Raw genomic sequence first — 56,574 nt, 5'->3', positions numbered from 1 at the left:
CCTGCGCTGGGGGCTCCGGATCGGCGCCGACATGGTCGCCCTCTCCTTCGTCCGCAGTGCGGACGACATCAAGGACGTCCACCGCATCATGAGCGAGGAGGGGCGCTTCGTCCCGGTCATCGCCAAGGTGGAGAAGCCGCAGGCCGTCGAGAAGCTCGAAGAGATCGTGGACGCCTTCGACGGCGTCATGGTCGCCCGCGGCGACCTGGGCGTCGAGATGCCGCTGGAGCAGGTGCCGCTCGTGCAGAAGCGCGCCATCAAGCTCTGCCGCCGCAACGCCAAGCCGGTCATCGTCGCCACGCAGATGCTCGACTCCATGATCAGCGCCTCGCGGCCGACCCGCGCCGAGGCCTCCGACGTCGCCAACGCCGTGCTCGACGGCGCGGACGCGGTGATGCTTTCCGGCGAGACCAGCGTCGGCAAGTTCCCGGTGGAGACGGTCCAGACGATGTCCCGCATCGTCTGCGCGGCGGAGGAGGACATCCTCGCCGCGGGTCTGCCGCCGCTGACCACCACCAACAAGCCGCGCACCCAGGGCGGCGCGGTGGCCCGCGCGGCCGCCGAGATCGGCGACTTCCTGCACGCCCGCTACCTGGTGGCGTTCACCCAGTCCGGCGACACGGCGCGGCGGCTGTCCCGCTACCGCTCGCCGATCCCCGTGCTGGCCTTCACCTACGAACCGGCCGTGCGCAGCCAACTCGCGCTGACCTGGGGCGTGGAGACCTTCCTCGGTCCCTTCGTGGGGACCACCGACGAGATGATCGAGCAGGTCGACGCGCAGTTGCTGGCCATCGGCCGCTGCAAGGTCGGCGACATCGTCGTCATCACCGCCGGCTCCCCGCCCGGCCTGGCCGGCTCCACCAACCTGGTCCGCGTCCACCACGTCGGCCAGGACGACCTGCCGCTGCCGACCAAGCGGTAGACCGCACGCGACAGACAAAGGAGCCCGGCCGGAGCGACACTGCTCCGGCCGGGCTCGGTCATTCAGAAGGGGGGTCAGTGACCGCCCTCGTCCACGACCTCGACGTCCTCGATGTTCCGCTCGATCTCGGCGGTCTTCAGCGAGGTGGCGATGGCCCAGTAGTACACGCCGAGGGCGAAGACCGCGACGATGGCGATGTCGACCCAGAGCGGGATGTTGCCGGTGCCGCCGAACTGACCCTGCCAGGAGACCAGGCCGATGCCGATCAGGTAGACCGGCAGCCACTGAGCGGACTTCCAGTCCATCTTCGGCGCGTAGGGCTTGCCGCTGACGTTCGCGTACCAGGCGTAGCCGCCCATCAGCGCGTAGCCGAGCAGGATCGCGATGCCGAGACGCCACAGGGTGTCCCAGCCGGACCAGTAGATGATCAGGGTCGCGATGACGAACGACAGCGGCGAGATGACCTGGCCGAAGGGCAGGCGGTAGGGCCGCTCACGCGCCGGCAGCTGCTTGCGCAGCGCGCCGTAGGCGAGCGGGGCGCCCGCGTACATCAGCACCGAGGCCGAGGTGATGAAGGAGACCAGCGCCTGCCAGCTCGGGAACGGCAGGAAGCAGATGATGCCGACCACGAAGGAGATGATCAGGCCGAACCACGGCACGCCCTGGCGCTCGGTGCTCTCGAACAGCTTCGGCGCGTAGCCGTTGCGGCTCAGACCGTAGGAGATGCGCGAGGTGGAGGTGGTGTAGATCAGGCCGGTGCCGGCGGGGGAGACCACCGCGTCGATGTAGAGGACCACGGCGAGCCAGCCCAGGCCGACCAGCGAGGCGAGACCGGCCCACGGGCCGGAGATGCCCTGGTAGGCCAGGTTGGCCCAGCCCTTGGCGAAGGACGCGCCCGGCAGCGCACCGATGTAGGCGACCTGCAGGAAGACGTAGATCGCGGCGCCGATGGCGACCGAGCCGAGGACGGCGCGGGGGATGTCCTTCTTCGGGTTCTTGCTCTCACCGGCCAGCTGGATCGCCTGCTCGAAACCGAGCAGCGCGAAGATGATGCCGGAGGTGCTGATCGCGGCCAGGATGCCCTTGCCGCCGAACGGCATGAAGCCGTGCGAGGTGAAGTTGCTGCCGTGGAAGTGCGTCAGCGCCACCACGAAGATCGTCACCAGCGGGACGAAGATCTTCCACCAGGTCGCGGCGCTGTTGGTATGGGCGAGCACCTTGACGCCCAGGAAGTTCACCGCGACGAAGACCGCCATGAGCACACAGGCGACCAGGAAGCCGGAGGTGGTCAGCGTGCCGTTGGCGTTCTGGAAGCCCGCGGCCCAGGACCAGTGACCGGCGTAGCCGATCATGGCCTCGACCTCGATCGGGGCGACCGTGGCGGCCTGCAGCCAGGAGAACCAGCCGAAGGACATGCCGGCGAGCCCGCCGAAGGTGTAGTGCGGGTAGCGCGCGGTGCCGCCGGCGACCGGGAACATGCCACCGAGCTCGGCGTGCACCAGGGCCAGCAGGACGATGGCGATCGCGCCGATCCCCCAGGAGATGACGGCGGCCGGGCCGGCCACCATGACGGCGTTCTTGGCGCCATAGAGCCATCCGGATCCGATAATCGAACCAACGGATGCCCACGTCAGGCCGATCAGGCCGACCTCTCGGCGGAGGGTCCTGCCCTTGACAGGGGATGAGGGCAGTTGGGTGCTCGTGCTCATGCAAGGCCTCTCGAGGGTGGGGAGCTGTTGCTTGAGAGTTGCCCAACCGTAAGGGCGATATTTATCCCATGCATAGACACCGTTACTGAATAGATGCCTGTAAGAGCAGCTCAGAGAATGCTCAAGTGGCTGAGGAAGATTTGAGCATGGCTCAGGCTGGTACAGAATATTCAGAGATCTACGCGAGTTGACCTAAGAATCTCAAGGTCTTCGACCCTGCTGCATGGGATTCTTCGACCGCGTGAATGGCGGCATGCAGACGACCTGGTGGCAGGGGGTAAGGGGCGCTCTGGGGCGCCGTCGCTTTCACGTCTGGACGTCCGCTCAGCGGTACTGTCTCAGCATATGAGAAAGGGCCCGCCGAAGCGGGCCCGAGGGTGGTGCCGGGTGCGGGATTCGAACCCGCAAGCCTTTCGGCAGATGTGTTTGAGACATCCGTGTATGCCGTTCCACCAACCCGGCCGCTGGTGTGCAGCAGCACCATACCGTGTACGCCCACTTCGACGCAGCTGGGTAGGCTTGCGCCGTACGCCCCGGAGCTACGAGGAGCATCGTGACCGCCGCCGACGAGCAGGATCCGCACGTCCCGCCGACGACCACTCGCGTCGTCATCGCCGAGGACGAGGCCCTGATCCGCCTCGACCTCAAGGAGATGCTTGAGGAGGAGGGCTACACCGTCGTCGGCGAGGCCGGGGACGGCGAGACCGCCGTCAAGCTGGCGCAGGAGCTCAAGCCCGACCTGGTGATCCTGGACGTGAAGATGCCCGTCCTGGACGGGCTCTCGGCGGCCGAGCAGATCCACCAGGAGCACATCGCTCCGACGCTGATGCTGACCGCCTTCTCCCAGCGCGAGCTGGTCGAGCGGGCGCGCGACGCCGGGGCCATGGCCTACATCGTGAAGCCGTTCAACAAGGGCGACTTGGTCCCGGCGATCGAGATGGCCGTCTCCCGCTACAGCGAGATGCGGGCGCTGGAGCTGGAGATCGAGGACCTCAATCTGCGCCTGGAGACCCGCAAGCTGGTCGACCGCGCCAAGAGCGTGCTGCAGACCAAGTTCGGGCTGTCCGAGCCTGCCGCGTTCCGCTGGATCCAGAAGACCTCGATGGACCGCCGGATGACCATGAAGGCCGTCGCCGAGGCCGTCATCGAAGAGGGCGCCAGCAAGTAACAAGTAAGAGGAGGGGTGCGGGGGCGAAGCCCCCGCACCCCTCCTCTTGTGGTCCGCTAGTCCTCGCCGAGGTAGGCCTTGCGTACGGATTCGTCGTGGAGCAGGTCCGCGCCGGTGCCCGAGAGCGAGATCCGGCCGACCTCCATCACGTGACCCTGGTCCGCCAGCGAGAGCGCCGCCTGGGCGTTCTGTTCGACCAGCAGGATGGTCATGCCGCCCTGGCGCAGCTCGGTGATGGTGGACATGATCTTCTGCATCATGATCGGCGACAGACCCATGCTGGGCTCGTCCAGCATCAGCAGCTTCGGCTGGGACATGAGCGCGCGGCCCATCGCCAGCATCTGCTGCTCACCGCCGGACAGCGTGCCCGCGGCCTGCTTGCGCCGCTCGCCCAGGATCGGGAAGAGGTCGTAGGCGTGTCGGATGTCGGCCTGGATCCCGGCCTGGTCCCGGCGCAGGAAGGCGCCGAGGAGCAGGTTCTCCTCGATCGTCATCCGGGCGAAGATCCGGCGCCCCTCCGGGGAGTGGGCCAGACCCATCTGGACGATCTCGTGGGCCTGCTTGCCGTCGATGCGCTCGCCCTTGAAGGTGACGCTGCCGGACGTCGGCTTGAGCAGCCCGGAGAGCGTGCGCAGGGTGGTGGTCTTACCGGCGCCGTTGGTGCCGATGAGGGTGACCACCTGCCCTTCCTCGATGCTGAAGGAGATGCCCTTGACGGCCTCGATCTTGCCGTAGGCGACGCGGAGGTCCTCGACCTCGAGCAGCGCGGTCACTGGTTCTCCTCCGGGGTGGTGCTGTCGGCGCCGCCCTCGACGGGCGTGCCGAGGTAGGCGGCGACGACGCGCTCGTCGCCCTGGACGGTCGCGGCGTCGCCCTCGACGAGCTTGCTGCCCTGGACCAGGACGGCCACGCGGTCGCACAGGTTGAAGATGAAGCGCATGTCGTGCTCGATGACGAGCACGGCGATGCCGCGGTCGCGGATCGCGAAGACCAGCTCCTCGGTGGCGCGGGTCTCCTGCGGGTTCATGCCGGCCGTCGGCTCGTCGAGCAGCAGCAGGCCGGGCTCGCTGGCCATGGCGCGGGCGATCTCGAGCTTGCGCTGCTCGCCGTAGGGCAGGTTGCGGGCGAGCGTCTCGGCCTTCTTCGCGAGTCCGACGAAGTCGAGGTACTCCATCGCCTTCGCACGGGACTCGGCCTCCTCGCGGCGGTAGCCGGGGCCGCGCAGGATGGCCGAGATGAGGCCCTCCTTGGTGCGGGTGTGCCGGCCGACGAGGACGTTCTCCAGGACCGTCATGTTGTGGAAGAGCCGGATGTTCTGGAAGGTGCGCGCCATCCCGGCCTGGGTGACCTTGTGGGGCTTGGGCGGCAGCGCCTGGCCCTGGTAGGTCACCGTGCCCTCGGTCGGCACGTACAGGCCGGTGAGGCAGTTGAAGAAGGTGGTCTTGCCGGCGCCGTTGGGGCCGATCAGGCCGATGATCTCGCCGGTGTTGACGGTCAGTGAGACGTCGTTGACGGCGGTGAGGCCGCCGAAGCGCATGACGACGTTGCTGGCCTGCAGCAGCGGGGTGCCCGGCGTCGGTGCTTCGGCGGTGGTGGCGGTGGTGGTCTCGGTCATCGCGTTCACGCCTCTGCGGTTTCGGCTTCGTGGAACTCCAGCTGGCGGCGCCGGTTCGGGATGATGCCCTCGGGGCGGAAGCGCATGAAGAGGATCAGCGTCAGGCCGAAGAGCAGCAGCTGGTAGTCGTGCAGGAACGACAGCTTGGCCTGCAGCAGGAAGAACAGCGAGGCGCCGACGAGCGGTCCGGTCACGGTGCCCATGCCGCCGATGACGACGGCGGCCAGCAGGAAGGCCGAGTTGGGCGGGGTGGGTCCGGCGAACTGGAAGGTGTCGGGCACGACGCTGTAGTTGACGTGCACGAAGACGGTGCCGGCCAGACCGGCCAGGGTGGCGCCGAGGGCGAAGGCGAGCAGCTTGAAGCGGAAGCCGTTGATGCCCATGGCCGTCGCCGCGGTCTCGTCCTCGCGGATGGCGATCCAGGCGCGTCCGATCCGGGAGTTGGTGGACCGGGCGAAGACCAGCACGATGATCGCCGTGAACAGGAGCATCAGCTCGAAGTAGTTGGCGAACCGCCCGATGGTGAACCAGCCGAGGCTGTGCGGCGAGCCGAAGTCGAACCCGAAGATGTTCAGGTCCGGCACGTTGCTGATGCCGATGGCGCCGTTGGTGACGTTGGGACCGGAGGTGCCGTCGAGGTTCTGCACGACGATGCGGAAGATCTCACCGAAGCCCAGGGTGACGATGGCCAGGTAGTCGCCGCGGACGCGCAGCGTCGGCGCGCCCAGCAGGACACCGAAGACGCCCGAGACGGCCGCGCCGAGCAGGGCCGCCGCCCAGAACGGGAACTGCACGTGGAAGGCGGCGCCGGCGGCGCCGGAGACCAGCGCGGCGGTGTAGGCGCCGACGCCGAGGAACGCGACGTAACCGAGGTCGAGCAGACCGGCCAGGCCGACGACGATGTTCAGGCCGAGCGCGGTGGCCGCGAAGATCAGGATGCTGACGCCGAGGTTGGCGTTGGCCTCGGCGTTGCCGCCCTGCTGGGTGAAGGGGAAGAGCCCGGCCGCGACGAACGCGCCGACGGCGGCCGTGGTGCGGTTGCGCTGCATCAGCGCGGCGAGCCGGGTGAAGTCGCCGGAGCGGTTGAGCGCCCAGGCCGTGAACCCGGTGAGGATCAGGAACCCGCCGAAGAGCTCGGCGTAGGCGGTGTCGATGCCGTAGGAGAAGATCCCGAGGGCGACGGCGAGCGTGACGAGGACGACGGGCACCTCCACCCAGGGGCTCTCCGGCTGGGTGGGCGGCAGTTCGGGGCGCTTGCCGGCGTAGAGCAGCACGCGGAGCTTGGCGTCCTGCGTCTGCTCGCCGTCGCGGGGCAGTGCGAGCGCGCCGACCACGGCGACCAGCGAGCCGACGCCCGCGACCCAGCCGCCGCCGGTCAGGTTGGCCAGGCCGCCGAGCTCGACGCTGATGGCGATCAGGGTGAACCAGGTGGTGACCGCGGAGCCGACGGCGAGCAGCACCGTGGTTCCCTCGGGCCCGCCGGGGGCCAGCAGGCGCAGGACCGGGACGCGGTAGCCGACCAGGGTGTAGAGCAGGGTCAACAGGCCACCGGCGAAGGTGATCCACTGCAGCCCGCCCGGGTAGCCGGAGACGGTGAGGTCGCCGGGGAACTGGGAGCTGTAGGTCCAGGACAGGAAGGCGGAGGCCGCGGTGATCACCGCGCCCGCGGCGGTGGCCGCACGGGCGACGGAGGTCGGGAGCGGGATGGCCGGCTTGGGTCGTGCGGCCGCTTCGCTCTGGAGCTGGAGTGTGTCGGTCATGGTGGTTACGCCCTGTCCGCGACGCGCTCACCGAGCAGGCCCTGCGGCCTGACCATGAGCACCAGGATGAGGATGACGAAGGCCCAGACGCTGGACCAGGACTGGCTGCTGAACTGGCTCATGCCCGGGATGTCGGCGATGTAGATGGCGGTGAGGTTCTGGACCAGACCGAGCACCAGGCCACCGAGCATGGCTCCGTAGATGTTGCCGATACCGCCGAGGACAGCGGCGGTGAAGGCGTACAGGCCGGTGAGGAAGCCCATGTCGAACTTGATCTCGCCGTAGCGCAGGCCCCAGGCGACACCGGCGATGCCGGCGAACGCGGCGCCGAGCGCGAAGGCGATCACGATGACGCGGTCGGTGTTGATGCCCATGAGCTTGGCCGTGTCCGGGTCCTGGGCGGTGGCCTGCATGGCCCGGCCGGTGCGCGTGCTGCGCACGAAGTAGGCCAGGAACAGGGTGGACAGCACCGCCGCGACCAGCACGAAGATGTCCGAGGACTGAATCAGGATGCTGCCTATGTGGTACGGGCCGCCGGGCAGGCTCGGGAAGACGCGGGGCGACTTGGCGCTGGGGTAGAAGCCCCAGACCAGCTGCTGCAGGGTGATCGAGACGCCGATGGCGGTGATCAGCGGCGCGAGGCGCGGAGCGTTGCGCAGGGGACGGTAGGCGAGCCGTTCGGTGAGGACCGCGATCACGGTCGAGGTGACGATGGCCCCGAGGATCATCAGCGGGATGGTGATCCACATCGAGGTCCCGGAACCGAGTCCGAGGTAGACCGACAGCGCGCCGAAGGCACCCGTCATGAAGATCTCGCCGTGGGCGAAGTTGATCAGTTGGACGATGCCGTAGACGATCGTGTAGCCGACGGCGATCAATCCGTAGGTCGCGCCCAGGAGTAGGCCGTTGACCAGGTTTTGCGGCAGTTCGTGCACCGCGGTCCTCCGTGTTCGAGCCGGTGTCGGAATCTGTCCGCGGACCGGACGTGGAACCGCGCGGGGGCCTGAGTGTGGTGCCCCCGCGCGGTTGAGGTGGTGAAGGTGCTTCGGCGGATGCGTGCCGGTCGGCAGCGTCAGCCGGAGAACGTGCCGGTCTTGATGGTGGCCCAGAGGCCGTTCTTGACGCCGTAGACGGTCAGCTGCTTGTTGGTGGCGTCGCCGTACTGGTCGAAGGCGACCGTGCCGGTCACGCCGGAGAAGCTCACGCTGCCCATGGCCTTCTCCACGGCCGCGCGCGGGTTGCTGGGCAGCTTGCCGCTGTTGGCGCTGACGACCGCCTTGACGGCCTCGATGATGGCCCAGGCGCTGTCGTAGGAGTAGCCGCCGTAGGCGCCGTAGGCCTGGGAGTAGCCGCCGGCCTTGTAGTTGGCCACGAAGGTCTGCGCGGACGGCAGGGACTCCACCGGCGCGCCCACGGAGGTGGCGTAGTCGCCGTTGGCGGCGGTGCCGGCCAGCTTGACGTAGGTCGGGTCGTAGTTGCCGTCGCCACCGATCATCGGGATGTTGTCGCCGCCCGCCTTGAGCTGCTTGGTCAGCGGGGCGGCGTCCGGGTACTCACCACCGAAGTAGACGAAGTCGGCGCCCGAGGACTTGATGGCGTTGACGGTGGAGGAGAAGTCGCTGGCGCCGCTGGTGACGTGGTCCTGGCCGGCGACCGAGCCGCCGAGCTTGGTGAACTCGTCCTTGAAGGTGCCGACCAGGCCGACGCCGTAGGCGTCCTTGTTGTCGACCAGGAAGACCTTCTTCTTGCCCAGCGTGCTGTACGCGAACTGCGCCGCGAACGGGCCCTGGATGGCGTCCGTGGTGGCGGTGCGGAAGTACGAGGCGAAGGGGCGCGCCTTGGTGCCGGTCTGCCAGTTCGGGCCCTGGGTCAGCGCCGGGTTGGTGTTGGCCGGGGAGACCTCGACCAGGTTGGCGTTGTTGAACGTCTTCTGCATGGTCAGCGCGACGCCGGAGTTCAGCGGGCCGACCACGCCGAGGACGCTGCTGTCGCCGACGAGCTGGGTGGCGTTGAGGCTGCCCTGCTGCGGCGCGGCCTTGTCGTCCATGGCCTCGATCTTGAAGGTGACCCCGGGGACCTCGTTGGTCTTGTTCGCCGTCTTGACGGCGAGGTCGACGGAGTTCTGGATGCCGATGCCGAGGGCCGAGAGCGAACCGGTGAGCGGGGCGTCGACGCCGATGGTGACCGTGGTGGATCCGGAGCCGCCACTGCTGCCGCTGTTCGACGCGCGGGAGCCACAGGCGGTGAGGGTGAGCGTGCCGGTGGCCGCGATGGCGGTCAGCACGAGCAGGGATCGGTTTCGCACGAGAAGTCCTTCTTCCTCTGGCCTGAGGGGATCGACCCGCGCGCAGGCCCCGACCTGTCTACCCATGGCGCGGTGACTGGCCGTGACTTTAAGGCTCCCCTGTGCTCGGCCGGGAGCGGTTGGATGTCTATGTGATGGGGTTGTTATCAGCTGAGGAAGATTTGAGACTTCACCCTCGACGGCAGGCGGCGGTCATGGCTCGGTGCAGGTCGAGGGTGTATCTGTCACCGAGTATTTCGCTTTCCTGTCCTATTGCGCGGATGTTACGGAACGTAATGTCGACGAAAGGAAGGGCGTCGTTCTCGGGGATGCCCGAGCAGTCCGCCGCGGTCACGATGAGCTGGATGCGCACGGTTTGCCCGGGTTGCACGGGCAGTGGCAGCCGGGGCTCGGTGCGCAGTGTCAACCCCCGGTAGGCGAAGGTGATCTGAATCACCGTCATTGACACCCGGTCCTGGTTGCGCACGGAGACGACGAAGTCGGCGGTGCGCCCTGTCGGGTCGTCGTGGACGGGCAGCGTTCCCCCGTACCCGACGGAGGCGTTCTCGGCCGGCCAGGCGGTCGGGACCGGCGGCTGCGGCTGAGGGCGCGTCAAGTACAGCACCAGGGCGGCGACAAGGAGGAGGGTGAAGGTTCCGGCAGCGTAGACCCGCTTGTGCCGGATCGTCGTCGACCGCGACTCCAGGACCTCGACCCGTGCCGGGGAGGCGTCCTGACTGACGATCAACTCGGTCTCGCTGATGGCGCTCGGGCGCGCGTCGTCGTCCGCCCCGAATCCACGACGGCGTCCTGCCATGCGCCCTTGCTTCCCGCGCGCGGGGGCGGCGAAACCCGGCCGCCCCGGCGCGCGCGGCGACTACAGGTCGCGGAGCATGCAGGTCAGGCGGCAGCTGGTGATGCGGCGGCCCTGGTCGTCCGTGATCGCGATCTCGAAGGTCGCCGCGGTGCGGCCGCGGAAGACGGCGGTGGCGACGCCGGTGACCAGGCCGGAGGTGGCGCTGCGGTGGTGGGTGGCGTTCAGGTCGACGCCCACCGCGTAGCGGCCGGGGCCGGCGTGGAGCATCGAGCCGATCGAGCCGAGGGTCTCGGCCAGGGCCGCGGAGGCGCCGCCGTGCAGCAGGCCGTAGGGCTGCTGGTTGCCCTCGACCGGCATGGTGCCCACCACGCGCTCCGGGGAGGCCTCCACGATCCGGATGCCGAGCTTCTCGCCGAGGTGGCCGCCGGAGAAGGTCTCGGCCGTCACCCCCAGCTTCGCGAAGTGGTCCAGCACGTCCTGCGGGACGTTCAGCTGGACGCCTGGCTGCTCGGGGGCGGGCTGCTCGGTGCTGGGCTGGTCGGCCATGTTGCTCCTGACGCCGTTGTCGTTCGGGATCTCCGTCGTGCGAGATCGGTGCGATGGTACGACGCGGGAGGTCTCCGGCCCATGTGACGCGGATCGCTCCGCGCGCTGTGGCACGGGCGGAAGTGTCAGCGCCGGGTCATAGGATTTCGGGGACAGGTATTCGGCAGAGCGGCGGGTGGCGAGGCATGGCAGGCAGTAAGGGTTCGACCGGCGGCTCCCAGGGGCGGCTGCTGCTCATGGACGGCCACTCCATGGCCTACCGCGCCTTCTACGCCCTGCCCGAGGAGAACTTCTCCACTGTCACGGGCCAGTCGACCAACGCCGTCTACGGCTTCACCTCGATGCTGGCCAACATCCTGCGCGACGAGCAGCCCACGCACTTCGCCGTCGCCTTCGACGTCTCCCGCAAGACCTTCCGGGCCGGCATCTACCCCGAGTACAAGGCCACCCGCTCCGCCTCGCCCGAGGGCTTCCGCGGCCAGGTCGAGCTGGTCTCCGAGCTGCTCGACGCGATGCGCGTGCCGCACCTGCGCTCGCCCGAGTACGAGGCCGACGACATCATCGCCACCCTGGCCACCGCCGCCGCGGCCGAGGGCTACGAGGTGCTGATCCTCACCGGCGACCGGGACTCGCTGCAGCTGGTCACCGAGAACGTCACCGTGCTCTACCCGACCAAGGGCGTCTCCGAGTTCACCCGCTACACCCCCGACAAGGTGTTCGAGAAGTACGGCGTCACCCCCGCCCAGTACCCGGACCTGGCCGCGCTGCGCGGCGACCCGTCGGACAACCTGCCCGGCATTCCGGGCGTCGGTGAGAAGACCGCCGCCAAGTGGATCAACCAGTACGGCAGCTTCGCCGAGCTGGTCGCCCACGCCGACGAGGTCAAGGGCAAGATCGGCGAGAAGCTCCGCGGCGGCCTGCAGGACGTCAAGCTCAACCGCGAGCTGACCGAGCTGATCCGCGACGTCGAGCTGCCGCTCGGCGTCGGCGAGCTCGCCCGGCAGCCGTACGACGTGCCCGCCACCACGCTGCTGCTCGACACCCTGGAGTTCCGCAACCAGCAGTTGCGCGACCGCCTCTTCGCGGTCGACCCGGGCGCGGGCGAGGCCGGCGCCGAGGTCGACGTGCAGGCCGGCCCCGGCGTCGACATCCACGGCGTGCTGCTGACCGAGCCGGGCGCGCTCGCCGCCTGGCTCGCCGAGCACGCCGCCGAGGCCCGCGTCGGGCTGGAGGCGGACTACGCCTGGGCCCTGGGCGAGGGTCACGTCAAGGCCGTGGGGCTGGCCGTCGAGTCGGGCCCCGCCGCCTGGTTCGACCCGACCGCGCTGGCCGAGGAGGACGAGCGGGCCTTCGCCGGCTGGCTCGCCGACCCGGCGCGGCCCAAGGCGCTGCACATCGCCAAGCAGGTCCAGCGTGCCTTCGCCGAGCACGGCTGGGAGATCGAGGGCATCGAGGCCGACAGCGCCCTGGCCGCCTATCTGGAGAAGCCCGGCCGCCGCACCTTCGGCCTCGACGTGCTGGCGGAGGAGTACCTGGGCCGGACCCTCGGCTCAGCGGCCGCGGCCGACTCCGGCCAGCTCGCCTTCGGCGACGAGGCCTCCGAGGACGACGCGGCGGCCGCGGCCGCCGAGCTGCTCATGGTCGAGGCCCGCACGGTGCTCGACCTGGCCCAGGCGCTCGAGGAGCGCCTCGCCAAGGACAGCGGGCCGGCCCTGATGCGCGAGCTGGAGCTCCCCATCGCCGCCCTGCTGGCCCGGATGGAGCGCACCGGCATCGCCGCCGACCGGGAGTGGCTCGCCCAGCTGGAGATCCAGTTCGGCTCCGCCGTGCAGCAGGCCGTCAAGGAGGCCCACCACGCGGTCGGCCACGAGTTCAACCTCGGCTCGCCCAAGCAGCTGCAGGAGATCCTCTTCAACGAGCTGGGCCTGCCCAAGACCAAGAAGATCAAGACGGGGTACACCACCGACGCCGACGCGCTCACCTGGCTGGCCGGTCAGACCGAGCACGAGCTGCCCGTCATCCTGCTGCGCCACCGCGACCAGACCAGGCTGCGCACCACCGTCGAGGGCCTGATCAAGACGATCGCCGCCGACGGCCGCATCCACACCACCTTCAACCAGATGGTCGCCGCCACCGGCCGCCTCTCCTCCACCGACCCGAACCTGCAGAACATCCCGGTCCGCACCGAGGAGGGCCGGATGATCCGCCGCGCCTTCGTGGTCGGCGAGGGCTACGAGACGCTGCTGACGGCCGACTACAGCCAGATCGAGCTGCGCGTCATGGCCCACCTCTCCGAGGACGAGGGCCTGCTGGCCGCCTTCGCCTCCGGCGAGGACCTGCACACCACCGTCGGCTCCTACGTCTTCGACGTGGCGCCGGGCGCGGTGGACGCGGAGATGCGCCGCAAGGTCAAGGCCATGTCCTACGGACTGGCCTACGGGCTGTCCGCCTTCGGCCTCTCCCAGCAGCTCGGCATCGAGACGGCCGAGGCGCGCCGCCTGATGGACACCTACTTCGAGCGCTTCGGCGGCGTGCGCGACTACCTGCAGCGCGTCGTCGAGGAGGCCCGCGGCACCGGCTACACCGAGACCCTGCTGGGCCGCCGCCGCTACCTGCCGGACCTCAACAGCGACAACCGCCAGCGCCGCGAGATGGCCGAGCGGATGGCCCTCAACGCCCCGATCCAGGGTTCGGCCGCCGACATCGTCAAGATCGCGATGCTGAAGGTCGACACGGCCCTGCGCGAGGCACAGCTGGCCTCGCGGATGCTGCTCCAGGTCCACGACGAAATCGTGCTGGAGATCGCCCCCGGTGAGCGCACCGCCGTCGAGGAGCTGGTCCGCCGCGAGATGGCCGGCGCCTACCCGCTGCGCGCGCCCCTCGACGTCTCCGTCGGCGCGGGGCGCAACTGGGAGGACGCAGGTCACTGAGGCGCGTAGCGCCCCTACGGGGCGCTCATCCGGTGCGCCAGCCAGACCGGCAGCGCCGACAGCACGATGAGAGCGGAGGCGACGACGTCGACGACCGGGCCCTGGTTGGGCCGGGCCAGGTTGTCGAAGATCCACAGCGGCAGCGTCTGGGTGCCCGGCCCCGCGGTGAAGGTCGTCACCACGATCTCGTCGAAGGAGAGCGCGAACGCTAGCAGCGCGCCCGCGAACAGCGCGCCGCGCACCGCGGGCAGGGTGATGTACCAGAACGTCTGGAAGGTGTGCGCGCCGAGGTCGGCCGAGGCGTCCTCGCCGCTGCCGGGCAGCCGGCGCAGCCGTGCCGACACGTTGTTGAAGACCACGACGATGCAGAACGTCGCATGCCCGACGATGACGGTGAAGAGCCCGAATCCGATGCCCAGCGGCGTCAGCACCGTCCGGAACGCCGCGTTCAGCGCGATGCCGGTGACGATGCCGGGCAGCGCGATCGGCAGGATCAGCAGGAACGACACCGCCTGCCGCCCGAAGAACCGGTAGCGCGTCGCCGCGAACGCGGCCATGGTGCCGAGGACGAGCGCCACCGCCGTCGCGCCCAGCCCGGCCCGTACGGAGGTCCACAGCGCCGTCCGCAGCCCCGGCTCCTGCCACGCCGCCTGCCACCACCGGAGACTGAAGCCGGTCGGCGGCCACGCGAACGAGCGCGAGGCGTTGAAGGAGTTGAGCAGCACCACCAGCAACGGCACGTAGAGCACGGCGAGGCCCAGCGCCATGGCGAGCCGCAGCGCGATCCGGGAGCGGCGGTTCAGATGCATCAGAGGTTCTCCCACGCGCCCGTGCGGCGCACGGCCAGCAGGTAGCCGACGATCAGCAGCACCGGGACGCACGAGACCGCGGCCGCCATCGGCAGGTTCAGCGTCACGTCGGACGCGATCACGTTGCCCAGCATCTGCGTCGTCCCGCCCACGATCTGCACGGTGAGGTAGTCGCCGAGGCTCAGCGAGAAGGTGAAGATCGAGCCCGCGATCAGCGCCGGCTTGACCAGCGGCAGCACGACGGACCGGAAGGTGCGCCAGGGCCGCGCGCCCAGGTCGGCGGAGGCGTCCAGCACGCTGTCGGGCAGTTGCGCGAACGCGGCGTAGAGCGGCAGCACCATGTAGGGCAGCCACAGGTAGGACAGCGTGATCACCACCGCGGGCACGCCGAAGCCCGGCGTGCCCACCGCCCAGTCCAGCACCCCGCCGTGGCTGAGCATCACCCACCACGCGTACGCCTTGACCAGGTACCCCGCCCACAGCGGCGCCGTCACGGCCACCAGCAGCAGCCGGCGGCTGCGCGGCCGGGCGACCCGGGCCATGTAGAACGCCATCGGCAGCGCCAGCGCGCCGTCCACGACGGTCACGCCGACGGCGATCCCGAGCGTGCGCAGCGCGACCGTCCGGTAGACCGGGTCGCTGAGGATGTTGGCGAAGTTGTCGGTGTTCCAGACGTACTCCACCTGCGAGGTGAAGTCGTTGGTGGTCCAGAACGCCGACAGCAGCAGCACGCCCAGCGAGCCGAGATAGGCCAGCACCAGCCAGGCCATCGGCGCGGAGAGCAGCGCGGTCAGCCGCAGGCCGGGGCGCCGGTGCAGCGCCCCGGCCAGTCTGCGGACGGGGGAGCGGTGCATCAGCTCTTGATCTCGTTCCAGGCGGTGACCCACTGCGCGTAGTCGGTGCAGTCGTTCCTGCCGCTGCCGTCCACGCAGTTCCTGGTCGGGGTGTTCCAGTAGTAGACGTTCCTCCACCACGACTCGTCGTTCGCGTGGTAGTCGGCGCAGAAGTTCGGGTTGTCCTTGATGTAGCCGCAGGCCTGCGAGTTGGCCGGGGCCTCACCGAAGTACTCGGCCACCTGGGCGTTGACGGACGGCGAGACGATGTAGTTCATCCACTCGTAGGCGCAGTTGGGGTGCTGCGCGTGCGCGGAGACCATCCAGGTGTCGGACCAGCCGGTCGAGCCCTCGCTGGGCAGGATCGCGGCCGTCTTCACCTTGCCGTCGGCGGCCACGGCCTGCTGGATCACCTCCCAGGTGGTGCCCAGCCAGAAGTCGCCGGAGTCGAAGGAGGCCTGCTCCTTGGTGTAGTCGCTCCAGTAGGCGTTGACGTTCGGCTTCTGGTCCTTGAGCAGCGTGACGGCGGCGTTCAACTGGTCGGCGGTCAGCGCGTAGGGGTTCCTGATGCCAAGTGAGGGCTTGGTCTTCATCAGGTACAGCGCCGCGTCGGCGATGTAGATCGGGTCGTCGTACGCGGTCAGGTGGCCCTTGTAGGGGGAGTTCGGGTCGAAGACCGCCCCCCAGCTGGTCGGCGCCGGGGTGACCTTGGCGGTGTTGTACATCAGCAGGTTGGCGCCGCGGCCGTGCGGGATGCCGTAGGGGACGCCGCCGACCGAGTTCCACGGTTGGTTCTTCAGACCCGGGTAGACGGTGGCGTAGTTCGGCACCAGCTTGGTGTTGACCGGGGCGACGTCGCCGCCCGCGATCAGCCGCAGCGTGGCGTCGCCCGAGGCGGAGACCGTGTCGTACTGGCCGGTCTTCATCAGCGCGACCATCTCGTCGGAGGTGCCGGCCACCTTGAGGTTCACCTTGCAGCCGGTCGCCTTCGTGAACGGGGTGACCCAGTCGACCGTCTTGCTGTCCTGGCCGTACTCCACGTACCCGGCCCAGGCCACGACGTCGACCGATCCCTCGCCCGCGCCGAGGCTCTGCCGCATCGGGACCCTGGGCGGGGTGAACCCGGACGGCGTCTGGCCGCCGGGGCTCTTCGAGGCCGAGCAGGCGCCCGTGAGCAGCAGCGCTGCGGTGGCGGCGAGGGCCGCCAGGGGACGGAGGGTACGCATGAGGGTGTGCTCTCCAATCGGTTCCGGTGCCGGTCAGTTCGCTTGGGTGAGCTCGACCGTGTGGGTGCGTCGCCAGGCCAGGACCACGCCCGCGCCGCGGTGGCGCAGCGCCTCGTCGCCGTCCTCGTCGCGGTTCTGCCGCAGCGCGGTGAGGCGGCCACCGGCCTCCAGGTCCACCAGGAAGCGGGTCTGCGCGCCCGCGTACACGACGTCGGCGATCCGGCCGGGTGCGGCCACCTCGTCGCCGCGCGCGGCCGTGCCCGGCGGCAGGATCCGGATCTTCTCCGGCCTGACGGAGTAACTGCCGTGCGAGCCGAGGATCTTGGCCGCGGTCTCGCCCTCCACCAGGTTCGAGGTGCCGACGAAGCCGGCGACGAACGGCGTGGCCGGACGCTCGTAGACCTCGGCGGGCGTGCCGACCTGCTCGATCCGGCCGGCGTTGAAGACGGCGACGCGGTCGCTCATGGTCAGCGCCTCGTCCTGGTCGTGGGTGACGAAGACGAAGGTGATCCGGGCCTCGCGCTGGATCTGCTTCAGCTCCGACTGCATCTCCAGCCGCAGCTTGAGGTCGAGCGCGCCGAGCGGCTCGTCCAGCAGCAGCACCGAGGGCCGGTTGACCAGCGCGCGGGCCAGCGCGACGCGCTGTCGCTGGCCACCGGAGAGCGCCGCGGGGCTGCGGTTCGCGAAGCCCTCCAGGTGGACGGTGGCCAGTGCCTGTTCGGCCCGGGAGATCCGCTCCGCCTTGGCGACCCGCTTCACCCGCAGGCCGTACTCCACGTTCTGACGGACCGACAGGTGCGGGAAGAGTGCGTAGTCCTGGAAGACGGTGTTCACGTCCCGGTCGAACGGCGGCAGCCGGGTCACGTCGCGCCCGGCGAGCTGCACCGTGCCCGTGGTGGGTTCCTCGAAGCCGGCGATCAGCCGTAGCACGGTGGTCTTGCCGGAACCGGAGGGGCCGAGCATGGAGAAGAACTCGCCGGACCGGATCTCCAGATCCACCCCGTCGACGGCGCGCACCGCGCCGAACTTCTTGCTCACGCCGCTCAGGGTCACCGTCATGACCACATAGATGCCCAACATCCGGCGCGCCGAACTGACCCCGGAAACAAGGTAGAACCCGTTCTCATTTGTGATGGTCGACGCTACGGTGCGCATCTGCCCGGGCATCGACGGGAAGGGGCGGATGTGCGCGCGCTGATCGCGGCGGCCGTGGGAGCCGTGGTGGCGGTACTGATGGCCTTCGTGGCCGTGCCGCTCGCCGACCAGAACGGGCCGACGACGGCCAAACCCCTGCTCACCAGCGCTCCGGCGCACCCGTAGCGGGGAGAGGCGGATGCGGCAGCGGCTCTCCCTCGTCCTGGTGGCCCTCGCGGCCTTCCTCGCCGTGCTCGGCGTGATGCTGCGGGTGTGGGTCTACCCGCACGTGGTCGCGGTGCCGGACAACCAGTACCAGGCCGTCGTGCTGGAGGCGAAGGACGCCACACTGATCGACTACAGCAAGATGGCCGGCGTCCCGCACCAGCACGTCACCATCGTCGAGACCCTCAAGGGCGACGCCGGTGCGGCCGAGGCCTACCAGAGGCGCACCGGCCGGTCCGTCGTCGTCTGGGACGCGCTCTCCTACGTGCTGGGCAACGACGGCAAGCGGCTCTCCGCCATCCCGGAGGTCTACCCCTTCGACGCGCACACCCAGGAGCCGGTGCACTGCTGCGGCGAGAACGTCGACGGGCAGGCGCTCAGCCGCGTCGGCATCGAGTACAAGTTCCCCTTCGACACCCAGCCCCACGACTACCAGTACTTCGACCCGCAGACCCGCACCTCGGCGCCCATCCACTACAAGGGCACCACGCAGCTCGACGGGCTGACCGTCTACTACTTCGAGCAGACGATCCCCTGGACCCGGGTGCCGTTCCCGAAGGCGATGCCGGACGGCGTCGCGATCACGCCGCAGCAGATCGACAGCCTCGGCTACCAGCGTTGGTACACCACCGTGCGCAAGTTCTGGGTCGACCCGGTCACCGGGGCGCCGATCAACGGCGAGGAAGTGCACAACGAACAGCTGCGGATGCCGCCGAGCTCCGGCATGGCGCCGGTGACCATCTTCTCCGGGGACGTGAAGATCCGCCCCGACTACCAGGCCGCCACCGTCGCGCTGGTGAAGAAGGAGCGGACCCTGCTGCTCCTGCTGCGCGACGATCTGCCCACCGGGCTACCGCTGTTGGGCGTCGCCGCGCTGGCACTGGCCTTCGTCGTCGAGGGGCGGGCCCGGCGTCGGACCGCCCCACCGACGCTGCCGGTCGCCTCAGTCGCGGACGCAGACGAACACGGCGGTGCCGGGGAGACGGCGACCGCGAAGGGGGCTCCAGCCGCCCCACTCTGAGGTGAGGCCCTCGGGCCACTCCGGCTCGACCAGGTCGATCAGGCGGAAGCCGGCCAGCGCCAGCTCGCGCACCCGGTCGCCGAGGGTCCGGTGGTGCTCGACGTAGACGGCGGCGCCGCTCTCGTCCTGCTCGACATAAGGGGTGCGGTCGAAGTAGGAGGTGGTGGCCGTCAGGCCCTCGACGCCCGGCTCGTCGGGGAAGGCCCAGCGGATCGGGTGAGTGACCGAGAAGACCCAGCGCGCGCCGGGCTTCAGCACCCGGTGCACCTCGCGCATCAGCCGCGCGGTGTCGGCGGCGAAGGGCACCGCGCCGTAGGCGGAGCAGGCCAGGTCGAAGCTCGCGTCCGCGAAGGGCAGCACGGTGGCGTCCGCCTCGACCAGCGGCACCGGCGTGCGCGCCGACTGCTCGTCGATGCGGCGGGCGTGCTGCAGCATCCGGTGGGAGAGGTCGAGCGCGACCGGGAGGGCGCCCTGGTCCGCCAGCCAGCGCGAGCACTGGGCCGCGCCCGCGCCGATCTCCAGCACGCGGGCCCCGCGCAGCGCGGCGTGGTCGCCGAGCAGTCGGGCCTCGGCCTCGTCGAGGCCCTCGGGGCACCAGGTGAACCGGGCGTCGCCGAGGAAGGCGCCGTGCTCCAGCAGGTACTCGTCGGCGTTGCGGTCCCACCAGCCGCGGCTGGCGCGGCTGCTCTCGCCTGCGCCGGCCTCGCGGCGGACCGCCTCGGCGTCGTCGTCGATACCGGGCTCGGTCATCTCGGGGGGAGTGTCATTGATCATGTCGCCGATAGCGTAACCTTGGCGCCGTAGCAAGCGAGGACACCTCAGGGTCTTGCGGAAAGTCCCGTTCGGGCGATAGACATCCATCCGTCCGGGCCTACCCCGCGGTGCGGCTTCCGCATTGACCGTGCATGGCTGTCCCCGTATGCTACAAGTTGCGCTGCGGGCCTGCGCGCCTCGGACGGAGCAGGTCGCGCTCGCATCTGTTGAAGACTCCACGTTTCGCTGCTTGTTTGCTTGTCCTCTGTGCGGCATCCGGCTGATCTGTGGCGTCCTTGGTGGAGCGATCACGGGTCCCCGGCGTGGTAGTACCTACGACTTCATGTCCGTACCGGAGCCCCTTTCCTAATGACGAGCAGCACCGAGGCCCCCACCACTCCCCAGGTTGCGGTCAACGACATCGGCGACGCCGAGGCCTTCCTCGCCGCGATCGACGAGACCATCAAGTACTTCAACGATGGTGACATCGTCGAAGGCACCATCGTGAAGGTTGACCGTGACGAGGTGCTCCTCGACATCGGTTACAAGACCGAGGGCGTCATCCCGTCCCGCGAGCTGTCCATCAAGCACGATGTCGACCCGCACGAGGTCGTCGCCGTGGGCGACAGCATCGAGGCCCTGGTCCTCCAGAAGGAGGACAAGGAGGGTCGTCTGATCCTGTCCAAGAAGCGCGCCCAGTACGAGCGCGCCTGGGGCACGATCGAGAAGATCAAGGACGAGGACGGCATCGTCACCGGTACCGTCATCGAGGTCGTCAAGGGTGGTCTCATCCTCGACATCGGCCTCCGTGGCTTCCTCCCGGCCTCCCTGGTCGAGATGCGCCGTGTCCGCGACCTCCAGCCGTACGTCGGCAAGGAGCTCGAGGCCAAGATCATCGAGCTGGACAAGAACCGCAACAACGTGGTCCTGTCCCGCCGTGCCTGGCTGGAGCAGACCCAGAGCGAGGTCCGTCAGACCTTCCTCACCACCCTGCAGAAGGGCCAGGTGCGCTCCGGCGTCGTCTCCTCGATCGTCAACTTCGGTGCCTTCGTGGACCTGGGTGGCGTCGACGGCCTGGTGCACGTCTCCGAGCTGTCCTGGAAGCACATCGACCACCCGTCCGAGGTTGTCGAGGTCGGCCAGGAGGTCACCGTCGAGGTTCTCGACGTGGACATGGACCGCGAGCGCGTCTCCCTGTCGCTGAAGGCGACCCAGGAGGACCCGTGGCAGCAGTTCGCCCGGACCCACCAGATCGGTCAGGTCGTCCCGGGTAAGGTCACCAAGCTGGTTCCGTTCGGTGCGTTCGTCCGCGTGGACGAGGGCATCGAGGGTCTGGTCCACATCTCCGAGCTGGCCGAGCGCCACGTGGAGATCCCGGAGCAGGTCGTCCAGGTCGGCGACGAGATCTTCGTCAAGGTCATCGACATCGACCTCGAGCGTCGTCGCATCAGCCTCTCGCTGAAGCAGGCCAACGAGTCCTTCGGTGCCGACCCGATGGCGGTCGAGTTCGACCCGACCCTCTACGGCATGGCCGCGTCCTACGACGACCAGGGCAACTACATCTACCCGGAGGGCTTCGACCCCGAGGCGAACGACTGGCTGCCCGGCTACGAGAAGCAGCGTGAGGAGTGGGAGCGCCAGTACGCCGAGGCGCAGACCCGCTTCGAGCAGCACCAGGCCCAGGTCGTCAAGAGCCGCGAGGCCGACGCCGAGGCCGCTGCCGCGGGCGAGGGTGCCGCTGCCGAGACCGGCGGCAGCGCCGTGTCCGGTGGCTCGTACTCCTCCAGCAGCGAGGAGACCTCGGGCGCCCTGGCGACCGACGAGGCCCTGGCCGCGCTCCGCGAGAAGCTCGCGGGTGGCCAGAGCTGAGGCTCTGCTCTCCTGAGCTGACGCACAGCGTCTGACGAACCCCCGCCCGGGGAACCGGGCGGGGGTTCGTTCGTTTCTGTCGCGTTTCTGTCGGTCGCTGTGCGTTCATTCGGGCGTTCTTGACTTCTGGCTTATGCGCGCCTGACGACTATGGCGCAGCCCATATCGGTAGCCTCTACCGATCATGGGGCAACTCGGTCACCGTGGACTGAGTTGCCCTGAACGGAAGCAAGGCCTCCTTATGCACCAGACCCCCTCGCGGCTCCGCGGCCCCTTCGCGGCGCTCGGCCGGTTCAGCTTCCGTCACCGCAAGTGGGTGGCACTCGCCTGGGCCGTGCTGATCGCGATCGGTCTGGTCTTCGGCACCAAGGTCTTCAACGCCGCCGCCCCCTCGGCCAAGGCCGCCGGCTCCGAGTCGGCCACCGGCTCGGCGCTCCTCTCCCAGTACGGCACCAGCGGCGACGCGCTGCAGGCGCTCGTCAGCGGCAAGTCCGCCGACGACCCGGCTGTGAAGGCCGCCGTCAGCTCCGCCGAGAGCGACCTGCGCACCATGCCGGGCGTCGGCTCGATCAGCGACACCCGCGCCCAGAACGGCTCCTCGCAGATCGTGAGCGTCCAGCTGAGCGACGCCAAGGCGCTGAACGCCGCGAGCCAGCGGCTGGACCGGATCGCCACGGACAGCGGCGCGAGCGTCAAGCTCGGCGGGGACCAGGTGCTGGCGCAGCAGGTGCAGCAGCAGACCAAGTCCGACACCGAGACCGGCGAGCTCGTCGCCCTGCCGATCACCCTGGTGGTGATGGTGCTGATCTTCGGCGGCTTCGTCGCGGCCGGGCTCCCGCTGATCGGCGCGATCGGCTCGGTCGCGGGCGCCCTGCTGGCGCTCCTGGGCTTCACCCAGATCATGCCGATGGACACCAGCGTGCTGCCGATCACCACCGTGCTCGGCCTCGGCCTCTCCATCGACTACGCGCTGCTGGTGGTCAACCGGTTCCGGGAGGAGCGGAGCAAGGGTGCGACCATCGAACAGGCCGTGGAGCGCACCAGTGCCACGGCGGGCCGCACCATCGCCTTCTCCGCGCTGACCGTCGCCGTCGCCCTCTCCGGACTGTTCGTGCTCACCAGCCCGATCTTCCACGCGGTCGCGGCCGCCGGCGTCAGCGTCGTCGTCATCACGGTGCTGTCCGGGTTGACCCTCGTCCCCGCGCTGCTCGGCTTCGCCGGCAAGAAGATCAAGCCGCCCAAGCAGGGCGTCCGGGACAAGGGCCGCTTCGCCTGGGTGGTGCGCAAGGTCCGCCGCCGCGCACTGCCCGTCGCACTGGCCACCGTCGCCCTGCTGATCGCCGCCGCCGCGCCGTTCTTCGGCGCCCACGCGCAGAGCCTCGGCACCCAGACGCTGCCCACCAGCTTCGGCGCCCGGACCGTCGCCGACGCCATCGCCGCCGACTACCCGACCCTGCAGAACCCCGACGTCACCGTGCTGGTCAAGGGCGACGCGGCCACGGCCGACAACTACGCCAAGCACATCGAGGCGCTGCCGGACGTCAGGACCGCCGCCGTGACGGAGGCCGGCGGCAGCGGCGGCACCGCGTGGGCCGCCGTCGGCGTCCACGTGACCGGCTCCCCTCAGGGCGCGACCGCCCAGCACGTCGTGAACGAGCTGCGGGCCGACCGGGACGGGCTCACCACCTGGGTCACCGGCGACGCGGCGAGCGTCGTCGACTTCCAGCACGAGATCACCACGCGGGGCCCCTGGGCGCTCGGGCTGATCGTCGCCGCGACCTTCGCGCTGCTCTTCCTGATGACGGGCTCGGTCGTGGTGCCGATCAAGGCCCTGGTGATGAACCTGCTGTCGCTGGGCGCGGCCCTGGGTGTGATGACCCTGGTCTTCCAGGGCGGCTGGTTCAGCGGCTTCCTCGGCTTCACGCCCACCGGCGGGCTGGAGGCGTGGACCCCGGTCCTTGTCTTCGTCTTCTCCTTCGGTCTCTCCATGGACTACGAGGTCTTCCTGCTCTCCCGGATCAAGGAGCTGCACGACGAGGGCTACTCGTGTGCGCGCTCCGTGGAACTGGGCGTACAGCGCAGCGGCCGGATCATCACCTCGGCGGCGGCCCTGATGGTGATCGTCTTCCTGGGCTTCTCGACGGGCCGGATGCTGGACATCAAGGAGATCGGCCTCGCCCTGGCGGTCGCCGTCCTGGTGGACGCGACCCTGGTCCGGATGCTGCTCGTCCCGGCGACGATGTCGATGCTGGCCCGCATCAACTGGTGGGCTCCGCCCTTCCTCCGCCGCCTCCACGCCCGCTACGGCTTCAAGGAACACGCGGTCCTGCCGCCGTTGCCGGTCGCGGCTGCTGTCCCGGTGCAGCGGGCGGAGGCTGCACCATCAGGGGCGCGGGGAACTGCGCGAGAAACCACTGATGAGCGGATGGCCCTGCCCGTTCGGTGATGTGCGTGGGTGGGTGGCTTGTCGCGCAGTTCCTCGCGCCCCCGGAAACCCGCTAGCGTTCTGACCATGGTCAAAGTTGGACTTACCGGCGGCATCGGCGCAGGCAAGAGCGCCGTCTCGGCGCTGTTCGCGGAGCTCGGGGCCGTGGTCGTGGACGCGGATCTGATCGCGCGGGAGGTCGTCGCGCCCGGGACGGAGGGGCTGGCGGCCGTCGTCGCGGAGTTCGGGGAGGTCGTGCTCGCCGCCGACGGCTCGCTGGATCGTCCCAAGCTCGGTGCCATCGTGTTCGCGGACGCGACCAGGCTCGCCGCGCTGAACGCGATCGTGCACCCGCTGGTCGGGCGGCGTTCCGCGGAGCTAGAGGCGGCCGCCGGGCCCGACTCTGTCGTCGTGCACGACGTACCGCTGCTCGCCGAGAACGGGCTCGCGCCGCTCTACGACGTGGTCGTCGTCGTGGACGCGGCGGACGAGACGCGCCTGCGGCGGCTCGTCGCGCTGCGCGGCATGGCCGAGGCGGACGCCCGGGCGCGGATGGCCGCGCAGGCGACGCGGGAGGCGCGGCTCGCCGTCGCGGATCTGGTGATCGACAACGACGGGCCGCTGGAGCGGCTCGCGCCGCAGGTGCGGGAGGTCTGGGGAAAGCTGCAGGCCTACCGGCCCGAGGCGGGAACCCGCAGCACCGTCACCGACGGCGGGAACTGAGCCAGCACCGTCCCGCCGGGCAGCGGTAGCTCGCGCCGCGCGCCCGTCGACGCCACGCCGAGGTCGACGCCGACGACCAGCTCGTCGCGGCGCAGCACCAGCCAGCGCTCCGTCTCGCTGTACTCGACCTCGGCGGGTCCAGTCGCCAGCGGGCGCAGCCGGATCAGCGTGCGGTACCAGTCGAGCAGCGCGGCGTGCCCGTCCTGCCGCGGCTCGGCCCAGTCGAGGCGGGAGCCGATGAACGTGGACTCCGCCTGCGGGTCGGGGATCTCCTCCGGTTTCCAGCCGTGTTCGGCGAACTCCCGGCGGCGGCCCTCGCGCACGGCCTGGGCCAGTGCCGGGTCCTGATGGTCGGTGAAGTACATCCAGGGCGTCGAGGCGCCCCACTCCTCGCCCATGAACAGCATCGGCGTGAACGGGGAGAGCAGCATCAGCGCGGCGCCCGCCGCCAGCCGTTCGGGCGTCAGGGTCGCGGCGAGGCGGTCGCCGCGGGCCCGGTTGCCGATCTGGTCGTGGGTCTGGGTGTAGCCGAGCAGCCGGTGCGCCGGGGTGCGCACCAGGTCGAACGGCCGGCCGTGGGTACGGCCGCGGAAGCTGGACCAGGTGCCGTCGTGGAAGAAGCCGCGGGTCAGGGTCTTGGCCACGGCGTGCAGCGGGCGCCGGGCGAAGTCGGCGTAGTAGCCCTGGCTCTCGCCGGTGAGCGCGGTGTGCAGGGCGTGGTGGAAGTCGTCGCTCCACTGGCCGGCCAGTCCGATGCCCCCCGCTTCGCGCGCGGTGACCAGACGCGGGTCGTTGAGGTCGGACTCGCCGATCAGGAAGAGCGGGCGGCCCGTGGCCCGACCCAGCTCGTCGACGGCGGTGGCCAGCTCCTCCAGGAACGGCAGCGCGCGGTGGTCGACGAGCTCGTGCACGGCGTCCAGCCGGAGTCCGTCGATGCGGTAGTCCCGCAGCCAGGCCAGGGCGCTGCCGATGAAGTAGGCGCGCACCTCGTCGGAGTCGGGGGCGTCCAGGTTCACCGCCGAACCCCACGGGGTCTGGTGGCGGTCGGTGAAGTACGGCCCGTAGGCGGGCAGGTGGTTGCCGGACGGCCCGAGGTGGTTGGGAACGACGTCGAGGACCACGCCGAGCCCGTGCCCGTGAGCCGAGTCGACAAGTCGTTTGAGCGCCTCGGGGCCGCCGTAGGGCTCGTGGACCGCCCAGGGCGCCACGCCGTCGTAGCCCCAGCCGTGCCGGCCGGGGAAGGGGCAGACGGGCATCAGCTCGAGGTGGGTGACGCCGAGCTCCACCAGGTGCGGGAGGCGCTCGACGGCGCTGTCGAAGGTGCCCTCCGGGGTGAAGGTGCCGACGTGCAGCTCGTAGAGGACCGCTCCGGCCAGACCCCGGCCGGGCCAGTCCGCGCTGGTCCAGCGGAAAGCCGCGTGGTCGACCAGTTGTGACGGGCCGTCCGGTCCGTCGGGCTGGCGGGCCGAGCGCGGGTCGGGGAGCGTCGGGCCACCGTCCAGGCGGAAGCCGTACCGGCTTGCGCCCGGATCGGCCGGCACACCCGCCTCCCACCAGCCGGGCCGGGCCGGATCGGGTCGCATGGCGTGCACCGTCCCGTCGACCTCCACCTCCACGGCGGCGTGGTCGGGCGCCCAGACGGTGAACCGGTGCGGGCGGTGGGCGGACGTCGGGGAGGGCATGGCGGGCGTCGGCATACCCGCCCTCCTACCCGGCCCGGCCGCGTCCGCATGCGCGGCCGGACCCTCCTTCCGCCTCCCGGCGGTGTGCCGGGCCGGACTTCGTCAGGTCCCGGCCGGCTGGGTCCCCGTCCGGCTGGGGCCCGACCGGCCGGGGCCCTCGCCGGCCTCACTCCCGCGCGAGCAGGGCGACGGGCAGCGGGTCCAGCAGCTCGGCCAGGGCCACCGTGCCGGTGAAACCCGTGCGGCCGCTGAGCGTCTCGGTCCAGCTGCCCTCGGGGAGGGTGAGCGTGGCGTCGCGCCAGCCGCCGGAGCGGGCGAGACCGTGGGGGAGCCGGGTGACGACGGTGAGCGCGGCGTCGCCGCGCAGGAAGGCCAGGGCGTGCGGGCCGGGCGTCGGCCAGGGGGCGTAGCCGGCCTTCGGGTCGAGGTCGGCGCGCAGGCGCAGGGCCGTTCGGGTGAGCGAGGCCTTCTCGGCGGCGAGCCCGGTGGGGCCGCTCTCCTCGGGGAAGGCGACGACGCCGCGGTTGTCCGGGTCGACGAGCGTGTAGAGCGGAAACTCGCTGCCCTGGTAGAGGTCGGGCGCGCCCGGCATGGTCAGTTGGAGCAGTGCCGCGCCGAGGGTGTTGACGCGGGCGTGGGGGGCGATGCGGTCAGCGAAGGCGGTGATCCGCGCGGCCAGGGCCGGGTCGGCGGGTATGGAGAGCGCCAGGGCGCGGACCGCGTCCTCGTACGCCGGATCGGGGTCGGTCCAGGAGGTGTGGAGTTTGGCCTCGCGGACGGACTTGAGGGCGACGGCGGCCAGCCGTTCCCCGTCGATCGGCCAGGCGGCCAGCGCCGTCTGGAAGACCAGGTCCTCGGCGGCCCGGTCCTGCGGCAGGCCGCCGCCGGGTGCCAGCGCGGACCAGGCGTCGCGCTCGGCGAGCCACTCCTGCGGCAGCTCGGCCAGGACGGCGAGCCGGGCGCGCGCGTCCGCGCTGCGCTTGGTGTCGTGGGTGGAGAGCGCCGTCATGGTGGTGGGCCAGTCGCGGGCGATCCGGGCACAGTAGGCGTGGAACTCCTGCGGGCTGACGCCCGGGTGGGCCGGGTCGCCGCCGACCTCGTTGAGCGAGAGCAGCGGATGGTTGCGGTAGAAGGCGGTGTCCTCGACGCCCTTGGCGGCCACGGCCGCGCAGGTCTGGGAGAAGCGGGCGCGCAGCGAGGCGGGGGAGTCGGCGGCCAGCAGCAGCTGCTTGAGCAGCGCGGCGGTCCCCGCGTGGGGAGCGGGCAGCAGCCCCTCGTCGGGCTCGGCCCGCAGCGCGGCCACGTCGGCGTCCGGCAGCGGCTCACCGGGCACGGGGTAGGGCCGGTAGCGGGGGAAGCGGGCCAGCAGGCCCGCCACGGCGGCCCGGATCGCCCAGGCGGGGTGGTCGGTGCGGGCGAGGTCGTCGCCGCAGGCCGCCTGGACCTCCCGGACGAGCCGGGCGACCTCGGCGTCCAGCTCGCCCTGGGGGCGGACCAGCTCGCTGCGGCCGCGCAGCGCCGCGGCCACGGCGGTGGCCGCGGCCGGGCGCAGCCCGCGGACCACGCCGTCGCCGTCGGTGAGCACACCGTCGATCTGCCGCAGCGCGTCGTAGCCGGTGGTGCCGGCGCAGGGCCAGTCGTCGGGCAGGGTCTCCTGGCCGGTGAGGATCTTCTCGACGACGACGTGGGCGCCGCCGGTGGCCTCGCGCAGCCGGCGCAGATAGCCGCGCGGGTCGGCGAGACCGTCCGGGTGGTCCACCCGGAAGCCGTCCAGCACGCCCTCGGCGTACAGGCGCAGCAGCAGCGCGTGGGTGGCCTCGAAGACCTCGGGGCGCTCCACCCGGACCGCGATCAGCTCGTTGACGGTGAAGAAGCGGCGGTAGTTCAGCTCGGTGCCGCCCAGGCGCCACCAGGCCGGACGGTAGAACTGGCGGCGCAGCAGCTCCGGCAGCGGCAGGGTCTCCGTGCCCGGGCGCAGCGGGAAGGCGTGCGGGCCGTACCGCAGCACCGTCTCGTCCCCGTCCGGGCCCTCGTTCGCGGCCAGCCGGAAGCCGCCGTCGGCGAGCACCGCGCCGATCCGCTCGCCCAGGACGGGCAGCAGCACGCGGCCGTCCTGTGCCGCCCAGTCGATGTCGAACCAGGCCGCCGCAGGTGACTCCGGGCCCTCGCGCAGGGCCCGCCACAGGGTCCGGTTCAGGTGCAGCGGGGTGGGGGCGGCCATGTGGTTGGGCACGATGTCGGCGAGCAGCCCGAGATCGTGGGCCCGGGCCCGTTCGGCGAGGGCCCGTAGGCCCGCCTCGCCGCCGAGCTCGGCGCTGATCCGCTCGTGGTCCACCACGTCGTAGCCGTGCCGCGACCCCGGCACGGCCTGCAGCACCGGCGAGAGGTGCAGATGCGATACGCCCAGCCCGGCCAGATAGGGGACGGCCGCGGCGGCCTCCGCGAACCCGAAGCCGGGCTGGAGCTGCAGTCGGTAACTGGCCGTGGGGGCCCGTCGCTCTGCGTTTGTCATAGGTACACGCCTACCCCACCCGGCCGCGCCCCACGACCGGAACGGCCGGGAGGTTGCGGCCGCGTGCCCGGACGAACGCTCGGACGGACACTCAGACGGAGGGGCGCTGCATCACCATCATCGACCGGTCCACCAGGCGCACCGTCTCCCCGGCCCGCACCTTGGCGCCCGTGCCGGGGGAAATGGTCCACGGCAGCGAGGTGTCGACGATCACCTGCCACTCCTGCCCGTGGTTGACCGGCACGGTGAACTCCAGCGGCTGCGCGTCCGCGTTGAACAGCAGCAGGAACGAGTCGTCCTTGATCCGGCCGCCGCGCCGGTCCGGCTCGGAGATGGCGTTGCCGTTGAGGAACACCGTCAGTGACTTGGCGAAGGAGGCGCGCCAGTCCCGCGCCGTCATCTCCTGGCCCTCGTTGGTGAACCAGGCGATGTCGGTCAGCTCGTCGTGCGTGCCGGAGACCGGGCGGCCGTGGAAGAAGCGGCGTCGCCGGAAGACCGGGTGGTCGCGCCGGAGCCAGACCATGTGGCGGGTGAACTCCAGCAGTTGGCCGGCCGGGCTCTCCTCGTCCAGCAGCGGCCAGCGCACCCAGGAGACCTCGTTGTCCTGGCAGTAGGCGTTGTTGTTGCCGCCCTGGCTGCGGCCGAACTCGTCGCCATGACCCAGCATCGGCACGCCCTGGCTGAGCAGCAGCGTGGCCATGAAGTTGCGCTGCTGGCGGGCGCGCAGGCCGAGCACCGTCGGGTCGTCCGTGTCGCCCTCGACGCCGCAGTTCCAGGAGCGGTTGAAGGACTCGCCGTCGCGGTTGTCCTCGGCGTTGGCGGCGTTGTGCTTCTGGTTGTAGGAGACCAGATCTCGCAGGGTGAAGCCGTCGTGGCAGGTGACGAAGTTGATGCTGGCGATGGGCCGGCGGCCGTCGTCCTGGTAGAGGTCGGAGGAGCCCGTCAGCCGCGAGCCGAACTCGGCCAGCGTGGCGTTCTCGCCGCGCCACAGGTCCCGCACGGTGTCGCGGTAGCGGCCGTTCCACTCCGTCCACAGCGGAGGGAAGTTGCCGACCTGGTAGCCGCCCTCGCCCAGATCCCAGGGCTCGGCGATCAGCTTGGCCTGGGAGACCACCGGATCCTGCTGGACCAGGTCGAAGAAGGACGAGAGCCGGTCCACCTCGTGGAACTGACGCGCCAGCGTGGCCGCCAGGTCGAAGCGGAAGCCGTCGACGTGCATCTCGGTGACCCAGTAGCGCAGCGAATCCATGATCAGCTGCAGCACGTGTGGGCTGCGCATCAGCAGGCTGTTGCCCGTGCCGGTGGTGTCCTCGTAGTACCGGCGGTCCTCGGCGAGCCGGTAGTAGGAGGGGTTGTCCAGGCCGCGGAGGGCGAGCGTGGGGCCCAGGTGGTTGCCCTCGGCGGTGTGGTTGTAGACGACGTCGAGGATCACCTCGATGCCGGCCGCGTGCAGCGCCTTGACCATCGACTTGAACTCCTGGACCTGCTGGCCGCGGTCGCCGAGCGAGGAGTACGCCCCGTGCGGGGCGAAGAAGCCGATGGTGTTGTAGCCCCAGTAGTTGGACAGGCCCAGATCGGTGAGCCGGTGGTCGTCGACGAACTGGTGCACCGGCATCAGTTCCAGTGCGGTGACGCCGAGTTTGACCAGGTGTTCGACGACGGCCGGGTGCGCGATCCCGGCGTAGGTGCCCCGGATGTCCTCGGGGATACCCGGGTGCAGCCGCGTCAGGCCCTTGACATGGGCCTCGTAGATGACCGTGCGGTGGTAGTCGGTGCGCGGCGGACGGTCGTTGCCCCAGTCGAAGTAGGGGTTCACCACGACCGAGGCCATGGTGTGCGGGGCGGAGTCCAGGTCGTTGCGGCGCTCGGGCGCGCCGAAGTGGTAACCGTAGACGGACTCGTCCCAGTCGACCCGTCCGCTTATCGCCTTCGCGTACGGGTCCAGCAGCAGCTTGGCGCTGTTGCAGCGCAGGCCCCGGGCCGGGTCGTGCGGCCCGTGCACGCGGAAGCCGTAGCGCTGCCCCGGCTGCACGCCGGGCAGGTAGGCGTGCCGGACGAAGGCGTCCGTCTCACGCAGCTCCACCGAGGTCTCCGAGCCGTCCTCGGCGAGCAGGCACAGCTCGATCCGCTCCGCTGCCTCGGAGAAGACGGCGAAGTTCGTCCCGGCGCCGTCGTAGGTGGCGCCCAGGGGGTACGGCTGGCCCGGCCAGACTTGCATGGTCCTCAACCAATCCTGCTCGTCCGCCCGGCCCGTTCGACGGGGCCCTGACGGGGTGTTGCCCGGACCGACGGTGCGTCATGTCCGAGTGCATCGTGACCTAGCACACCGGTTCCCATGAAAGACTTGCCGGTTCTTCGCCCGAACGAGTGTCTGTTCGTTACCTGTACCCCGCGCGCGGGCCGACCTCACGGCCGCCGGGGCTCGAACTACTGCGCTGGATCAGGAATTGACGTTAGTCTTGATCGTCCCGGAGGTCCCGGACGGCCCGCATCCGGCTCTTCGGCGCGGTAGCGTGTGGGCCGATGCGTCGTGCGGGGCGGCTGCCGGGTGTTGCGGTTGAGGGACGGTGAACTGAAGGAATGGTGGTACCCGACGGGGGTGCCCCGGGGAGCGCGGCGCGGGGCGACGCCCCCACCGTGGTGGTCCGCACCGGCCCCAGCCGGACCGTTCCGAGTCAGTCCGGCCCGCTGGAACCCTCGCTCGCCTGGCCCGCCACAGCCTGGGAGGAAGCCAGGCTGCGGGTGGGCCGCGCCGGCCGCGCCTACGTCTGGCTGAACCTGGTCGAGCAGCGGCTGCGCTCCGTCGTGGCCGAGGTGCTGCGTCCTGTCTACGAGCCCGCCCACGGCGACGACTGGGTCATCGCCGCCGCCGGCCCCGCCGGCGAGGAGTGGGTGCAGCGGGCGGGCGCGGTGCGCGAGGTGAGCCGCCGCAAGGGCTATCTGCTCGACCCGGACGACGACGCACTCGTGGTCTTCCTCACACTGCCGCAGCTGCGCGAGCTGATGGTGCAGCACTGGCCGTGCTTCGAACCCTTCCTGGGCGACCGGCGGGAGACGGAGCTGGCGCTGGACGAGCTGGAGGTGGCCCGGCACGTCGTCTCCCGCAACCGCACCCTGACCGAGAACGTCCTCGCCCAGGCCGAGCGCGCCTCCGCACGGCTGTTGCTGCTGCTCGACGGGGCCGGGCGCGAGGCCGCGCTGGCGGCGGGTCAGCACGCGCTGCGCGCTCCCGTCGACGCCGTCGAGGAGCTGATCGGCGACCGCTACGCCGACGTGATCGGCGTGCACCCGGACCGGGTCCGGCTCCAGCGCTCGCTGCCCGTCGAGGACCTGCTCGCCGGCGCGCGCCGGCTCGACGCCGTCGGCATCGGGCTCAACCTGCTCTGCCAGAACTTCACCGGACGCCGGCTGGTGCAGCTCGCCGACGCGGGCTGCCGGGTCCGCCTGCTCTTCCTCAACCCCGCGAGCAGCGCGCTGCGCCGTAGAGAGCGCGAACTCGGGCTCGGACGCGGTGAGTTGGGCAAGCAGGTGGAGACGAACATCATGCACGTGCGCCGGGTCCGCTCCCGGCTGCGCGACGGCGGCGGCTTCGAGATCCGCGTCTACGACGAACTGCCGCGCGTCTCGGCCTATCTCGTGGACGGCGACGGCCCGGACGGCCTCGCGGTGGTCCAGCCCTACCTGCGCCGCTCGCGCGGCATGGAGTCCCCGGTAATGGTCCTGCGCCGCGGCTCCGCCGCGCCGCTGACCCCCGGCCGCCCGCCCGAGCCGGGCCTGTTCCAGGTCTACCAGGAGGAGTTCGAGGGCGTCTGGTCCGACTCCAGGCCGGTGTCCTGAGGAAAGTGGAACCTGCCCGTCGGCCTGTCAGTGCGGCACGCGATGATGGTGTCCACGGGACGAGAGGACGCGCTTGATGAGCTGGTTGCACGACATGCTGGTCGGTTTCGACCTGGAGACCACCGGTACCGAGCCGGCCGAGTCACGCATCGTCACGGCCGCGCTGGTGGAGGTCAAGGAGGGCGAGCCGGTCCGCCGCCGCGAGTGGCTGGCCGATCCCGGCGTCCCCATCCCGGCGGAGGCGACGGCCGTGCACGGCATCACGACCGCGCACGCGGTCGCCGAGGGCCGCCTGGCCGCGGACGTGGTCGCGGAGGTCGCGGCGGCGCTGGTCGCCTACTGGCGGGCCGGGATACCCGTGGTCGTCTACAACGCGCCGTTCGACCTCAGCCTGCTCGCCGCGGAGCTGCGGCGGCACGATCTGCCCTCGCTGGAGCGGCAGTTGGGCGGTGGCGCCGCGGCTGTCGTGGGCCCGGTGGTGGACCCGTTGGTGGTCGACCGCGCGGTGGACAAGTACCGCAAGGGCTCACGCTCGCTGGAGAACGCCTGCGCGGTCTACGGCGTCCGCCTCGACGACGCCCACGAGGCCGGCGCGGACGCGCTGGCCGCGGTCCGCGTCGCCCTGGCCCTCGGCGCGAAGTACCCCAGCGAGGTCGGCGAGCCGACGCCGCAGGCGTTGCACGATCGCCAGGTGGGCTGGCACGCGGCGTGGGCCTCCGGCCTCCAGGAGTGGCTCCGGAAGAAGAAGGACCCGGAGGCGGTCGTGGACGGCTCCTGGCCGGTGCGGTAGCCCCGAAGCGCGAGGCGCTGCGTGCCATGCCGCTCTCCCCCGGCCTGCGGCCGGGGGAGAGCGGCATGGGCAGAGCCCCGCGCCCCTAGGTGTCATGACCCGAAGTGCAAGCTCCTCGCTTGCCCGAGATCACGGTGCGGTGATGACCTGTCCGGCCCAGGACAGGCCGCCGCCGAAGGCGAAGAGGAGGACCGGGGAGCCGGAGGGGAGTTCCCGGGACTCGACGAGCTTGGAGAGGGCCAGCGGGACGGACGCGGCCGAGGTGTTGCCGGCGTCCACGACGTCGCGGGCGATCACGACGTCGTCCGGAAGGCCCAGGTGACGGGTGAGCGACTCGATGATGCGCAGGTTCGCCTGGTGGGTGACGACACCCCCGAGATCGGCGGGCGTCAGGCCCGCCCGGGCGCAGGCCTCGCGGGCCATCGCGGGGAGCTCGCTGGTGGCCCAGCGGAAGACGGACTGGCCCTCCTGGGCGAAGCGCGGCTGCCAGTCGCCCATCAGGCGGACCGCGTCGCCGCGGCTCGGGTCGGAGCCCCAGACGACGGGACCGATGCCGGCCTCGTCGTCCGTCGCGCTCAGGACGGCCGCGCCCGCGCCGTCGCCGAGCAGGATGCACGTGCTGCGGTCGGTCCAGTCCAACAGGTCGGACATCTTCTCCGCGCCGATCACGAGCGCGTGCTTCGCCGCGCCCGCACGCAGGGTGTGGTCGGCGGTGGAGAGCGCGGTGCAGAAGCCGGCGCAGCCGTTGTTGAGGTCGAAGCAGACCGCGTTCGGGATCCCCAGCCGCGCGGCGACCTGAGCCGCCGTCGAGGGGCAACGGTCCCGGTTGCTGCAGGTGGCGACGGTGATCAGGCCGATGTCGGACGGTTCCAGGCCGGAGCTCGCGAGTGCCTTGGCCGCCGCCTCGGCGGCCATGTCGGCGACGGTCTCCTCCTCGGCGGCGATGCGCCGGTTGGCGATGCCGGTCCGCTGCTTGATCCACTCGTCGTTCGTCTCGACGAGCTGCTCGAGGTCGTGGTTGGTCAGCACACGGGCGGGCTGGTAGTGGCCGAGCGAGGTGATGCGGGAACCGGGCACAGGTCTTCTCTCCACTCATCGGGATCGTGACTCGCCGGAATATAGCAACCGATCGTTCGGAAGCTAAGGGCGGGGCGGGCGCTCGGCGGGTGAGTAGCATGAACACTCATGAGTCCCAGGAAGTCCGTCGCCGAGACCCGCCTGACCCGGCGGCGCATCGTGGACCGCGGCTTGGAGATCGCCTCCATGGAGGGGCTGGAGGGCCTGACCATCGGCCGTCTGGCCGCCGATCTCGGGATGAGCAAGGCGGGAGTGATCGGTCACTTCGGCAGCAAGGAGACCCTGCAGCTGGCCGTGGTGGACGAGGCGGCCGACGTGTTCGTCCGCGAGGTGCAGGAGCGGGTGCCCGACGTGCCGGTCGGGCTGGTCCGGCTGCGGGAGATGTGCGAGGCGTGGGTTGCCTACCTGGAGCGGCACGTGCTTCCGGGCGGCTGCTTCTTCACGGCCGCCGCCACGGAGTTCGACGACCGCGGTGGGCCGGTGCGCGACGCGATCCGCGGGATGAGTGCCGTGTGGCAGCGGGATCTGCGCATCCAGGCGCGGATGGCCGTGCACGCGGGCGAGCTGCCCGCGGACACCGACGTCGGGCAGCTGGTCTACGACCTGGTCGGGGTCATGCTCGCGCTGAACCACTTCCTGCAGCTCGAAGGGGACTCCGTCGCTCCGGGCCGCGCCCGGCGCTCGCTGCGCCGGCTGCTCGCGGAGTGAGCCCCTCCGACCCGGAGGGGACCCGGGGGTGAATCTCCACCCTGAGCAGGAGACGGATCCACCCGGGGGACGAGGACCGGGGGTGGACCGGGCGGGCAGGATGATGGAGGCAGACCTGGAGCTGCCGAACGGGGAGATCAGCGGCCGGGCCCACGTGCGCGGATCTGACTTGCCGGTCGGCAAGTAAGTTCTTAGGATGCCCACATTGGAACGTATTCGCCGTCCGACCTGTCGGGTGGCCAGATCGCCCTGCCCACGACCTCACCCGGGGTGGCGGTGATCCATGCCGTGGAGGGGCAATCGACATGTTTCACCGGATCGGGCGGGTCGTCGTCCGACACCCGTTCTGGACACTGATCGCATGGATCGTGGCGGCGGTGGCCATCGCGGTCTCGGCGCCGACGCTGCAGTCGAACAGTGACGAGAGCAGCTTCCTGCCGAAGAGCTACGAGTCCATCCAGGCGATGGAGCTCCAGCAGTCGGCCTTCCCGCAGAAGTTCACCCCGGGCGCGGAGATCCTCTTCCAGCGCGCGGACGGGAAGCCCCTGACCGCGACGGACAAGGCCCAGGTCATGTCCATCAACAAGGAGCTCTCCGCCAAGACGGACATCCCGCTCAACAAGGGCGTCTACCCCGCGCCGTTCTCCAAGGACGGACTGTACGGCCTGGGGATGGTGAACCTCGGCCAGAACAGCTCGGACCAGACCAAGATGTCCGACGCCGCCAAGGCGATCCGCGCGGACGTGGCCGACCTGACCAAGGGCACCGACCTGACCGCCAAGGTCGGCGGTTCGGCCGCGCAGGTCCTGGACCAGGCCGACTCCAACAAGACCGGCCAGGCCATCATCGGGATGGGCACCTTCGTCATCATCATCCTGGCGATGCTGTTGATCTTCCGGTCGCCGCTGATGGCGATCCTGCCGATCGTGCTGATCGGCGTGGTGCTGATGGCCGCGAACGGCTTGATCGCCGACGTCACCAAGGCGCTCAACCTGTCCTACAACGCGTCGGTCTCCGGCATCCTGATCGTGGTGCTCTTCGGCGTCGGGACGGACTACATCCTCTTCCTGATGTTCCGTTACCGAGAACGACTGCGTGCCGGTGAGGACCACAAGGAGGCCATGATCAACGCGGTCGGTCGCGTCGGCGAGGCGATCGCCTCCGCCGCCGGCACCGTGATCATCGCCTTCCTCGCGCTGTGCCTGTCGTCCATCTCCTTCCTCAAGCAGATGGGCCCCTCGCTGGCCATCTCCGTCGGCGTCACCCTGCTCGCCGGTCTGACGCTGGTGCCCGCGATCTTCTCCTGGATCCCGCCGCGGGTGCTGTTCTGGCCGTCGAAGAAGTGGCAGATCGAGCCCGAGGGCTCGCGCTTCGCCGCGATGGGCAACACCGTCAAGCGCCGCCCGGCTCTGGTCGCCGTCGTCTCCGGTGTGCTGATGGTCGCGATCGCCCTGGTCGCCACCACCTACAAGGCGAGCTTCGACTTCGCCTCCGGCTCGATGCCGAAGACCGTGGAGTCGATGGTCGTCCAGGACACCATCACCAAGGCCTACAGTGCCGGCGCCGCCACCCCGACCGACGTCTTCGTGACCAGCTCCAGCCCGCTCGACAAGAGCGCGGTCGACGCCCTGGGCTCGAAGCTCGACATCTCCGGTGTGGCCAGCGTCGCCCCGGCCAAGTACAACGCGCAGGGCACCACGGCGGACATCAGCGTCGTCTTCAGCAACGACCCGTCGAGCAGCCAGGCTCTCGACACGGTGGCCAAGCTGCGCGACGTCGCCCACGCCAACGCGCCCAACGACACCAAGGTGCTCGTCGGCGGGATGAGCGCGATCTACGCGGACATCCAGAAGGCGATCAACCGCGACTACTCGGTGGTCTTCCCGGTCGCCGCGATCCTGATCATGCTGATCCTCGGCCTGATGCTGCGCAGCGTCGTCGCGCCGTGGTACCTGATGGCCTCGGTCGGGCTGGGCTTCGCCGCGACGCTCGGCGCGACGGTGCTGGTCTTCCAGCACCTGGCGCACCAGGCGGGCCTGATGTTCATGCTGCCGGTCTTCATCTACCTCTTCGTCGTCGCCATCGGGACGGACTACAACATCCTGATGATCTCCCGACTGCGCGAGGAGGCCCGTGAGGGCCGCGAGCCGCGCGACGCCGCGGCTCAGGCACTGCGTCACGCCGGTCCGACGGTCGCGGCGGCGGGGGCGATCCTCGCCGGCACCTTCGCCTCGATGATGCTGGCCGGGAACTCGCTCTTCGCGGAGATGGGCTTCTCCATCAGCATCGGCATCGTGATCGCCGCCTTCGTGATGGCGATGTTCTTCACCCCGTCGCTGACCGCGCTCGTCGGGCACGCCGCCTGGTGGCCGGGCCACGCCGACCGCCGCAAGGCGGAGGGCAGCCGCGTCGTCGCCTCCTCGGCGGGCAGCCGCTCCGAGGACGACGAACTGGACGCCAGCCGCCGCTGAGTCCGCGTCACACCGCAGGACCCGCGAGGGCCGCAGCCGATCCGGCTGCGGCCCTCCGCTGTCTTCCGTTGTTCGCCACTCAGCTCAGTGCGTGCCCATGTCGTGGGTGGAGCCGTCGGCCACGGCCTGGAGCTTGTCCGGGTTGGCGACGTTGTGGATCGTGGTGATCCGGCCGTCGGCGTCGAAGTCGAGGGTGACGGTCGCGATCACGCGGTCGGGCCCGCGGAAGACGATGCCAGGACCGCCGTTGAGCTCCACCAGTTCGGCCTTCATGTCGGCCGGCTCGACGCCCTGGTAGGTGACCGTGCCGATGGCCGCGAACCAGGAGGCCACCGTCGTCGCGCCGACGACCGGGCGCAGCGCCTGGCGGACCTTGCCGCCGCCGTCGGTCCACAGCGTGACGTCGGGGGAGAGCAGTTCCATCAGCGCGTTCATGTCCCCGCCGGTCGCGGCGGCGAAGAACCGCTCGGTGGCGGCGCGTTGCTGCGAGCGGTCCGCGGCGAAGCGGGGCCGGCGGGCCTGCACGTGCTCGCGGGCCCGGTGGCCGGCCTGCCGCACCGCGGCCTCCGAACGTTCCACCATCTCCGCGATCTCGCCGTAGCTGAAGGCGAAGACCTCCTTCAGCACGAACACCGCGCGCTCCAGCGGGCTGAGCGTCTCCAGCACCACCAGCAGGGCCATCGACACCGACTCGGCGTCGGTGACCGCCTCGGTGGTGTCCGGGCCGGTCAGGATCGGTTCCGGCAGCCACGGGCCCACATAGGTCTCCCGCTTGTGGCGGGCCGAACGCAGGCGCTCCAGCGCCTCGTTGGAGACGATGCGGGTCAGATAGGCCTTGGGGTCCGCCACCTGGGAGCGGTCCGCGGCGGACCACTTGAGCCAGGCGTCCTGGACCGCGTCCTCGGCGTCGGCGGCCGAGCCGAGCAGGCGGTAGGCGACGGAGAAGAGCAGCCGCCGGTGCCGGTCGAAGACCTGCTGGTCGGGGTGGGCGGAGGACAGGTCGGTCACTTGGCGCTCCGGATGCGGGTGAAGCGACCGCCGTGCGGCCAGAACGCGCCCGAGGCGGGCATCTTCTTCATGCGGCTGTAGGTCGGCCAGGGCGAGGCGGTCACCGTCTCCTTGTACCGGACGGCCAGCCCCCCGGTCAGGCAGATCCGCCGAGGGCTGTCGTCGGGCCTGGTGAACTGCACCACCGCGTCGCCCCGGCCCAGGCTCACCGGCGTGTGGTAGTAGCCGAAGCGGAACGGCTTGGGCTGCTTGCCGCGCAGCGTCCGGTCGATCGACAGCGCGGCGTGCACGCCGGTCGGCATGCCGCCCTGGCAGGTGCCGTGCATGACGCCGTAGCCCTGGCGGATCGCCGCCGCGTCGCCGATCGCGTAGACGTTCGGGTGCGAGACCGAGCGCAGCGCCTGGTCGGTGACGATGCGTCCGTGGGCGTCGACCTCCAGCCCGGCGGCGGCCGGCAGCGGCGAGACCCGGGTGCCGCTGGTCCACAGCACCGCGTCGGCGTCGAGGGTCTCCCCGTCCGCCAGCTCGACCGCGTCCGGCAGCACCTTGACCACCTCGACGCCGGCGCGCACCCGTACGCCCAGCCGGTCGAGCGCGCCGCGCAGGTAGGCGCGCGCCCTCGGGTTCATGTTCGCGCCCGGCTCCTGCCGGCCCAGCAGCACGACCCGCAACTCCGGGTACCGTTCCGCGATCTCGGCGGCCGACTCGACGCCGGTCAGGCCGCTGCCGGCGACCACGACGGTGCCCGTGGTCAGGCGGGCCAGCCTCTCGGCCAGCAGCTGCGCGTCCTGGACGCCGCTCAGCGTGTACGCATGGTCCTCGGCGCCCGGGACGGCGGTGGTGTCGGCGACCCCGCCGAGGCCGTAGACCAGTGTGTCGTAGGGGAGTTCGCGGTCGTCGTCGATCCGGACCGCCTTCGTCTCCGCGTCGATCGCGGTGACCCAGCCGCGGACGAAGCGCACGCCGGTGCCCGTCAGCAGCTCCGGGATGTCGAGCGCGGCGACCTCCTGGCCCGTCGCCGTCATGTGCAGCCGCAGCCGTTCGGTGAACCGCTCCTGCGCGTTGACCAGGGTGACCTGCACGTCCTGGCGTCCCTTGACCCGCCCGGCGAGCTGGACGGCCGCGGCCAGTCCGGCGTAGCCGGATCCCAGGATCACGACGCGGTGCCGGGTATCAGTCTGCTTGGCGTTCAACGTTCTGTCCTCTCGCTCGCTTGCTGACACCCACCAGATGGGAGCAGGCGGCCGAGACGTGACATGGGTTGAACGTGACGCGCGCCACACGGAGGCGAGGATCAGGCGCTGGCGGAGAGCTCCGCGGGCCGGATTGTCAGTGCCTCCGCATAGCGTTGCAGCAGCAACTCGGCGAGGTCGGGGGACGCGCCGATGGGCGAGGCGACGGCGGGGATGCCCGCCGTCGCGGCCTGGTCCGCGATGCGGTCCGGGAGCAGGCCGGGGGCCAGCAGGTAGAGGGCGACGGCAAGGCGCCGCAGCCCCTGGGCGCGCAGGGTGGCCGCCGCGTCGGCCACCGACGGGGGCGCGGCGGAGGCGTGCGCCACGGCCACGCCTCCCCAGCCCGCCGCGCGGGCCCACGCGGCGGCGGTCGCCCGCGTCGCGGCGTTCGCCGTCGGATCGGAGGAGCCGGCGGAGGCGAGGACGATGCCGGTGTCGGCGGCGGGCCGCACGCCCACCTCGGCCAGGCGGCGCTCCAGCGCGCGCCACAGCAGTGGGGAGGGGCCGAGCACCTCGGCCAGGTGCACCTCGAGCCTCGGCAGCCGGGCCGCGGCCTCGCGCAGCACACCGGGGATGTCGGTCTTGGCGTGGAAGGCGCGGGCCAGCAGCATCGGCACGGCGACGACCGGCCCGTCCCCCTCCTCGGCCAGCTGCTCCAGGGTGCGCGGGATGCGCGGGGCGCAGTGGTCGAGGTAGCCGACGCGCACATCCAGGCCCGGGCGCAGCGCGCGGGCCTGGAGGACGAGGGCGTCCATGGTCGCGGCGTGCCGCGGGTCGCGGCTGCCGTGGGCCAGGAGGAGCAGGCGGGCGGTCATCAGCTCACCGCTTGGCGGCCAGCAGGCCGCGCGAGCGCAGCACGCGTCGCTCGATCGGGTTGAAGATGAGCAGTTCGATGCCGATGCCGACGAGCAGGATCAGGATGATGGTGGCCAGGACCCCGGGCATGTCGAGGTTCTGCCGGGAGAACTCCAGCTGCGCGCCCAGGCCGAGGCCGAGCGCGGGGGAGCTGGCGATGAGTTCGGCGGCCATGAGGGAGCGCCAGGAGAAGGCCCAGCCCTGCTTGAGTCCGGCGACGTAGCCGGGCAGGGCGGCGGGCAGCAGGACGTGGCGGATGCCGCGCAGGCCGGTGGCGCCGAGGGTGCGGCCGGCGCGCAGGTAGATCGGCTGCACCTGGTCGACGCCGGCGACCAGGCCGTTGGCGATCGAGGGCACCGCGCCGAGCAGCACGACGGCGTAGATGGTGGCGTTGGACAGGCCGAACCAGATGACGGCGGCGGGCACCCAGGCCACCGAGGGGATCGACTGCAGGCCCGAGAGGATCGGTCCGATCGCGGCCCGGACGGGCTTGACCCGGGCGACGAGCAGGCCGATCGGCGTGCCGATGAGGACGGAGATCAGGAACCCGAGCACACCCCTGGAGAGGGAGGTCCAGATGACCGAGAGGATGGTGCCCTGGAGCCACTGCTGGCGCAGGCTGTCCCAGACGTCCAGCGGGCTGGGCAGCAGGTCCGGGCGCTTGAGGTGGGCGGAGTATGCGAGCTGCCAGACCACCAGCACGAGCGCGATGGCGATCAGCGGCGGCAGCACCTTGCCGGTGAACACCCGGATCAGCGGGGTGCGTTCGACGGTCTGGGTCTCGAGCGCGTCCAGGCCGGCGCTGATGTCGGAGACGTCCGAGGCGGTGCCGGGCGCCGCGTCCGCGGGCTTGAGGTCAGTGCTGGACATGGCGGCGGATCTCCCCTCGGAGCTTGTCGGTGATCTCCACCGCGAGGTCGGCCACCCCGGCCGACTCGATACGCCGCGGCTGCGGCAGGTCGATGGCCCACTCCTGGGCGATGCGCCCGGGGCGGGAGGAGAGCAGCACCACGCGCTGGGCGAGGCGGACGGCCTCGCGCACGTTGTGGGTGACGAACAGGACGGACAGATTCGTCTCTTCCCAGATCTGAATGAGCTCCTCGTGCAGCACGTCGCGGGTGATCGCGTCGAGCGCGGCGAAGGGCTCGTCCATCAGCAGCACCTTGGCGTCCTGGGCCAGGGCCCTGGCCATGGCGACGCGCTGGCGCATGCCGCCGGAGAGCTCGTGGACGCGCTTGCCGTGGGCGCCACCGAGGCGGACCAGCTCCAGCAGGCGCTGGGCCTCCGCGCGGCGCTCGCCGCGCGGGACGCCGCGCAGGCGCAGCGCGAGCTCGATGTTCTGTCCGGCGGTCAGCCACGGGAAGAGCGCGTGCTCCTGGAACATCAGCGCGGCGCGCCCGCCGGGCACGTCGATGCTTCCGGCGGTGGGCTGGTCCAGCCCGGCGACGAGGTTGAGCAGGGTGGACTTGCCGCAGCCGGAGGCGCCGAGCAGGCAGACGAACTCGCCCGGGGCGACGTTCAGGCTGATGTCGTCCAGGACGACATGGGCCGCGGCGTTGCGGCCGAAGGACTTGGTGACGTGGTCGAGCCGGACGGCGGTGTCGACCACGGGGGTGGCCTCGGTCAGCAGGGCGGTCATGCGGTCACCTCCTGGTACTGGCTGCGGATGGGAAGGGGCTGCGGTAAGAAACGGGGAGGGCTGTGGCCGGGGGCCGCCCCGCGCCGCCTGACTGGGCATCGACGCAGAGCGGAGCGGCTCCCGGAGTCGGTGGGGCTACTGCGCGCCGAGGCCTGCTGCCGAGACGGCGGGCTTGCCCTCGGCGGCGAGGACCTGGTTGAGCAGGCTCAGGTCGTAGATGCCGGTGAGGCTGGGCTGCTTGATGAACCCGGCCGTCACGGCGTGCTGGGCCTCGGCCTGCAGGGAGGACGCGAGCGGGTCGTCGGTGACGGTCAGCTCGCTCCAGGCGGCGTCGAGCACCTTGGCGGGGAGCGCCTTGCCGGTCAGGGTCTTGAGGGCGGCGTTGGCGTCCTGCTTGGCCTGGGCGGGGTTGGCGGTGATCCACGCGTTGGTGTCGACGGAGGCCTTCAGCACGGCCTTGACCACGTCCGGGTGGGCCTTGAGGAAGGTCTGCGACACGATGACGTTGGTGGAGACGAACTTGCCGCCCGGCCACAGGGACTTCTCGTCCACCAGCACCTTCGCGCCCTCCGAGACCAGCTTGGAGGCGGTGGGCTCGGGCACCCACGCGCCGTCGATCTGGCCGGCGGCGTAGGCGGCGGGCGTGAGGGAGTTGTCGGTGCGGATGACGGAGACGTCACCGGCGCCGGTCTTCGGGTCCTCCTTGTAGCCCTTGCCCGCCAGGAAGTTGAGCAGGGCGACGTCCTGGGTGTTGCCCGCCTGCGGGGTGGCGATCTTCTTGCCCTTGAGGTCCGCAACGCTCTTGATCGTGGCCGGGTTGACGACCAGCTCCGCGCCGCCGGAGGTGGCGCCGGAGATGATCTTCAGGGCGCTGCCCTGCGACTTCACATATCCGTTGATCGCGGGGGAGGGGCCGATCCAGGCGATGTCGATGGCGCCGGAGTTGAGCGCCTCGATCTCGCTCGGGCCGGCGTTGAAGATCTGCGTGGCGATCTTCGTGCCGCCCACGGCCTGCTGGAACCGGCCGTCCTGGATGCCGATCAGCGGCGTCGCGTGGGTCAAGTTCGCGAAGTAGCCGATGTGCACGGTGCCGGCGGACAGGGCCGGGCCGGAGGCGCTGGAGGTGGAGCCGGTCGAGTTGTCAGAGGAGGTCGACGCGGCCTGGGAGCCGTAGCCGCAGGCGCTGAGCAGCCCGGCGGCGGTCACGGCGACGGCCCCGGCCAGGGCAGCGCGTCTGATCCTGGTCGAGCGGGGCGAACGGGTGCGGTGCGACATGGGAGAAGTTCCTCACGGTGACGAGTGGCGAATTCTTCGGACAGGCGGTGCGGCTGCGTGCCAACGCGGGGTGGGCCCTCGCGTCAGCGGCACATGAGACGACACGCGCCGATGGCGCCGCGGCCGGCCCCGAGCGCGCCGCTGCCGACGCGCCCGCCTTCCTTCGCGAAGAGCGAGTAAGCCTCGCCACTCATCGTGTGACTACCCTTCATCGGAGCCGACGTCGACCGTCGAAGCTCAGAACGCCTCGCCCGCCATGCCGGCGGTGAGGGTGGTGCCGTCGGCCTGGTCGATCAGCAGGAACGAGCCGGTGCGGCGGTTGCTGCGGTAGTCGTCCAGGGCCAGGGGCTCGGCGGTGCGCAGCACCACACGGCCCAGGTCGTTGACGTTCAGGCTGCCCGGGCTGGGCACCTGCTCGAGCGTGTCGACGGAGATCGCGTAGGGGATGTCCTTGACGATCGCCCGCACGGTGCGGGTGGTGTGCTTGAGCAGCACCTTGTCGCCGACGCGCAGCGGGCGCTCGTTGAGGTGCGCCACCGTCGCCACGACGTCCTGGGTCGGCTCGGGAGCAGGCCCGGCCGCGATCAGGTCGCCACGGGAGATGTCGATGTCCTCGGCCAGACGGACCGTCACCGACTGCGGCGCCCAAGCGGTGTCGCGCTCCTCGCCGAGCACGTCGAGCCCGGCCACCGTGGTGGTGATCCCGGCCGGGAGCACGGTCACCTGGTCACCGGTGCGCAGCACGCCGGAGGCGAGCTGGCCGGCGTAGCCGCGGTAGTCGCGGTGCTCGGCCGACTGCGGGCGGATCACGAACTGCACCGGGAACCGGGCCGGCTCCTCGCTCGGGTCGGAGCCGACCGGGACGGTCTCCAGGTGCTCCAGCAGCGTCGGGCCGCCGTACCAGTCCATGTTCGCGGACGGCTCGACGACGTTGTCCCCGGCCAGCGCGCTGATCGGGATCGCGGTGACGTCCTTGACGCCCAGCGAGGCGGCGTAGGCGCCGAACTCCTCGGCGATCGCGGCGAAGACGGGCTCGGCGTAGTCGACCAGGTCCATCTTGTTGACCGCCAGCACCACGTGCGGCACCCGCAGCAGCGCGGCGACGGCCGCGTGCCGGCGGGTCTGCTCGACGACGCCGTTGCGGGCGTCGACCAGCACCACGGCGAGCTCGGCGGTGGACGCGCCGGTCACCATGTTGCGGGTGTACTGCACGTGCCCGGGGGTGTCGGCCAGGATGAACCGGCGCCGCGGGGTGGCGAAGTAGCGGTAGGCGACGTCGATGGTGATGCCCTGCTCGCGCTCGGCCCGCAGGCCGTCGGTGAGCAGCGCCAGGTCGGGGGCCTCCTGGCCGCGCTTGCGCGAGGCGTGCTCGACGGCCTCCAGCTGGTCGGCCAGCACCGACTTGGAGTCGTGCAGCAGCCGGCCGACCAGGGTGGACTTGCCGTCGTCGACGGAGCCGGCGGTGGCGAAGCGCAGCAGCGAGGTCGCGGCCAGCTCCGCGGCGGCCGCGGCGTCGGGGTGGGTGGTGCTGGTCATTAGAAGTACCCCTCGCGCTTGCGGTCTTCCATGGCGGCCTCGGACATCTTGTCGTCCGCGCGGGTGGCGCCACGCTCGGTCAGGCGGCTGGCGGCGATCTCGGCGATCACGGCGTCGATGGTGTCGGCGTCGGAGTCGACGGCGCCGGTGCAGGACATGTCGCCGACCGTGCGGTAGCGCACCAGGCGCCGCTCGACCGTCTCGCCCTCCTTGGGGCCGCCCCAGTCACCGGCGGTGAGCCACATGCCGTTGCGGGCGAAGACGTCGCGCTCGTGGGCGTAGTAGATCTCGGGGAGCTCGATCTTCTCCCGCTCGATGTACTGCCACACGTCCAGCTCGGTCCAGTTGGACAGCGGGAAGACGCGCACGTGCTCGCCGACCGCGTGGCGGCCGTTGTAGAGCGACCACAGCTCGGGGCGCTGACGGCGCGGGTCCCAGGCGCCGAACTCGTCGCGCAGCGAGAAGACGCGCTCCTTGGCGCGGGCCTTCTCCTCGTCGCGGCGGCCGCCGCCGAAGACGGCGTCGAAGCGGCCCGTCTCGATCGCGTCCAGCAGCGGCACCGTCTGCAGCGGGTTGCGGGTGCCGTCCGGGCGCTCGCGCAGCCGGCCGTTGTCGATGAACTCCTGCACCGAGGCGACGTGCAGGCGCAGGCCGTGCTCGGCGACCGTGCGGTCGCGGTAGGCCAGCACCTCGGGGAAGTTGTGCCCGGTGTCCACGTGCAGCAGCGCGAACGGCACCGACGCCGGCGCGAACGCCTTCAGCGCCAGGTGCAGCATGACGATGGAGTCCTTGCCACCCGAGAAGAGGATCACCGGGTTCTCGAACTCGCCCGCCACCTCACGGAAGATGTGGACGGCCTCGGCCTCCAGCACGTCCAGGTGCGAGAGCGCGTAGGGATTGTCCTGCGCGGCGGTGGTGGGCAGGGAGATTGCGGTGGTCACGCCAGTCCCCTCTCGGTCAGCAGGGCGTGCAGGGCGGCGGCGGACTCGGCCACCGTCTGGGTGTGCGCCTCGATGCGCAGATCGGGAGAGGCCGGAGCCTCGTACGGGTCGTCCACGCCGGTCAGCCCGGAGATCTCCCCGGCCGCCTGCTTCGCGTACAGGCCCTTCACGTCGCGCTCCGAGCAGACCTCGACCGGCGTGGCGACGTGCACCTCCAGGTAGTTGGTGTGCTTGGCCGCGTGCCGGGCGGCGACCGCGGCGCGGGACTCCCCGTAGGGCGCGATCACCGGGGCGAGGACCTTGACGCCGTTGGAGGCCAGCAGCTCGGCGACGAAGCCGATCCGCTGGATGTTGGTGTCCCGGTCCGCGCGGGTGAAGCCGAGACCGCGCGAGAGGAACTCGCGGATCTCGTCGCCGTCGAGGATCTCGACACGGTGGCCCTCGGCGCGCAGCCGCTCGGCCAACGCTGTGGCGATCGTTGTCTTCCCGGCGCTGGGCAGGCCGGTCAGCCACACGGTGGCGCCGCAGGCCTGCACGGCGGCTGCCGTGGGGCTCGCCGGTGCGTCAGCTGTGGTGGTCATGAAGGTCTGCTCCAGACAGGGGATCAGTGGGAGAAGGGACAGGAAGTCAGAGGTGGATGCCGCACTCGGTCTTGCCGGCGCCGGCCCAGCGGCCGGAACGGGCGTCCTCGCCCTCCAGCACCCGGCGGGTGCAGGACTCCGGCGAGCAGCCGATCGACGCGTAGCCGTCGAAGAGCAGCGGGTTGAGCAGGATGCCGTTGGCCGCGACGTAGGCGTCCACGTCCTCCTGCGTCCACCGGGCGATCGGGGCGATCTTGACCTTCTGCCGCTTCGGGTCGTACGCCACGACCGGGGTGTTCGCCCGGGTGGGGGACTCGTCGCGGCGCAGGCCGGTCGCCCACGCGTCGTAGCCGGCCAGGCCCCGGTTCAGCGGCTCGACCTTGCGAAGCTTGCAGCACAGGTCCGGGTCGCGGTCGTGGAGCCGCGGACCGTACTCGGCGTCCTGCTCGGCCACGGACTGACGCGGGGTCAGCGTGATCACGTTGACCGGCATGGTCGCCGCCACCGCGTCGCGGGTCCCGATGGTCTCCACGAAGTGGTAGCCGGTGTCCAGGAAGATCACGTCGATGCCGGGCAGCGCGGTCGAGGCCAGGTGCGCGACGACGGCGTCCTCCATGGAGGAGGTCACCGCGAGCCGCCGCCCGAAGGTCTCGGCGGCCCAGCGCATGATCTCCTGCGCGGAGGCCTCCTCGAGCTCCACCGCGGCACGGGTGGCCAGGGCCTCCAGCTGCTCGGCGGTGTAGGCGGGTTCAGTCTCGGTGGTCATCGGTGTCTCCCCCGGTCGCGGTAGAGGCTGAGGACGAGGCCGACAGCAGGCCCAGGAACTTCACCGCGAACGCGCGGCGGCAGGACGCGCACTCCCAGGCCCCGTGCCCGCCGGTCTCGCTCGGGCGCAGGTCCTCGTCGCCGCAGTAGGGGCAGTAGAAGGGCGCGGCACGCTCGCTCATGACAGCTGCTCCTCGCTGGCCCGGGTGGTCCACTGCGCGAAGCGCTCGCCCTCCTGGCGGTCCGCCAGGTAGCGGCGCAGCACGCGCTCGACGTAGTCGGGCAGACCGTCCTTGGTCACCTTCAGGCCGCGGACCTTGCGGCCGAACCCGGCCTCCAGGCCCAGCGCGCCGCCCAGGTGCACCTGGAAGCCCTCGACCTGCTGGCCGTTCTCGTCGGTGACGAGCTGGCCCTTGAGGCCGATGTCGGCGACCTGGATGCGGGCGCAGGCGTTCGGGCAGCCGTTGATGTTGATCGTCAGCGGCTCGTCGAACTCCGGCAGGCGCGCCTCCAGTTCGTCGATCAGGGAGCTGCCGCGCTCCTTGGTCTCGACGATGGCGAGCTTGCAGAACTCGATGCCGGTGCAGGCCATGGTGCCGCGGCGGAACGGGGACGGGGTGACCCGCAGGTCCAGCGCCTCCAGGCCGGAGACGAGGGACTCGACCCGGTCCTCGGTCACGTCCAGCACGATCATCTTCTGCTCGGCGGTGGTGCGCAGGCGGTCCGAGCCGTGCTCGGCGGCCAGGTCGGCGACCTTGGTCAGCAGCGAGCCGTCGACGCGGCCGACGCGCGGCGCGAAGCCGACGTAGAAGTTGCCGTCCTGCTGCCGGTGCACGCCGACGTGGTCGCGCCAGCGCTCGACCGGCTCGGCCGGGGCGGGCCCGTCGACGAGCTTGCGGTGCAGGTACTCGTCCTCCAGCACCTGGCGGAACTTGGCCGGGCCCCAGTCCGCCATGAGGAACTTGAGGCGGGCGCGGTTGCGCAGCCGGCGGTAGCCGTAGTCGCGGAAGATCGAGATCACGCCGACGTGGACGTCCGCGACCTCGTCCAACGGGACCCAGGCGCCCAGGCGCTCGCCGAGGCGCGGGTTGGTGGAGAGGCCGCCGCCGACCCAGAGGTCGAAGCCGGGACCGTGCTCGGGGTGCTCGACGCCGACGAAGGCGACGTCGTTGATCTCGTGGGCGACGTCCAGCAGCGGGGAGCCCGAGATCGCCGTCTTGAACTTGCGCGGCAGGTTGGAGAACTCGGGGTTGCCGATCACGCGGCGGTGGATCTCCTCCAGCGCCGGGGTGCCGTCGATGATCTCGTCGGCGGCGATGCCGGCGACCGGCGAGCCGAGGATGACGCGGGGAACGTCGCCGCAGGCCTCCGTCGTGGACAGGCCCACGGCCTCCAGCTTCTGCCAGATGGCCGGCATGTCCTCGATCCGAATCCAGTGGTACTGGATGTTCTGCCGGTCGGTCAGGTCCGCGGTGCCGCGCGCGTAGGTCTGCGAGATCTCGCCGATGGTCCGCAGCTGGGCCACGGTCAGCCGGCCGCCGTCGATGCGGACGCGCAGCATGAAGTACTCGTCCTCGAGCTCGTGCGGCTCCAGGATCGCGGTCTTGCCGCCGTCGATCCCGGGGCGGCGCTGGGTGTACAGCCCCCACCAGCGCATACGTCCACGCAGGTCGTTCGGGTCGATGCCGTCGAAGCCGGTGTGCGCGTAGATCGTCTCGATCCGCGTCCGCACATTGAGACCGTCGTCGTCCCTCTTGAACTGCTCGTTGCCATTCAGCGGCGTGAAGTGACCGGCAGCCCACTGGCCCTCGCCGCGGTGGCGGGTCACCTTGCGCTTCGGCGTGGAGGAGGCGGGGGTGGCGGCCATGGAGCGTCCTTCGGCAGTTGGTTCGGGGCCTGAGCGGTAGTCTCAGCAGTGGTTCCCGGACCGGCGCTACGGCGCTGACCTGCACGAGGGTGCGTGCGGCGCGACGGCGACCCGGCCTGGGCGACGTGTTCCGCGCGTCGGCGCGCGGGCGTCGGGCTTGCTGTCGGTGGGGCGGCAGGGGTATCAGGTCACCGGACAGATGGCGCTGGACATGCGGCCGAGGTCGACGTGGAGTCGACCGACCAGGGCAGTTCCGGCACCAGACATGGCAGAAGCGTCGCACGCCGAACTTTTCGCAGTCCAGCGCCTTCCGACATGTGGACAAAAGTGTCCCGAAGACTGGGATTTCACGGGAGTGCCGATGCGGCCGGAGGGCCCGAACGCCCATATTGGCCCTCGTGTTCCGATCTGCAAGACGAGGGCGTCCACTATTCGGAAGATCACCCGGATGCGGAGTCGGCCGATCCGGCGGCGCCCCGGACCTCCGACGCGCCCGGAGAGATCGGCGAGACCCCCGTGGGCCGATAGGTTTGCACCGTGCAACCTGCAGGCGAACCCTCACCCAAAGCCCGGCATCGCGCCCACGGCGGTCGGCGCGCCAACCGCCGACGGGTCGGGGGCACCTACGGGCCGATCGCCTGGAAGCTGATCAAGGACACCACCAACGTCTGTGTCGAGTATCGCGTCACCGGGCTCGCCGCCGAGGTCGCCTTCTTCACGCTGATGTCCGTCCCGCCGCTGCTGCTCTGCGTCGCCGGCACGCTCGGCTACCTCAGCCAGGGCGTCATCGCCAAGCTCGAGGCCGACATCCTGCGCGCCGCGAGCACCTTCCTGTCGGCGAGCTCGGTGCACCAGACCGTGCAGCCGCTGCTGAACAGCGTCTTCAGCAGCGGCCGCCCCGACCTGATCTCCATCGGCTTCCTGCTGGCCCTCTGGTCCGGCTCGCGTGCGCTGTACGTCTTCGTCGACACCGTCACGATCATGTACGGGCTGGAGGACCAGCGCGGCATCGTGCACACCCGGCTGCTCTCGCTCGGTCTCTACATCGTCGCCCTGATCGTCGGCACGGTGATCGGGCCGCTGGTGATCGCCGGACCGGACCAGATCGTCGCCTGGTTCCCCGCCACCGCGGACATCGTCCACGTCCTGTACTGGCCGGGCGCGATCCTGCTCTCGGTGGTCTTCATGACCACGCTCTACCACGTGGCCGTGCCGGTGCGGACCGCCTGGAAGGAGGACCTGCCCGGCGCGATAGTCGCGCTGCTGGTCTTCTTCGTCTGCAGCATCTTCCTGCGCCTCTACCTCGTGCACTCGGTCGAGGGCCCGACCGTCTACGGCTCGCTGGCCGCGCCCGTCGCGGTGCTGCTGTGGATCGGGGTCATCGCGCTCGCGGTGCTGATCGGCGCCGCCATGAACGCCGCCATCGACCGGATGTGGCCGACCCGCGAGACCGCGCAGGCCCGCGCGGAGAACGAGAAGGCGCGCGAGGAGGAGGCCATGGAGGTCATGCGGCGCGCCGAGGCCCGCCGCGCGGCCACCCGCAACCGTGCCGCGAACCCGCCGCCGACCGAGGGCGAGGGCGAGTCCGACATCCCGGCGGAGTACCCCGAGCGCTGGGCGGACTTCCTGCCGCACAAGGACCTGCGCGGGCGCATCCAGTCCAAGGGCGACCGGCGCCGCCGCTACCCGTCGCCCTTCGAGGGGGAGCAGCAGGACGAGGAGGGGGAGCAGAAGTAGAAATCCCTTGGCCCTCGTCCCCGGCCCGGCGGTAGCGTCTGAGCAGGAGCCACGGAAGGCCGTGGCCGCGGAAGCCGAGGAGGTGAGGAAGCGATGAACACCGAACTGACCACCGAGCAGTCGATCATCCACTTCACGCCTCGAAGGGCTTCCTTTGTCTTCCACCACTCCCCTTGACCTCTCCCGCTACGGCTGGGACGAGGACTGGCGGGCCGCCTTCGCGCCGTACGCGGCGCAGGGCCTGATCCCCGGCCGGGTCGCCCGGGTCGACCGCGGCCTGTGCGACGTCGTGACCCCGCGCGGCACGCTGCGCGCCGACACCGCGCTGGTCACGCCGCGCGACCCGGTGCGCATCATCTGCACCGGCGACTGGGCGGCCGTCGCCGAGGGCGCGGCCGAGATCGGCTACCAGGTCCGCACCCTGCTGCCGCGCCGTACCGCGGTGATCCGCACCGGCGCCTCCAAGCGCTCGGAGGGCCAGGTGCTCGCCGCCAACGTCGACACCGTCGTCATCGCGGTCTCCCTCGCCGTCGAGCCGGACCTCGGCCGCGTCGAGCGCTTCCTCGCGCTCGCCTGGGAGAGCGGCGCGGACCCGCTCGTCGTGCTGACCAAGGCCGACCTCGCGCCCGACGCGGACCTGATCCGCGCGGACGTCGAGGGGGCCGCGCCCGGCGTCCCCGTCCACGTGGTCAGCGCGACCGACGGCGCGGGCGTGTCCGCGCTGCGGGCCGCCCTCGGCGCGAGCACGGTGCTGGTCGGCCAGTCCGGCGTCGGCAAGTCCACCCTCGCCAACGCGCTCACCGGCGTCGAGGCGATGGACGTCCGGGCCATCGGCGTCGACGGCAAGGGCCGGCACACCACGACCACCCGCGAGCTGCTGACCCTGCCGGACGGCAAGGGCGTCCTTATCGACACCCCCGGCCTGCGCGGGGTCGGCGTCATGGACGCGGAGGCCGGGCTGCAGCAGGTCTTCGCCGACGTCGAGCGGCTGGCCGCGGAGTGCCGCTTCGCCGACTGCGGCCACGACGGCGAACCCGGTTGCGCGGTCCAGCGTGCCCTCGACGAGGGCGAGTTGTCCTTCCGCCGACTGGACAGCTACCGCAAGCTGCAGCGGGAGAACCTCCGCATGGCGGCCCGCAGCGACGCGCGCCTGCGCGCGGAGCTGACCCGCGTCTGGAAGCAGCGCGGCCGTACCGCCCGCGCCAACCGGCGTCTCTGAGACGCCGGTTCCGGCCGGATCAGCAGGCGCAGGAGATGCCGGAGCGGGGAGCGGTGAGGTCGTCGATCGGCCGCTGCTCCTCGCCCCGCGCGGACTCGAAGGCGAAACCCTCACGGACCCAGTACTCGAAGCCGCCGATCATCTCCTTGACCGGGTAACCGAGGCGGGCGAAGGCGAGGGCGGCGCGGGTGGCGCCGTTGCACCCGGGGCCCCAGCAGTAGGTGACCACCGTCGTGGACGGGTCCACCAGGGTCGGCGCGAGCTCCGCGATCCGGGCGGTCGGGATGTGGATCGCGCCCGGAATGTGGCCCTGTGCCCAGGCGGCGTCACTGCGCGAGTCGACCACCACCACGCCCCCGACGCCGGCGGCCAGGTCGGCGTGCACGTCGGAGACGTCGGCCTCGAAGGCGAGCCGGGCGGCGTAGTGGGCGGCGGCGACGGTCGGGTCGGCGGCGGGCACGGAGAGCACGGCGCTTGCGGTGGCGGTCGTCGTCATGGCTGGGGTCCCTCTCGATGGGTCGTCTGCTGCGGTGCCTTCATTCTCGCGAGGCGCCCGACGCCGCCACGAGTGGCGTGAACGCCCCTGACCATCAAGATCCCGCCAGCGCCCACCCTGTCACTGTCGTGTCCGATTCCCGCCAGTGCGTCGGCCGCCGATGCCGCAGACTGGAGGGCGTGAGGATGCACGAGGACGCCTGTTACCGGGCGGTGAGCAGCAAGGACGCACGACTCGACGGCGTGTTCTACTCGGCCGTGCGGACCACCGGCATCTACTGCCGGCCCAGCTGTCCCGCCAGAACCCCCAAGCGCGAGAACATCGACTTCTACCCGACCGCCGCGGCCGCCCAGGCCGCCGGCTTCCGCGCCTGCCGGCGCTGCCGCCCCGACGTGGCACCCGGCTCGCCGGAATGGAACCTGCGCGCCGACCTGGTCGGCCGCGCCATGCGCCTGATCGCCGACGGAGTCGTCGACCGCGAGGGCGTCGCGGGCCTTGCCGCCCGGCTCGGCTACAGCGAACGCCACCTGACCCGCGAGCTCCACGCCGAGCTCGGTGCCGGACCGCTCGCCCTCGCCCGCACCCAACGCGCGCAGACCGCGCGCCTGCTGTTGCAGACCACCGACCTCGGCGCGACGGAGGCCGCGTTCGCCGCCGGCTTCTCCAGCGTGCGGCAGTTCAACGACACGATCCGCGAGGTCTACGCGATGACCCCGACCGAGCTGCGCGCCCACCAGGGCCGACGCAACGTCGTGCACGGCGTGATCCCGCTGCGGCTGGCGCACCGTCAACCCTTCGACGCGGCCGCCGTCTTCGACTTCCTGGCGCTGCGTGCGGTGCCCGGCGTCGAGGAGGTGGTCGTGCGCGAGGGCGGTGGCGGCGCCCGCACCTACCGGCGCACCCTCGCCCTGCCCGGCGGCTCCGGCGTGGCCGAGGTCGACGAGCCGGCCAAGCCCCAGGGCTGGCTGGACGCACGGGTGCGGCTGGGCAACGTCCGCGACCTGACGGCCGCGGCGCAGCGCCTGCGCGCGCTCTTCGACCTCGACGCCGACCCGGAGGCCGTCGCCGAGGTGCTCGGCGCGGACCCGCACCTCGGTCCGCTCGTCGCCAAGCGCCCCGGACTGCGCTCGCCCGGCCACGTCGACGCCCACGAGCTCGCCGTCCGCGCGGTCCTCGGGCAGCAGGTCACCGTCGCGGCGGCCCGCACGCTGGCCGGACGTCTCGCCGCCCGCTACGGCGTGCCGCTGCCCGAGGCCGGCGGCGGGCTCACCCATCTGTTCCCCTCGACGGCGAGCCTTGCCGAGGCCGACCCCGCCGATCTGGCCATGCCGCTCGCGCGGCAGCGCGCCCTGCGCGGCCTGTGCGCGGCGCTGGCCGACGGCACCGTCCGACTCGACCCGGGCGTCGACCGCGACGAGGCCTCCGCGGCACTGCTGGCGCTGCCGGGCATCGGCCCGTGGACCGTCAGCTACGTCCGGATGCGGGCGCTCGCCGACCCCGACGCCTACCTCCCCACCGACATCGGCGTGCGCCACGGCCTGCGCGCCGCGGGCTCGACGGCCGAACCCAGCAGCGACGGGTGGCGGCCCTGGCGCTCCTACGCGGTGCACCACCTCTGGGTCGCCGCGGGCGAGGCCGCGGCCGCGGAACGCGCCCTCAGGCCCGCCAAGACCTCAGCGAAAGCGAGCAAGTGATGACCCGTTACACCACCATGGACTCCCCGCTGGGCCGCCTGCAGCTCACGGCGGACGAGGACGGCCGGCTCACCTCCGTCTACGCGCCGGTGCAGAAGGGCCGCGCGGTGGAGCCCGATCCCTCCTGGACCCGCGACCCGGACCTCCTCGCGGACGCGGTCGCCCAACTCGGCGAGTACTTCTCGGGCGAGCGCAAGGAGTTCGACCTCGCGCTCGCCCCCGCCGGCACGGAGTTCCGGCAGCGCGTCTGGCACGCCCTGGACGACATCCCCTTCGGGGCGACGGTCACCTACAAGGAGCTGACGCAGTCGGCGGGCCTGCCGCCCACCTCCGTCCGGGCGGTTGCCGGCGCGGTGGGCGCCAACCCGCTGCTGATCCTCCGGCCCTGCCACCGGGTCGTCGGCAGCGACGGCTCCCTGACGGGCTTCGCCGCCGGCCTGGAGGCGAAGCAGACGCTGCTCGGGATCGAGAGCGACTGACGGAGCCCCGCGCGCCTACGCGGCCGGCGGGTTGTCCTCGCCCAGGGCGGCGGCCAGGTTCTCCAGGCCCGTCAGGGCGTTGAGGACGGCCGCGCTGTCCTCGGGGGCCAGCGTCGCCAGCGCCGCGGCGAGTCGGCGCTCGTGGGCGCGCTGCCAGTCGCCGAGCTGCCGGTGGCCCGCGTCGGTGAGGCCGATGCGGGCCGTCCGGCGGTCGCCGGGGTCGTTCTGGCGGTCGACGAAACCCGCGTCGAGCAGACGGCCGACCAGGCCGCTGACGGTGTTGGGGGCGAGGCGCTGCCGCGCGGCGAGCTCCCCGACGCGGAGCGGGCCCGTCTGGGCGAGCGTCTGCAGGAGCTCCACCTGCGCCATCGGCAGGGCCTCCCACGGGTAGTCCGTGCGGATGCTGCTGCGCAGGGCGCGGCGCAGCCGGGTCACCGCGTCGGTGAGGCGCTGGACCTGGGCCGTCTCCACGGGCTGACCCGACGGCGAGGACGCCGGGGACGCCGGGGCGGCATGATCGACAGGTTCTGGCATGGGCGAAGCCTAACGGGCGACCCAGCCGCGCTCGTACGCGTGCCAGCCCAGCTGCAGACGCGTGCTGACTCCCGTCAGCGTCATCAGGCGCTGGACGCGTCGCTGGACCGTGCGCAGGCCCAGATCCAGCTGCTTGGCGACGCTGGCGTCGGTGAGGCCGGTCAGCAGCAGCGAGACGATCTGCAGATCGACGGGGTCCGGCTGGTCCGCGTCCACCTCGACCGTGCCCGGGAGCTCGGAGCTGAACCGCACCGGGGAGGCCGACTGCCAGCACTGCTCGAAGAGCCCGACCAGCGCCTCCAGCAGCCCTGGCGCGCGCACCAGCAGCGCCGCCGGCTCGCCGGGCGTACCGAGGGCGAGCAGCGGGACCATGGCGAGCCGGCGGTCGGAGACCATCAGCTTGGTCGGCACCCGCTCCGCGACGCGGACCTGCTGCCCGCGCTCCAGCGCGAGCGCGAGCGCGTCCATGACGGGCGCGTCGGCGAGCCGGTCGCGGGAGAGCACCGTCCGGTGGGTGACGCCGCGGGCGACGATCACGTCCTCGGCGCCGTTCTCCTCGGGCGACACCGCGACGGGCGTCTCGGTGACCAGGGCCAGCAGCTCGTTCTCGGTGCCGAGCTGGATCTGCTCGAACCGGTGCCGCAGCGCGGAGACGCCGGAGACCACCTCGACCAGGTCGGCCGCGCCCGCCGTGGCCGCTCCGGTGCGGCGGTACTCGTCCGCGAGCAGCTCGACGACCCGCTCGGCCTCGTGCAGTTCCTGCCGCCGCTGCGACAGCGCGGGCGCGAGCGCGACGCCGGGCGGCGCGGCCACGTAGTGGTCGGCGAGCGAGGCCGACACCGCGGCCAGCCCGGCGGCCTCCAGCTCCGC

49 protein-coding genes and 1 tRNA gene (1 of these 50 only partly in view) are annotated in these 56,574 nt (G+C 71.2%); 16 read left to right on the top strand and 34 right to left on the bottom strand.

Annotation, left to right across the window (positions count from 1 at the left end):
• Positions 1-922 carry the 3' portion of a pyruvate kinase gene (gene pyk, locus DN069_RS16645; protein WP_111501784.1) on the top strand. The gene continues 524 nt to the left of window position 1, outside the view, so 922 of the gene's 1,446 nt are visible here — the last part of the coding sequence; its start codon lies beyond the left edge, outside the window; it ends in the stop codon at positions 920-922.
• A gap of 74 nt (positions 923-996) precedes the next feature.
• Here pyk and DN069_RS16640 read toward each other — a convergent pair whose 3' ends face one another.
• Together DN069_RS16640 and DN069_RS16635 are read right to left on the bottom strand one after the other, a co-directional pair.
• Positions 997-2,631 (bottom strand): APC family permease, encoded by a 1,635-nt coding sequence (locus tag DN069_RS16640; RefSeq protein ID WP_111501783.1) that lies wholly within the window; start codon positions 2,629-2,631, stop codon positions 997-999.
• Between the two features lie 378 nt (positions 2,632-3,009).
• Positions 3,010-3,093 (bottom strand) — tRNA-Leu (locus DN069_RS16635).
• 91 nt (positions 3,094-3,184) lie between these two features.
• On the opposite strand from DN069_RS16635, the gene DN069_RS16630 reads away from it, so the two are divergent.
• A complete protein-coding gene (locus DN069_RS16630; RefSeq protein ID WP_243639319.1) occupies positions 3,185-3,799 on the top strand; it encodes an ANTAR domain-containing response regulator in 615 nt (204 codons plus the stop codon).
• A gap of 56 nt (positions 3,800-3,855) precedes the next feature.
• Here DN069_RS16630 and DN069_RS16625 read toward each other — a convergent pair whose 3' ends face one another.
• The 7 genes from DN069_RS16625 to DN069_RS16595 form a co-directional block, all read right to left on the bottom strand.
• On the bottom strand, positions 3,856-4,572 hold the full coding sequence (locus DN069_RS16625; RefSeq protein ID WP_111501781.1) for an ABC transporter ATP-binding protein: 717 nt from the start codon (positions 4,570-4,572) through the stop codon (positions 3,856-3,858).
• Positions 4,569-5,414 carry an ABC transporter ATP-binding protein gene (locus DN069_RS16620; RefSeq protein WP_111501845.1) on the bottom strand — a complete coding sequence of 282 codons (846 nt, stop codon included), beginning with the start codon at positions 5,412-5,414 and terminating at the stop codon, positions 4,569-4,571. The genes DN069_RS16625 and DN069_RS16620 overlap by 4 nt, the downstream gene beginning before the upstream one ends.
• Before the next feature lie 5 nt (positions 5,415-5,419).
• Positions 5,420-7,174 (bottom strand): branched-chain amino acid ABC transporter permease, encoded by a 1,755-nt coding sequence (locus DN069_RS16615; RefSeq protein WP_111501780.1) that lies wholly within the window; start codon positions 7,172-7,174, stop codon positions 5,420-5,422.
• Positions 7,175-7,179: 5 nt separating this feature from the next.
• Positions 7,180-8,109 (bottom strand): branched-chain amino acid ABC transporter permease, encoded by a 930-nt coding sequence (locus DN069_RS16610; protein WP_111501779.1) that lies wholly within the window; start codon positions 8,107-8,109, stop codon positions 7,180-7,182.
• Between the two features lie 137 nt (positions 8,110-8,246).
• Complete coding sequence (locus DN069_RS16605) at positions 8,247-9,479, bottom strand: branched-chain amino acid ABC transporter substrate-binding protein (RefSeq protein ID WP_111501778.1); 1,233 nt, start codon at positions 9,477-9,479, stop codon at positions 8,247-8,249.
• 169 nt (positions 9,480-9,648) lie between these two features.
• Positions 9,649-10,275, bottom strand: a complete 627-nt coding sequence (locus DN069_RS16600) for a hypothetical protein (protein ID WP_111501777.1) — start codon at positions 10,273-10,275, stop codon at positions 9,649-9,651.
• 60 nt (positions 10,276-10,335) lie between these two features.
• Complete coding sequence (locus DN069_RS16595; RefSeq protein ID WP_243639317.1) at positions 10,336-10,821, bottom strand: PaaI family thioesterase; 486 nt, start codon at positions 10,819-10,821, stop codon at positions 10,336-10,338.
• A gap of 185 nt (positions 10,822-11,006) precedes the next feature.
• Between DN069_RS16595 and polA the strand changes: the two genes are divergently transcribed.
• Positions 11,007-13,751: a DNA polymerase I gene (gene polA / locus DN069_RS16590; RefSeq protein WP_111501776.1), complete on the top strand. Its 2,745-nt coding sequence runs from the start codon at positions 11,007-11,009 to the stop codon at positions 13,749-13,751.
• A gap of 14 nt (positions 13,752-13,765) precedes the next feature.
• Here the strand turns inward: polA and DN069_RS16585 are convergent, their stop codons facing one another.
• From DN069_RS16585 to DN069_RS16570, 4 genes are read right to left on the bottom strand one after another with little or no spacing between them, the layout of a single operon-like run.
• Complete coding sequence (locus tag DN069_RS16585) at positions 13,766-14,560, bottom strand: ABC transporter permease (RefSeq protein ID WP_111501775.1); 795 nt, start codon at positions 14,558-14,560, stop codon at positions 13,766-13,768.
• Complete coding sequence (locus DN069_RS16580) at positions 14,560-15,414, bottom strand: ABC transporter permease (RefSeq protein WP_111501774.1); 855 nt, start codon at positions 15,412-15,414, stop codon at positions 14,560-14,562. The genes DN069_RS16585 and DN069_RS16580 overlap by 1 nt, the downstream gene beginning before the upstream one ends.
• The gene (locus DN069_RS16575; protein WP_111501773.1) at positions 15,414-16,619 is read right to left on the bottom strand and encodes an ABC transporter substrate-binding protein; all 1,206 of its coding nucleotides are present in this window, start codon (positions 16,617-16,619) and stop codon (positions 15,414-15,416) included. Before DN069_RS16575 ends, DN069_RS16580 begins: the two co-directional genes overlap by 1 nt.
• 33 nt (positions 16,620-16,652) lie before the next feature.
• The gene (locus tag DN069_RS16570) at positions 16,653-17,678 is read right to left on the bottom strand and encodes an ABC transporter ATP-binding protein (RefSeq protein WP_111501772.1); all 1,026 of its coding nucleotides are present in this window, start codon (positions 17,676-17,678) and stop codon (positions 16,653-16,655) included.
• Between the two features lie 126 nt (positions 17,679-17,804).
• Between DN069_RS16570 and DN069_RS16565 the strand changes: the two genes are divergently transcribed.
• Entirely contained in the window at positions 17,805-17,939 is a 135-nt protein-coding gene (locus tag DN069_RS16565; protein ID WP_111501771.1) for an SPW_0924 family protein, read from the top strand.
• A 13-nt stretch (positions 17,940-17,952) separates the two neighbouring features.
• Positions 17,953-18,999: a cell envelope lipid trafficking protein PgfA gene (pgfA, locus tag DN069_RS16560; protein ID WP_111501770.1), complete on the top strand. Its 1,047-nt coding sequence runs from the start codon at positions 17,953-17,955 to the stop codon at positions 18,997-18,999.
• On the opposite strand, the gene DN069_RS16555 is transcribed toward pgfA, so the two are convergent.
• Positions 18,922-19,773 carry a class I SAM-dependent methyltransferase gene (locus DN069_RS16555; protein WP_111501769.1) on the bottom strand — a complete coding sequence of 284 codons (852 nt, stop codon included), beginning with the start codon at positions 19,771-19,773 and terminating at the stop codon, positions 18,922-18,924. The genes pgfA and DN069_RS16555 overlap by 78 nt on opposite strands.
• A 348-nt stretch (positions 19,774-20,121) precedes the next feature.
• On the opposite strand from DN069_RS16555, the gene rpsA reads away from it, so the two are divergent.
• The 3 genes from rpsA (at position 20,122) to coaE (ending at position 24,769) form a co-directional block, all read left to right on the top strand.
• Entirely contained in the window at positions 20,122-21,621 is a 1,500-nt protein-coding gene (gene rpsA / locus DN069_RS16550) for a 30S ribosomal protein S1 (RefSeq protein ID WP_111501768.1), read from the top strand.
• 241 nt (positions 21,622-21,862) lie between these two features.
• Positions 21,863-24,067, top strand: coding sequence for an MMPL family transporter (locus DN069_RS16545; protein WP_165845520.1), 2,205 nt, complete (start codon positions 21,863-21,865; stop codon positions 24,065-24,067).
• Positions 24,068-24,133: 66 nt separating this feature from the next.
• Positions 24,134-24,769, top strand: a complete 636-nt coding sequence (gene coaE / locus DN069_RS16540) for a dephospho-CoA kinase (RefSeq protein ID WP_111501766.1) — start codon at positions 24,134-24,136, stop codon at positions 24,767-24,769.
• Here coaE and treZ read toward each other — a convergent pair.
• The 3 genes from treZ to glgX form a co-directional block, all read right to left on the bottom strand.
• The gene (treZ, locus tag DN069_RS16535; RefSeq protein WP_243639315.1) at positions 24,718-26,466 is read right to left on the bottom strand and encodes a malto-oligosyltrehalose trehalohydrolase; all 1,749 of its coding nucleotides are present in this window, start codon (positions 26,464-26,466) and stop codon (positions 24,718-24,720) included. The genes coaE and treZ overlap by 52 nt on opposite strands.
• Before the next feature lie 151 nt (positions 26,467-26,617).
• Positions 26,618-28,963, bottom strand: a complete 2,346-nt coding sequence (gene treY, locus DN069_RS16530; protein ID WP_111501765.1) for a malto-oligosyltrehalose synthase — start codon at positions 28,961-28,963, stop codon at positions 26,618-26,620.
• A gap of 91 nt (positions 28,964-29,054) precedes the next feature.
• On the bottom strand, positions 29,055-31,181 hold the full coding sequence (gene glgX, locus DN069_RS16525; RefSeq protein WP_111501764.1) for a glycogen debranching protein GlgX: 2,127 nt from the start codon (positions 31,179-31,181) through the stop codon (positions 29,055-29,057).
• 362 nt (positions 31,182-31,543) lie between these two features.
• Here glgX and DN069_RS16520 point away from each other — a divergent pair, with 362 nt between their 5' ends.
• Both DN069_RS16520 and DN069_RS16515 read left to right on the top strand, forming a co-directional pair.
• Positions 31,544-32,800, top strand: coding sequence for an SAV2148 family HEPN domain-containing protein (locus tag DN069_RS16520; protein WP_165845519.1), 1,257 nt, complete (start codon positions 31,544-31,546; stop codon positions 32,798-32,800).
• A gap of 76 nt (positions 32,801-32,876) precedes the next feature.
• Positions 32,877-33,590, top strand: coding sequence for an exonuclease domain-containing protein (locus DN069_RS16515; RefSeq protein WP_111501763.1), 714 nt, complete (start codon positions 32,877-32,879; stop codon positions 33,588-33,590).
• Between the two features lie 129 nt (positions 33,591-33,719).
• On the opposite strand, the gene DN069_RS16510 is transcribed toward DN069_RS16515, so the two are convergent.
• Positions 33,720-34,667 (bottom strand): beta-ketoacyl-ACP synthase III, encoded by a 948-nt coding sequence (locus DN069_RS16510; protein ID WP_111501762.1) that lies wholly within the window; start codon positions 34,665-34,667, stop codon positions 33,720-33,722.
• Between the two features lie 108 nt (positions 34,668-34,775).
• Here DN069_RS16510 and DN069_RS16505 point away from each other — a divergent pair, with 108 nt between their 5' ends.
• Positions 34,776-35,375, top strand: coding sequence for a TetR/AcrR family transcriptional regulator (locus DN069_RS16505; protein ID WP_111501761.1), 600 nt, complete (start codon positions 34,776-34,778; stop codon positions 35,373-35,375).
• Positions 35,376-35,680: 305 nt separating this feature from the next.
• On the top strand, positions 35,681-37,846 hold the full coding sequence (locus DN069_RS16500; protein WP_111501760.1) for an MMPL family transporter: 2,166 nt from the start codon (positions 35,681-35,683) through the stop codon (positions 37,844-37,846).
• A gap of 84 nt (positions 37,847-37,930) precedes the next feature.
• Here the strand turns inward: DN069_RS16500 and DN069_RS16495 are convergent, their stop codons facing one another.
• The 13 genes from DN069_RS16495 to DN069_RS42610 all read right to left on the bottom strand — a co-directional run bounded on the left by DN069_RS16495 (position 37,931) and on the right by DN069_RS42610 (position 49,812).
• Positions 37,931-38,854 carry an RNA polymerase sigma-70 factor gene (locus DN069_RS16495; protein ID WP_111501759.1) on the bottom strand — a complete coding sequence of 308 codons (924 nt, stop codon included), beginning with the start codon at positions 38,852-38,854 and terminating at the stop codon, positions 37,931-37,933.
• Positions 38,851-40,047 (bottom strand): NAD(P)/FAD-dependent oxidoreductase, encoded by a 1,197-nt coding sequence (locus tag DN069_RS16490; RefSeq protein WP_111501758.1) that lies wholly within the window; start codon positions 40,045-40,047, stop codon positions 38,851-38,853. The genes DN069_RS16495 and DN069_RS16490 overlap by 4 nt, the downstream gene beginning before the upstream one ends.
• 101 nt (positions 40,048-40,148) lie before the next feature.
• The gene (locus DN069_RS16485; RefSeq protein ID WP_111501757.1) at positions 40,149-40,901 is read right to left on the bottom strand and encodes a sirohydrochlorin chelatase; all 753 of its coding nucleotides are present in this window, start codon (positions 40,899-40,901) and stop codon (positions 40,149-40,151) included.
• Positions 40,902-40,905: 4 nt separating this feature from the next.
• On the bottom strand, positions 40,906-41,811 hold the full coding sequence (locus DN069_RS16480) for an ABC transporter permease (protein WP_111501756.1): 906 nt from the start codon (positions 41,809-41,811) through the stop codon (positions 40,906-40,908).
• Entirely contained in the window at positions 41,798-42,580 is a 783-nt protein-coding gene (locus DN069_RS16475; RefSeq protein WP_111501755.1) for an ABC transporter ATP-binding protein, read from the bottom strand. The genes DN069_RS16480 and DN069_RS16475 overlap by 14 nt, the downstream gene beginning before the upstream one ends.
• A gap of 135 nt (positions 42,581-42,715) precedes the next feature.
• A complete protein-coding gene (locus DN069_RS16470; RefSeq protein ID WP_111501754.1) occupies positions 42,716-43,855 on the bottom strand; it encodes an aliphatic sulfonate ABC transporter substrate-binding protein in 1,140 nt (379 codons plus the stop codon).
• Positions 43,856-44,092: 237 nt separating this feature from the next.
• Complete coding sequence (locus tag DN069_RS16465) at positions 44,093-45,391, bottom strand: sulfate adenylyltransferase subunit 1 (RefSeq protein WP_111501753.1); 1,299 nt, start codon at positions 45,389-45,391, stop codon at positions 44,093-44,095.
• Positions 45,391-46,332, bottom strand: coding sequence for a sulfate adenylyltransferase subunit CysD (gene cysD, locus DN069_RS16460; RefSeq protein ID WP_111501752.1), 942 nt, complete (start codon positions 46,330-46,332; stop codon positions 45,391-45,393). Before cysD ends, DN069_RS16465 begins: the two co-directional genes overlap by 1 nt.
• On the bottom strand, positions 46,329-46,913 hold the full coding sequence (gene cysC, locus DN069_RS16455; protein ID WP_111501751.1) for an adenylyl-sulfate kinase: 585 nt from the start codon (positions 46,911-46,913) through the stop codon (positions 46,329-46,331). Before cysC ends, cysD begins: the two co-directional genes overlap by 4 nt.
• A 46-nt stretch (positions 46,914-46,959) precedes the next feature.
• Positions 46,960-47,679, bottom strand: coding sequence for a phosphoadenylyl-sulfate reductase (locus DN069_RS16450; protein ID WP_111501750.1), 720 nt, complete (start codon positions 47,677-47,679; stop codon positions 46,960-46,962).
• A complete protein-coding gene (locus DN069_RS16445) occupies positions 47,663-47,860 on the bottom strand; it encodes a hypothetical protein (protein WP_111501749.1) in 198 nt (65 codons plus the stop codon). The genes DN069_RS16450 and DN069_RS16445 overlap by 17 nt, the downstream gene beginning before the upstream one ends.
• On the bottom strand, positions 47,857-49,545 hold the full coding sequence (locus DN069_RS16440; protein ID WP_111501748.1) for a nitrite/sulfite reductase: 1,689 nt from the start codon (positions 49,543-49,545) through the stop codon (positions 47,857-47,859). Before DN069_RS16440 ends, DN069_RS16445 begins: the two co-directional genes overlap by 4 nt.
• 183 nt (positions 49,546-49,728) lie before the next feature.
• A complete protein-coding gene (locus DN069_RS42610) occupies positions 49,729-49,812 on the bottom strand; it encodes a putative leader peptide (protein ID WP_332262522.1) in 84 nt (27 codons plus the stop codon).
• A gap of 270 nt (positions 49,813-50,082) precedes the next feature.
• Between DN069_RS42610 and DN069_RS16435 the strand changes: the two genes are divergently transcribed.
• The gene (locus tag DN069_RS16435) at positions 50,083-51,282 is read left to right on the top strand and encodes a YihY/virulence factor BrkB family protein (protein ID WP_243639314.1); all 1,200 of its coding nucleotides are present in this window, start codon (positions 50,083-50,085) and stop codon (positions 51,280-51,282) included.
• 154 nt (positions 51,283-51,436) lie between these two features.
• The gene (rsgA, locus tag DN069_RS16430) at positions 51,437-52,501 is read left to right on the top strand and encodes a ribosome small subunit-dependent GTPase A (protein WP_111501747.1); all 1,065 of its coding nucleotides are present in this window, start codon (positions 51,437-51,439) and stop codon (positions 52,499-52,501) included.
• 19 nt (positions 52,502-52,520) lie between these two features.
• Here the strand turns inward: rsgA and DN069_RS16425 are convergent, their stop codons facing one another.
• Positions 52,521-52,997, bottom strand: a complete 477-nt coding sequence (locus tag DN069_RS16425; protein ID WP_111501746.1) for a rhodanese-like domain-containing protein — start codon at positions 52,995-52,997, stop codon at positions 52,521-52,523.
• Positions 52,998-53,182: 185 nt separating this feature from the next.
• Here DN069_RS16425 and DN069_RS16420 point away from each other — a divergent pair, with 185 nt between their 5' ends.
• Positions 53,183-54,691: an AlkA N-terminal domain-containing protein gene (locus DN069_RS16420; protein WP_111501745.1), complete on the top strand. Its 1,509-nt coding sequence runs from the start codon at positions 53,183-53,185 to the stop codon at positions 54,689-54,691.
• The gene (locus DN069_RS16415; protein WP_111501744.1) at positions 54,691-55,170 is read left to right on the top strand and encodes a methylated-DNA--[protein]-cysteine S-methyltransferase; all 480 of its coding nucleotides are present in this window, start codon (positions 54,691-54,693) and stop codon (positions 55,168-55,170) included. Before DN069_RS16420 ends, DN069_RS16415 begins: the two co-directional genes overlap by 1 nt.
• A gap of 15 nt (positions 55,171-55,185) precedes the next feature.
• Here the strand turns inward: DN069_RS16415 and DN069_RS16410 are convergent, their stop codons facing one another.
• Both DN069_RS16410 and DN069_RS40080 read right to left on the bottom strand, forming a co-directional pair.
• Positions 55,186-55,704, bottom strand: a complete 519-nt coding sequence (locus DN069_RS16410) for a MarR family winged helix-turn-helix transcriptional regulator (RefSeq protein ID WP_111501743.1) — start codon at positions 55,702-55,704, stop codon at positions 55,186-55,188.
• A gap of 9 nt (positions 55,705-55,713) precedes the next feature.
• The coding region (locus DN069_RS40080; protein WP_111501742.1) for a helix-turn-helix domain-containing protein at positions 55,714-56,574 on the bottom strand (861 nt) is incomplete at its 5' end.

Origin of the sequence: Streptacidiphilus pinicola, from assembly GCF_003258295.1 — a bacterium.
Lineage (GTDB): Bacteria > Actinomycetota > Actinomycetes > Streptomycetales > Streptomycetaceae > Streptacidiphilus > Streptacidiphilus pinicola.
This window is presented reverse-complemented; position numbering and strand designations above follow the sequence as displayed.

Excerpts from the sequence above, each read along its gene's own strand:
- DN069_RS16640 (WP_111501783.1), bottom strand. The coding sequence starts at position 2,631 with ATGAGCACGAGCACCCAACTGCCCTCATCCCCTGTCAAGGGCAGGACC.
- DN069_RS16620 (WP_111501845.1), bottom strand. The coding sequence starts at position 5,414 with ATGACCGAGACCACCACCGCCACCACCGCCGAAGCACCGACGCCGGGC.
- DN069_RS16615 (WP_111501780.1), bottom strand. The coding sequence starts at position 7,174 with ATGACCGACACACTCCAGCTCCAGAGCGAAGCGGCCGCACGACCCAAG.
- DN069_RS16600 (WP_111501777.1), bottom strand. The coding sequence starts at position 10,275 with ATGGCAGGACGCCGTCGTGGATTCGGGGCGGACGACGACGCGCGCCCG.
- DN069_RS16595 (WP_243639317.1), bottom strand. The coding sequence starts at position 10,821 with ATGGCCGACCAGCCCAGCACCGAGCAGCCCGCCCCCGAGCAGCCAGGC.
- polA (WP_111501776.1), top strand. The coding sequence starts at position 11,007 with ATGGCAGGCAGTAAGGGTTCGACCGGCGGCTCCCAGGGGCGGCTGCTG.
- DN069_RS16585 (WP_111501775.1), bottom strand. The coding sequence starts at position 14,560 with ATGCATCTGAACCGCCGCTCCCGGATCGCGCTGCGGCTCGCCATGGCG.
- DN069_RS16580 (WP_111501774.1), bottom strand. The coding sequence starts at position 15,414 with ATGCACCGCTCCCCCGTCCGCAGACTGGCCGGGGCGCTGCACCGGCGC.
- DN069_RS16575 (WP_111501773.1), bottom strand. The coding sequence starts at position 16,619 with ATGCGTACCCTCCGTCCCCTGGCGGCCCTCGCCGCCACCGCAGCGCTG.
- DN069_RS16570 (WP_111501772.1), bottom strand. The coding sequence starts at position 17,678 with ATGACGGTGACCCTGAGCGGCGTGAGCAAGAAGTTCGGCGCGGTGCGC.
- pgfA (WP_111501770.1), top strand. The coding sequence starts at position 17,953 with ATGCGGCAGCGGCTCTCCCTCGTCCTGGTGGCCCTCGCGGCCTTCCTC.
- DN069_RS16555 (WP_111501769.1), bottom strand. The coding sequence starts at position 19,773 with ATGATCAATGACACTCCCCCCGAGATGACCGAGCCCGGTATCGACGAC.
- rpsA (WP_111501768.1), top strand. The coding sequence starts at position 20,122 with ATGACGAGCAGCACCGAGGCCCCCACCACTCCCCAGGTTGCGGTCAAC.
- DN069_RS16545 (WP_165845520.1), top strand. The coding sequence starts at position 21,863 with ATGCACCAGACCCCCTCGCGGCTCCGCGGCCCCTTCGCGGCGCTCGGC.
- coaE (WP_111501766.1), top strand. The coding sequence starts at position 24,134 with ATGGTCAAAGTTGGACTTACCGGCGGCATCGGCGCAGGCAAGAGCGCC.
- treZ (WP_243639315.1), bottom strand. The coding sequence starts at position 26,466 with ATGCCGACGCCCGCCATGCCCTCCCCGACGTCCGCCCACCGCCCGCAC.
- treY (WP_111501765.1), bottom strand. The coding sequence starts at position 28,963 with ATGACAAACGCAGAGCGACGGGCCCCCACGGCCAGTTACCGACTGCAG.
- glgX (WP_111501764.1), bottom strand. The coding sequence starts at position 31,181 with ATGCAAGTCTGGCCGGGCCAGCCGTACCCCCTGGGCGCCACCTACGAC.
- DN069_RS16520 (WP_165845519.1), top strand. The coding sequence starts at position 31,544 with ATGGTGGTACCCGACGGGGGTGCCCCGGGGAGCGCGGCGCGGGGCGAC.
- DN069_RS16515 (WP_111501763.1), top strand. The coding sequence starts at position 32,877 with ATGAGCTGGTTGCACGACATGCTGGTCGGTTTCGACCTGGAGACCACC.
- DN069_RS16505 (WP_111501761.1), top strand. The coding sequence starts at position 34,776 with ATGAGTCCCAGGAAGTCCGTCGCCGAGACCCGCCTGACCCGGCGGCGC.
- DN069_RS16500 (WP_111501760.1), top strand. The coding sequence starts at position 35,681 with ATGTTTCACCGGATCGGGCGGGTCGTCGTCCGACACCCGTTCTGGACA.
- DN069_RS16485 (WP_111501757.1), bottom strand. The coding sequence starts at position 40,901 with ATGACCGCCCGCCTGCTCCTCCTGGCCCACGGCAGCCGCGACCCGCGG.
- DN069_RS16480 (WP_111501756.1), bottom strand. The coding sequence starts at position 41,811 with ATGTCCAGCACTGACCTCAAGCCCGCGGACGCGGCGCCCGGCACCGCC.
- DN069_RS16475 (WP_111501755.1), bottom strand. The coding sequence starts at position 42,580 with ATGACCGCCCTGCTGACCGAGGCCACCCCCGTGGTCGACACCGCCGTC.
- DN069_RS16470 (WP_111501754.1), bottom strand. The coding sequence starts at position 43,855 with ATGTCGCACCGCACCCGTTCGCCCCGCTCGACCAGGATCAGACGCGCT.
- DN069_RS16465 (WP_111501753.1), bottom strand. The coding sequence starts at position 45,391 with ATGACCAGCACCACCCACCCCGACGCCGCGGCCGCCGCGGAGCTGGCC.
- cysC (WP_111501751.1), bottom strand. The coding sequence starts at position 46,913 with ATGACCACCACAGCTGACGCACCGGCGAGCCCCACGGCAGCCGCCGTG.
- DN069_RS16450 (WP_111501750.1), bottom strand. The coding sequence starts at position 47,679 with ATGACCACCGAGACTGAACCCGCCTACACCGCCGAGCAGCTGGAGGCC.
- DN069_RS16445 (WP_111501749.1), bottom strand. The coding sequence starts at position 47,860 with ATGAGCGAGCGTGCCGCGCCCTTCTACTGCCCCTACTGCGGCGACGAG.
- DN069_RS16440 (WP_111501748.1), bottom strand. The coding sequence starts at position 49,545 with ATGGCCGCCACCCCCGCCTCCTCCACGCCGAAGCGCAAGGTGACCCGC.
- DN069_RS42610 (WP_332262522.1), bottom strand. The coding sequence starts at position 49,812 with ATGTCTGGTGCCGGAACTGCCCTGGTCGGTCGACTCCACGTCGACCTC.
- DN069_RS16425 (WP_111501746.1), bottom strand. The coding sequence starts at position 52,997 with ATGACGACGACCGCCACCGCAAGCGCCGTGCTCTCCGTGCCCGCCGCC.
- DN069_RS16420 (WP_111501745.1), top strand. The coding sequence starts at position 53,183 with ATGCACGAGGACGCCTGTTACCGGGCGGTGAGCAGCAAGGACGCACGA.
- DN069_RS16415 (WP_111501744.1), top strand. The coding sequence starts at position 54,691 with ATGACCCGTTACACCACCATGGACTCCCCGCTGGGCCGCCTGCAGCTC.
- DN069_RS16410 (WP_111501743.1), bottom strand. The coding sequence starts at position 55,704 with ATGCCAGAACCTGTCGATCATGCCGCCCCGGCGTCCCCGGCGTCCTCG.